Genomic DNA, 55,044 nt, shown 5'->3' with positions numbered 1-55,044 from the left:
CGCAATCATGCCGACGCCGAAGCAGGCGCTCATCAGGCCGAAGTAGCGCGCGCGCTCGTGGCCCCGCGCAAGATCGGCGATGCAGGCGCCCGCCACGGCGCCCGTGGCGCCGGTGATGCCGGCGACGAGCCGTCCCGCGTACAGGACCGGCAGCGTTGGCGCTGTCGCCATGATCAGGTAGTCGATGGCGGCGCCCGCCAGCGAGAGCAGCAGGATGGGCCGCCGGCCGTAGCGGTCGGACAGCGCGCCCAGCGCCGGAGCGCACAAGAACTGCATCAGGGCATAGGCTGCCAGCAGGGCGCCGTAATGGCCCGCTATGTCCTCCGATTGCACCAGGCCGCGCAACAGGCCGGGCAGGACGGGCATGACCAGGCCTATGCCTGCGGCGTCCAGGGCGACGGTAGTGAGGATGACCAGGGCGTGGCCGGCTCTCATGCGCGGCCTCGTGGCGGGTGGATGGACTGCATGTTGTTTGATCTGTTATTTATCATTGATAAATTTTTCGCTACGATAATTTATCATCGATAAAATTTCAAGATGAACGAGGAATCGCCGTGACCAAATTGCAAGCGGATGTCGTGATCCGGGCCGGCCTGGACCTGCTGAACGAGGTCGGCGCCGATGGGCTGACGACGCGCAAGCTGGCCGAACGCCTGGGGGTCCAGCAACCCGCGCTGTACTGGCATTTCAAGAACAAGCGCGCACTGCTGGACCGCCTGGGCGAGGCGATGCTGTCGGAGAGCCACACGTATTCGATGCCCAGGCCCGGCGACACCTGGCGTTCATTCCTCAACGGCAATGCGCGCAGTTTCCGGCGCGCATTGCTGGCCTATCGTGACGGCGCACGCATACACGCCGGCACCCGGCCGAGCGAGCCGCAATTCGAAGCCGTGGAGGCGCAGTTGGCGTTCCTGTGCAAGGACGGCTTCGCGCCCGCCGATGCCGCCTACGCGTTGACGACTGTCAGCTACTTCACGGTCGGCGCCGTGCTGGAACAGCAGGCCGCCGCGGCCGATGAGCAGGAGCGGCAGGCCGGCGCGAAGCAGACCCCGTCCTTGGCGACGCCATTGCTAACCGCGGCTTTGCAGGCCCTCGACGCCGCCGGACCCGATGCGGCATTCGAGTTTGGACTCGCGGCCATACTCGATGGACTGGAGCAGCGGCGTGGGCACTCCGCGTTGCCCGGGAAGATCGTGCGTAAGCACTAGTACTTGGTTTCTAGGGTAATTCCTGACGAGAAGCTGATTGTCAGCGATTAGTCAGAAAGGTTTAATCAGGCTCACGCTTTGCGCATCGTCCGCAATCGCGCCGGCGGGATTCCGCAGCAGGCTTCACCATCCCGCGCCCACGCAGGAGTAGTAACTACAAGCTGGTCCATGTAGTCCTAATTCAGGAGACAACACGCCATGCAACACGTTACCAAGCCCCGCCGCAAGTTCATCTCCGGCGCCGCTGTCGCCGGGGCCGCCGCGCTCGGATTTCCGGCAGTTGCCCGGGCACAGAATGCCCCGGTTTCCCTGCGCTTTCAGAGCACCTGGCCCGCCAACGACATCTTCCACGAGTTCGCGCGCGACTATGCGCAGAAGGTCAATGACATGGCCGGCGGCCAGTTGAAGATCGAGATCCTGCCGGCTGGCGCCGTGGTCAAGGCCTTCGACCTGCTGGACGCGGTGTCCGCGGGCACGCTGGACGGCGGGCATGGGGTGGTCGCCTACTGGTACGGCAAGAACACGGCGGTGGCGCTGTGGGGATCGGGGCCGTCCTTCGGCATGGACGCCAACATGTTGCTGGCCTGGCACGAGTACGGCGGCGGCAAGGAGCTGCTGGTCGAAATCCAGAAGGCCATGGGCGTGAACGTGGTGTCGCTGATGTACGGGCCGATGCCGACCCAGCCGTTCGGATGGTTCAAACGTCCGATCACCAAGATGGAAGAGGTCAAGGGCCTCAAGTTCCGCACCGTCGGCCTGGCCATCGACATGTATACCGCCATGGGCGCGGCCGTGAACGCGTTGCCCGGCGGGGAAATCGTGCCGGCGCTGGACCGCGGGCTGCTGGACGGGGCGGAATTCAACAACGCTTCCTCGGACCTGGCCCTGGGCTTCCAGGACGTCTCCAAGATCTGCATGCTGCAGAGCTTCCACCAAAGCGCGGAGCAGTTCGAAATCCTCTTCAACAAGGCCAAGTACGACGCGCTGCCGGAACACCTGAAGCACATCCTCAGCTATGCCGCGCAGGCCTCCAGCGCGGACATGTCCTGGAAGGCGGCGAACCGCTATTCGCAGGACTACGTCAAGCTGCAGAAGGACCACAACGTCAAGTTCTACAAGACGCCAGACGCCATCCTGCAGCAGCAGCTGAAGATCTGGGACGAGATGATCGCCAAGCGCTCGGCCGAAAACCCCTTGTTCAAGAAGGTGCTGGAATCGCAACGGACCTTCGCCGAGCGGGTGGGGCGCTGGCACGGGGACACCTCGGTCAACTTCCGCATGGCCTACAACCACTACTTCTCGCGCTCCACCAAACAGGCTTGAAGGGCCGGTACCTGTATCCCGCGCCGCGCGCCATTCACCGGTGCGCGGCGGGACGCCATGCGTCTTGACCTGGAAGCGAGATGATCCGAATCATACGTTTCATAGACCGCATCTCCACTTTTGTCGGGCAAACCTTTGCCTGGTTGATCGTAGTCCTGACCTTGCACGTCTGCTGGGAGGTGGCCGCGCGCTACCTGTGGAACCAGCCCAGCGCCTGGGCGTTCGACATGCAGATGATGTATTACGGCATCCTGTTCATGATGGCGGGGGCCTATACCCTGGCCAAGAACGGACACGTGCGCGGAGACATCCTGTACGGCTTCCTGCCGCCGCGCGTGCAGGCGGCGCTGGACCTGATCCTGTATATCGTGTTCTTCTTCCCCGGCGTGATCGCGCTGGTGTGGGCGGGCTGGTATTACGCCGGCTACTCCATCGCCATCCGCGAGCATTCGTCGCTCATGGCCAACGGGCCGCCCATCTATCCCTTCAAGGCCTTCATCCCGATAGCCGGCGCGGTGCTGCTGGTGCAGGGCGTGGCGGAAGTGCTGCGCTGCGTGCTGTGCCTGAAGCGCGGCGCCTGGCCCTCGCGCGAGGAGGACGTTGAGGAGGTGGACGTCGACAAGCTCAAGAAGATGGTGCATGTAAAGGACGAGGACATCGCCAAGCTGGACCGCTACGTCACCACCGGGGAGCCGCGCTCATGAAGATCCACAAGGCGCTATGGTTCGGCCTGTCGTGCATCGGCCTGGTGCTGCTGATGATCGCGTTCCTGACGCCCTGGGACCATCTGACCACGGGGCATATCGGCCTCTTGATGCTGGCGCTCATCGTGGTGGCCATCATGCTGGGCTTTCCGACGGCCTTCACGCTGATGGGCATGGGGGTGTTGTTCACCTTCCTGGCGTACTACATGCAGAGTTCCGACGCGGGCCGCTCGGTCGGGCAGACGCTGGACCTGATGGTGCAGCGGACCTACGCCACGATGACCAACGACTCGTTGATTTCGATCCCGCTGTTCGTGTTCATGGGCTATCTGGTCGAACGCGCCAACCTGATCGAAAAACTGTTCCGCTCCATGCACCTGGCGCTGGCGCGCCTGCCGGGCGCGCTGGCGGTGGCCACGCTGGCGACCTGCGCGATTTTCGCCACCGCCACCGGCATCGTGGGCGCCGTGGTCACGTTGATGGGCCTGCTGGCCATGCCCGCCATGCTGAAGGCCGGCTACAGCGTGCGCCTGACCGCGGGTTCGATTACCGCTGGCGGCTGCCTGGGCATCCTGCTGCCGCCTTCCGTGATGCTGATCGTCTATGGCGCGACCACCGGCGTATCGGTGGTGCAGCTGTATGCCGGCGCGCTGTTCCCGGGCATCATGCTGGCGGTGCTGTACATGGTCTATGTGATCATCGTGGCCAAGCTGCGCCCCGACATGGCGCCGCCCCTGCCCAAGGAAGAGCGCGGCGTGCCGCTGTCCCCGGAATCCGCCGCGCTGGCGTCCGGCGGCTACACGCGCGCCGTGTCCGGCATGCTGGCGGCCCTGTTCAAGGGTCGCCGCAACAAGGACGTGCCGTTCGGCTTCCTGATGCGCAACATGGCGCTGGCGATTGCGCCGCTGGCGGTCACGGTGCTGCTGGTGGGCGTGGTCTACCAGGCGACGACGCGGCCGGCGGTCGTGTACGAGATCCCTGCCGAGTTGCAGCTGGGGTCGGGGGGATTCGATTCGGGCCTGAGCGAGCCGCCGGCAGACGATGGGCTGGCGGAGCCGCCTTCGAACGAGTTGGCCGAACCGCCTGCGAATGATCCGCCCGCGGCCGGCGGCCTGGCCGAGCCGCCTGGCACGCCCGCCGCCACGCCAGCGGCCGCGCCCGAGACCACCGCCGCCGCGCAGGCGCCGGCATCCGCCGGCGAGAGTATCGCCGCGCCCCAGGGTTTCTGGATCTTCGCGGCCATATGCGCGGCCATCCTGGTGGCGTTCTATGCGATGCTGACCTGGGCGCGCATGGAAATCTTCAAGATGCTCATGGCCTCGTTCTTCCCGCTGGCCGTGATGATCGCGGCGGTGCTGGGCTCCATCGCCTTCGGCCTGGCCACGCCCAGCGAGGCCGCCGCCATGGGCGCCATGGGCGGCGCGCTGCTGGCCCTGGCATACCGGCGGCTGAACCTGCCGGTGCTGCGCGAATCCGTGTTCCTGACCGCCAAGACCAGCGCCATGGTGTGCTGGCTGTTCGTCGGTTCATCGATCTTCTCGGCGGCGTTCGCGCTGCTGGGAGGACAGCGCATCATCGAGGAATGGGTGCTGTCGCTGGGGCTGTCGCAGTTGCAGTTCCTGCTGCTGGCGCAGGTCATCATCTTCCTGCTCGGCTGGCCGCTGGAATGGACCGAGATCATCGTGATCTTCATGCCCATCTTCGTGCCGCTGCTCAACACCTTCGGCATCGACCCGCTGTTCTTCGGCCTGCTGGTCGCGCTGAACCTGCAGACGGCTTTCCTGTCGCCGCCAGTCGCCATGTCGGCGTTCTACCTGAAGGGCGTGTCGCCGCCGCACGTGACGCTGAACCAGATCTTCCTGGGCATGATGCCGTTCATGGGCATCCAGGTGGTGGCGATCTTCCTGCTGTACGTGTTCCCGGGCATTGGCATGTGGCTGCCGACGGTACTGTACCGGTAAGAGGCGGGGGCGGCGGTCGCGCCGCCTCCCGTGCCGCCTTGCCTCAGGCCTCTGCCTGAATGTCGCGCCGGCCCAGGCCCGCCGAATAGCGGATGAGATAGCCGTCCGGATCCTGTACCAGGAACTGCTGCACGCCCACCTCCGTGGTCCCGGCGCGATACCACTTTTCCTCGGGCTCCATATACAGCGGCCAGCCGGCGCCGCGCAGGGCATCGACGATAGGCGTGATCGCGGGCACCTCGATCTGCAGATTGATCCCGCGCCCCAAGGGCGCTTCCAGCGGGCCGGTGATCCAGTTCCTGCCGTGGCCGTATTCCTCCAGCATGACCTGGGATCCGTGCTTGTCCAGATAGGCGAAACGGTCTTCCGGGCGGTCGTAGGCTATCGAGAACCCGCAAAGCCCGCACCAGAAATGCAGGCTCTTGCGGATGTCGGACACCAGCAGTTCGGGCACGACGCGGGCGGCGGAGAATTCGGCGGCGGGAAGGACGGGGTAGTTCATGGCGGAGATTTGCAGGATGCGCAGGAGGGCGGGGGATCAATGCCGCGGGAACCGGTCGGATCCAGCGGCAGGACGCGGCAGTGCATAGACGATGGTCTCGCGGTCGTAGTGGCGTTCGCGCGCCCGGAACGTAAACCCGAGTTTTTCCAGGACGCGTACGGAGGCTTGGTTGTCGGGCCAGACAACCGCGACGAGTTCGGAAACTTCCGTTTCGCGCCAGGCATACTCGCACAATTGCTGCGCGGCCTGGCTTGCATATCCCTTTCCCCAAGCCGCGCGCTGCAGCCGATAGGCAAGCTGGATGCTGTCCGTGCCAGCCAATGGGACCAGGCTTACCCAGCCCATTGCGACGCCGCCTACTGTGATCGCCCAGTGGCCCAGTTGGGTCGGCGGTTCCCGCAGCCATGCCAGCAGCTCCTGCCGCCGTGCCTCGTCTGCCGGTTTGATGCCGGTGCTGTAGCGCATGACCTCGGGATCGGATTCCATGGCCAGCAGCATGGGGATGTCATCTTCCTGCATGCGGCGCAGGGTCACGCGGGGAGGCAAGGGCATGGATTCATTCACTGGCTGCTTGGGTAGCCAGGATGATAGCCGTTCACAGCCACCAGCCCGTCTTGCGGAAATATGGTTAGGCGCCTTATTATTTCGGCATCGAGAATCACTGGGCTGGATTACTCATGCAAGACCCACAACACATGCTTGAACCCAAACACCGCGCGCTGCTCGACGTCGCCGCCAAGCGTGGCCTGCCGTCGGCCGACGGCATAGCCCTTTGCTTTCAGCTGCTGTCGCTGGCCAGCGCCATCGACCGCGATTGCGCTGCCCGGCTGGCGCCGCGCAAGTTGTCGGAGGGAAAGTTCGTGCTGCTGTTCCTGCTGCATGAGCAGGCCGACGGCATGTCGCCGCACGAGCTGGCCGATGGCGCGGGCGTCACGCGGGCCACGGTCACGGGCTTGCTGGACGGCCTGGAGCGCGATGGTTTCGTCTCGCGCCGCGCGGGCAAGGAAGACCGGCGCAAGATCATCGTGAAGCTGAGCGCCAAGGGGCGGGCCGAGGCCGCGCAGCTGTTCAAGACGCATACGGACTGGATAGATTCCCTGTTTGCGGGCTTGGGCCCGGCGGACCGGGCGCGCCTGCGCACGCTGCTGGGCAAGATCTGGCAGGGAACCGACGCGGGCCGGACCGCGGGACAGGAGAGCACGCAATGAACAAGAAAGCTGCCGCCGCGCCGACGGGCAGGGGCGTGAAGGACATCGGCGCGGAACGCCTGGCGCAGCTGAACGCGGGCGAGCCGGCACGCAACCTGACCGAATGCCTGGCCGTGGACTTTGCCGAATTGATGCAGGCAGCCGCGCCCCAGGTCGGCGCCGAAGCCATCGCAGTTCTGCGCGCGCAGGCTGCGACGGGCATCTCCAAGCGCATGGCCGTGGCGGCGCGGACTCTGCTGGACGGCCTGGGCGCGGACGCCTTCAAGCAACTGCGTGATCACCGCTCGGATACCGTCCGGGGCTGGGTCTGCTTCATGGTCGGCGCAATGCCGGACCTGAGCTTGCAGCAGCGGGTGGCGCTGATCCGGCCGCTGGCCGATGACGGGCATTTCGGCGTGCGGGAATGGGCCTGGTTGGCGGTGCGTCCACAATTGGCGGCGGAACTGGACGCCGCAGTGGAACTGCTGCGTCCCTGGACCGCGGACGCGTCCGAACGCGTACGTCGTTTTGCCAGCGAGTCGCTGCGCCCACGCGGGGTATGGTGCGCGCATATTGGGGCCTTGAAGGCTGATCCCGGCCGCGCGTTGCCGCTGCTGGAGCCGCTGCGGGCCGATCCGGCCATCTACGTGCAGGACTCGGTGGCGAACTGGCTGAACGACGCCAGCAAGGACCAGCCGGACTGGGTGCGCGAAGTCTGCGCGCGCTGGTCGCGGGGCAAGCCGGCCGCGGCGACGCAACGCATCTGCCAGCGCGCGCTGCGTTCCATCGGCGCCTAGCCGCGGGTTTGGGCAGATACGCTTGCGCCCATCCGGCCGGCCAGCGATTACAACTGGCTCATGCCCCCATCCGCGATGATTTCCGTGCCCACGATGAAGGCGGATTCGGGCGAGGCCAGGTGCAGCACCGTGGAGGCGATTTCCTGCGGCGTGCCGAAACGCCCCAGCGGCACCTGGGCGCGGATGCTGGCGGCGGTCTTTTCCAGCGCCGCGGCATCCAGGCCCAGCTTGTCATAGATCGGCGTGGCGACCGGCCCGGGACTGATGACGTTGACGCGTATGCCGCGCGGCAGCAGCTCGGCCGACAAGGTCTTGGCCAGCGAAATCAGCGCGGCCTTGCTGGCCGCGTAGATCGATGAGGCAGGCATGCCGATGCGGGCGTTGATCGAACCATTTAGCACGATGGACGCGCCCGGGTTGAGCAGCGGGTCCAGCGCCTGCAACTGGAAAAAGGCGCCTTTGACGTTGGTCGAGAAGGTCTGGTCCCAGAGGGCCTCGGTGGCTTCGGCCAGCGGCGCAAAGCGGGCCACGCCGGCGTTGATGAAGACGGCGTCCAGACGGATGCCGGCCTGGCGCAGTTCGGCCGCCAGCGCAGCGGGGGCGCCGGGGGCGCCGGCGTCGTTGCGCAGCGCCAGCGCATGCGAACCCAGGCTGGCGCGCACCTGCTTGAGCACCGCGGCGTCGCGCCCGGTGACGACGACGCGGGCGCCCTCGGCGGCGAAAGCCTGGGCGGCGGCCAGGCCGATGCCGCTGGTGCCGCCCGTGATCAGGACGGTCTTCTGTTCGAAACGGTTCATGGTGGGCTCCTTGGAAGCCGGGGGGTGTCCTGCGCGTTTGCGGCGGGCGGGTTTGCCGCTATCCACGATAGATCAATCAGGGGCCCGGCGGGCGATTCGTTATAGTCATTGCTGACCGCGATCAATCTGCGGCAATGCGGCGAAGTCCGCGCACAAAACAGTCCAAGGGACGGGCATGGAAGAGACGACACTGAACTGGGCATCGCTGGTCGATGATCTGAACAAATTGCTGCGCCTGAAGACCACGGTCATCGGCATGAAGCTCTACGAGCGCGAAGACGACATGGCCGCGGTCAAGGGCCTGCGGCGTCCGCAGGCCACGCACACCACCGACCAGATCGTGGGCATGGCCGCCCGGCTCGGTTGGACGGTAGGAATCACGGGCGACGACCTGGTCGGCGCGCAATGCCGCGCCGTGGTCGGCCTGGGGCCGCAGGATGAGGCCTGGAAGCGCGGCGAGGATTACGTGGGCGTCTGGCACGCCACCCAGGAAGATGCCCAGGCGCGCCAGGAGGCGCTGACCTGTGTGCCGGCGGGCAAGTACCGCGGGCTGGTGGTGTCGCCGCTGGCCTCGGGCCGGCTGGACCCGCCCGACGTCTGCCTGATCTACGCCACACCGGGCCAGATGATCATCCTCATCAATGGCTTGCAATGGAAGAACTACCGGCGCTTTGACTGGAGCGTGGTGGGCGAAACGGCCTGTGCCGACTCCTGGGGCCGCGCGCTCGCCACCGGCGAGCCCAGCCTGTCCTTGCCCTGTTACGCCGAGCGCCGCTACGGCGGCGTGCCCGACGAGGAAATGCTGATGGCCTTGCCGCCGCGCTACCTGCCCATCGCAATCGAGGGCATGAAGGCGCTGTCGGCCAATGGCCTGCGCTACCCGATTCCGCCCTACGGCATCCAGAACGACGTGCGCGCCGGCATGGGCGTGAGCTATGCGCGTGCGCCAGCGTCGTCCAAGCCCTGATGGACGGCTGCGCGCAAGGCGCCCGCCAGCACGCGGGCTGCCGGCCCCAGCGGCTGGTCGATGCGGTGCGCCAGATAGGTTTCGCTGACCACCTGGCTGCCGCGCCCCAGGCTGTCGGTCGGCAGGCGCAGCAGGCGGCCTTCGGCCAGGTCGCGCTCCACCTGCCAGTAGGGCAGCCGGCCCCAGCCCACGCCCGCCAGGATCAGGGCGTGCTTGGTGTCCTGGCCGCTGACGCGGCAGGTCTGCGGCGACAGCACTGCGAAGTCCCGGCCCTGGGTCAGCGTGGAGGGATCCGTCTGCACGATCTGCACGTGGTCGGCGAGTTCAGCCGGACCCAAGGGCATGTCGGCCGCGACGCGCTGCGCCAAGGCGTGGCCCGCGCCCACCACCGCCACCATCTGCACGGACGACAGCGCCTGCATCACGATCCGCGGATTGCGAAAATGGTCGCCGGCGACGATAGCCAGCGTATGGCTGCGCGTCAGCAGGGCTTCCACCGGGCCGCCCAGGGGCAGCACGGATACGCGCACGGCGACGGACGGATAGACGGCGCGCAGCGCGTTCAGGGCGGCGCCTACGTCGGCGATCGGAAACAGCGTGTCCACCGCCAGCGACAGTTCCAGCTCGACGCCTTCGCCCAGGCCCTGGGCGCGGGCGCGCATGGCGTCCACGCGGAGCAGGATGTCGCGGGCGTTGGCCAGCAGGGCCGCGCCTTGCGGCGTCATCACGGGCCGGTGGCCGCTGCGGTCGAACAGGGTCACGCCCAGCTGCGCTTCCATATTGGCGATGGCGTGGCTGACGGCCGATTGCACGCGCGACAGGCGGCGCGCGGCCGCGCGGAAACTGCCGGCGTCGGCCACGGCGGCGAATACGCGCAACTGGTCCAGGGTCAGGGCGTCTATCATTCTGCCGGCTGATCTATCCAATCGATCGATTCCATCAAAAGATTATCACTTACCGGGATCGCTTTGCGCTGGCATCCTGGCTGGGTCGTAAAACAAGGGAGACAAGGATGGGCAAGGAAGGAACGCGCTGGTCGGCGGTGCTGGCCATCGTGGGGGCAGGGGTGGTTGCGGCGCTGCAAGTGGGCAAGGTCATCATTGCAGCGCCCTTGCTGCGCAAGGACATGGGGCTGGATCTGGCCTCCATCGGCGCGCTGGCCGCGGTGTTTTCGATCCTGGGCCTGGTCGGCGGCATTGCCGCGGGCGGCGTCATCAACCGCTATGGCGCGCGGCGCATGCTGCTGGCGGGCCTGGCGGCGACGGCGGTGGGCTCCGTGATGGGCGCGATGGCGTCCGCCTACAGCGTCCTGCTGGTCTCGCGGGTGGTGGAGGGGCTGGGCTTTCTGATGATTACCGTGGCTGGACCCGCGGCCCTGCAACGCATGGTGTCGGCATCCACCCGCGACTTCGCCTTCGCGCTGTGGAGTTGCTACATGCCGGCGGGCATGGCGATTGCGATGCTGGCCTCGCAGGCCTTCAGCGGCTGGCAGGCCTATTGGTGGTGCGCCGGCGCAGCGGTGCTGGTGGCCATGGTATGCGTGGCGGCGCTGGCGCCGGCCAACCCGGGCGGGGCCAGCCTGTCGTGGCGGGGCTTGCGGCAGGACACGGTCGATACCATGGGCGCGCCCGGTCCGCGCCTGCTGGCGCTGTCGTTCACGCTCTACAGTCTGATGTTCTTCGCGTTGTTCACCTTCCTGCCAGTGCTGCTGACCGAGCAACTGGGCCTGCCGCTGGCGACCGCCGGCCTGTACAGCGCCATCGCCAGCGCCGCCAACGTGGTCGGCAACCTGGGCGCGGGCGTGTTGCTGGCGCGCGGCTGGGGGCGTTCCACCCTGATCGCCTGCGCCAGCCTGATCATGGGCGCGGTGGCGCTGTTGATCTTTCGCTCGGTGCTGCCGGCCATGCCCACCTTCCTGCTGTGTGTGCTGTTCTCGGCGGTGGGCGGACTGATACCGGCCACGCTGCTGGGCACGGCGCCGCTGCTGGCGCCGCGGCCGGCGTTGACACCGGCTTCGGTGGGGCTGGTGATGCAGGGGAGCGGCCTGGGCCAGGTGATCGGCCCGGTGGCGGTGGGCGGCGCGATCGACCGCTACGGCTGGTCGGTGGCATCGCTGATCGTCGCGGCCGCCGGGCTGGGCGGGGTGTTTCTGGCGTGGCGCTTGCGGCGCCTCAAAGGTCCGGGGTTATAGAGCGCCCGGATCGCGCGGTGGTGTCACGAGCCAGGCATATCATGGGAACTTGTCCTGAAATGGAGCCACCATGCACACGCCTCCCCCCAGCCTGGTCATCTTCGACTGCGACGGCGTCCTGATCGATAGCGAAATCATCGCGGCGCGCGCCCAATCGCGGGCGCTGGCCGCGCATGGCATTGCCATCACGCCCGAGGACGCCGCGCGCCGCTTCGCAGGCATCCCCGATGCGGACATGTGGCAGACCCTGCAACAGGAAAACGCCCGCAGCCTGCCCGAAGGATTTGCGCGCGAATACGCGGACGGGCTCGAAGCCATCTTCCGCCAGGAGTTGCGCGCGTTGCCGGGCGCGCTGGAGACGGTTCGCACGCTGCGCGAGCGCGGCCTGCAGGTCTGCGTGGCCTCCAGCAGCACGCCGCCCAAGCTGGAGGCGGCCTTGAAGCTGGTTGGCCTGTGGGATCAGTTCGCGCCCAATGTGTTCAGCACCGCGCAGGTGGCGCACGGCAAGCCGGCGCCGGACGTGTTTCTCTTTGCCGCCCGGCAGATGCGAGCCGCAATCCTGGATTGCGTGGTGGTGGAAGACAGCGTGCCCGGCGTGCGCGCCGCTCGCGCCGCGCGCATGCGCGCCATCGGCTACGTGGGCGCTTCGCATAACGGGCCGGACCAGCGCCAGCGCTTGCTGGACGAGGGCGCATCGGACGTCATCGACGATTTGCGGCGCTTGCCGGAGTTGCTGCTGGACTAGGACGCGCGCGCCTATGCCGCGGCAGGCGAGGGCTCCGGCTTGACCCGCACCGCGCGCAGCACGCCCACCATCAGGCAGGCGATGCCGATCAGCGTCAGCGGCTGGGGCATCTGCCCGCGCAGGATGTAGGCATAGGCCAGGGCCGCCAGCGTTTCGAACACGATCAATTGCCCCGCCAGCGCGGTGGGCAGGCGCTGGCTGGCTTCGTTCCAGCACAAGGTGCCCAGCCAGGACGCGAACAGGCCGATGATGGCCATCAAGGCCAGGAAGACCTCGGGCCTGGGACCAGCCGGCATGGGAAAGTCGCTGCCGGCCGCGGCCATGCCGGCCCACAGCACAAGATAGCCCGCCAGCGCCAGCGGCAATGTCGCCACGCCCTGGGCCGTGGCCCAGGTGCGCGGGCTGCGGTCGGGATGGGCGCGGAGCCAGTCCGCGTTACGCAGCGGATACCAGGTCCAGCACGCCACTGCGCCCAGCGCCAGCAGCGCGCCGATGGCGTAGCGCGACATGTCGGCGTCGGCATCCTGGCGCAAGGCTTGCAATTCCACCTGATTGACGCAGGCGATGCCCAACGCGATCAGCGCCAGCGCGGGCGCCAGCCGCTTCCAGGGCAGCCGGCCGTCGCGCCGAGCGTTGCGCAGGTTGGCGCTGATGGCGATGACCACGGGGAGCGTACCGATAATCATGGTGGGCAGCGGCCCGCCCGCGCGCTGGATGGCGCTGGCCAGGCACAGGTAGTAGAGCAGGTTGCCGATGGCGGCGAGCTTCAGCGCCTCGATCCAGTCGGCGCGCTGCAACTGGCGCAGGCCGCGGCGATCCAGCCAGGCCAGCGGCAGGGCGATCAGGCCGAACGCCAGGTAGCGCGCCACGGATTGCAGCGCGGCAGGGTATTCCGGCAGCAGCAGGGGCCCCACGAACACCAGCCCCCACATCAGGCCGGCGGCCAGGGCATAAAGGGTTCCAGCCCACATACGACGTCGCTCCAGGTCACGAATGGCGGCAGTCTAGCCAGCGGGCGGGCGGCGCGTCTTGTACCAGATTGCGGTGCGGGGCTCAGGCGCGGACTTGCTTTTGGTAGCGCGCGGGCGTGACGCCGTAGCGGCGCGAGAAGGCGCGGGTCAGATGCGCCTGGTCGGTCAGTCCCGAGGCCAGCGCCACCTGGGCAGGCGATTCGCCCGCGGCCAGCCGGCGCTTGGCTTCGAACAGCCGCAGCGCCATCAGCATCTGCTGCGGCGTGGCGTGGTATTGCGCCTGGAAGCTGCGCAGGAAATGAAAAGGGCTGAGGCCGGCCACGGCCGCGAGTTCGTCCAGCATCAGGCGGCGCGCCAGGTTGGCGCGCAGGTAATCGATGACGGGCGCAAAGCGCGGCGCGCCGGTGTCCCTGGCCGTGCGCGGCACACGCGCGTGGCGGCGAAACTCGCCCAGCAGCGCGTACAAGGCGCTGTCGAACGCCAGCGGTTCGCGCGCCTGCCATAAGGTGTCCAGCAGCGCGGTGACGCGCTGCGCGCCGGCCGCGTCATGGCCGACCGCCGTATCGAACCACCAGCCGCTTTCGCCGGTGACGCGGGCCACCACGTCCGGGTCCAGGTAGACCATGCGGTAGCGCCAGCCGCCCTCGGTTTCGGCGCGGCCGGTATGTAATTCGTCGGGGTTCATCAGCACCACCGAGCCCGAGGGCGCCAGATGCTCCGCCCCCCGGTAGCGGAAGCGCTCGACGCCGGACTCGATCGCGCCCAGCCCGTAGGCTTCGTGGGTATGCGGCTCGAAGGCGTAGCGGACGATGTGCGCGCGGTACAGCTCCACGCCGGGCAGGTGCGCCGCCTGCCGGAACTCGGCGCGGTCGCCCGGATGTTCGAACGCCTGCGGCACGCCCGGCATGACGGGCGCGGCAAGGTCGGAGAGGGCATGGTCGGCGGGGCGCATGATTGGATTTAAGCATGCCGGCAGGCGCCGCAGCGCCCCTGGGCCGCGCGCTCAGGAACCGGACATGTCGCGCGCCCGCGCCAGCAGCAGTTCGCGTTCGCGCGCATTGCGCGTCATGCCGGCCGCGCGTTCGAACTCGGCGCGGGCCTCAGACTTGCGCCCCAGCTTGGCCAGCAGGTCCGCGCGCACGCTGGGCAGCCAGTGGTAGTTGGCCAGCGCCGGTTCCTGTGCCAAATGGTCGGCCAGGTCCAGCCCGGCCTGGGGGCCGAATGCCATGCCGACGGCGACGGCGCGGTTCAGCTCCACGACTGGCGAGGGCGCGGCCTGGGCCAACGCGTCGTACAGCGCCACGATGCGCGGCCAATCGGTTTCCTCGGGCGTGCGCGCCCGGGCGTGGCAGGCGGCCAGTTCGGCCTGCAAGGCGTAAGGGCCGCGCGGGGCTCCCAGACTGTCCGACAGCGCCAGCGCCGCCAATCCGCGGCGGATCAGCAGGGGGTCCCAACGGTTGCGGTCCTGCTCCATCAGCAGGACGGGACGGCCCTGCGCGTCGGTGCGGGCATGCAGGCGCGACGCTTGCAATTCCATCAGCGCCGCCAGTCCGTGGACCTCGCTTTCGCCCGGCGCCAGCTGGGCCAGGATGCGGCCCAGGCGCAGCGCCTCGTCGCACAGCGCGGGACGCATCCAGTCATCACCGGACGTCGCGGAATAGCCCTCATTGAAAATCAGGTAGATCACTTCCAGTACCGACGCCAGGCGCGGCGCGCGCTCCTCGGCCCGGGGGACTTCAAACGGCACGTTGGCCGCGGACAGGCTGCGCTTGGCGCGCACGATGCGCTGCGCGATGGTGGATTCCGAGGCCAGGAAAGCGCGCGCGATCTCGGCGGTGGTCAGCCCGCCCAAAAGGCGCAGGGTGAGCGCCACGCGCGCCTCGGTGGACAACAGCGGATGGCAGGCGGTGAACACCAGCCGCAGCAGGTCGTCGCCGATGTCGTCCTGGCGCGCGGCGTCCAGCGCGTCGACGAAGTCGGGCTCGACGTCGGCCTGCAGGGCTTCCAGCTCGTGTCCGATCTGCTCGTGCTTGCGCGTATGCAGCGCGTCCAGCCGCAGGCGGTCGCGCGCGCGATTCTTGGCGGTAGTCATCAGCCACGCTCCCGGGTTGTCCGGCACGCCGGTTTCGGGCCAGCGTTCCAGGGCGGCGACCAAGGCATCCTGCGCCAGCTCTTCAGCCAGCCCGACGTCGCGCACCAGGCGCGCGACGCCGGCGATGACGCTGGCGGCTTCGATCCGCCAGACCGCCTCGATGGCGCGATGCACGGTCTCCCGCGTCATGCGCTGGGCACTTCGCCGGGGGCCATGTACACCAGCTCCCAGACGTGGCCGTCCAGATCCTCGAAGCCATGCGCGTACATGAAACCGTGGTCCTGGGGCTGGCGCGGAGCGGTGCCGCCGGCGGCGAGGGCGCGCTTCACCTGCTCGTCCACTTCGGCGCGGCTGTCGCAGGACAGCGCGATCAGCACCTCGGTGGTCTTGGTGGCATCGGCTACCGGCTTGCCGGTGAAGGTCTGGAAAAAGTCCTTCACCAGCAGCATGACGTAGATGCTGTCGCTCACGACCATGCAGGCGCCCTGGTCGTTGGTGAACTGCGGATTGAAGCTGAAGCCCAGGCTCTTGAAGAAAGCCTGCGATTTCTGCATGTCAGCGATGGGGAGATTGACGAAGATCTGGTTGTGCATGATGTTCCCGCTTCCTTTTTAGTGTGTGTCCTGGCGCCTTTCCGCCAGGGTCCTGAGGTTGGCCAGCCCGTCTTCGAAATCCTTCCCGACCATGCTGTCCATGTTGCAAAAGAGATGCACCGGTTTGGCGGCGTGGTTCAGCCGCTCATTGGCCATTGCCGGATATCCGCCGGTAGCGTTCGACTCCCTCGCTGGGGCCGAATTCGTCCAGTTCGAAGACCTGCCGCACTTCGACGGCGCAGAACTGGCCGGGGAAGGGCTGGGGAAAGCGCAGCGCCCATTGCATGGCCTCCTCGCGCGAGCGGACCTGGATCATGGTGTAGCCGGCGATCAATTCCTTGGTCTCGGCGAACGGGCCGTCGACCACCGTGCGCTGGTCCTTGTCGTACTGCACCCGCCAGCCCTTGGAAGAGGGGTGCAAGCCATTGGCGTCCAGCAGCACGCCGGCCTTGGCCAGCGCCTCGTGATAGGTCGCCATGGCGGCCAGCAGGCTTTCCTGGGGCATCACGCCGGCTTCGCTGTCCGGCGTGGCGCGGACGATGATCATGTATCGCATTCCTGGGACTCCTCGATTCTGACTACAAGGCCCGAGGGGGGCTTGTACTGGCACGACGAACGGCAAGACGCGGAATCGACAGAAAAATGATGAACCTAGGGTAACTACCAAGAAAGCGGGCGGACCGGCCTGATCCTGCACACCGTTACAAAGGCACAGCCCTGGTTGCAGCGCGCCTCCATACACTCGCAGCGTCCACAACTTTGAACACCAATATGAAAATCCTGTGCAGTCTTGCCTTGCTGGCTTCCTTGCTGACGGGCTGTGCCGTCTATACCCCCAGTGGCGCGGTCATCGTCGATCCTCATGACGGCGGCGGCCGTGGCGGTTTCTGTCCGCCGGGCCAGGCCAAGAAAGGAAACTGTTGAATCTTGCGGCTGGCGCGCGCGCCAGCCGCAGGTCCAGCATGGGCCGCGTGCCTACATGAAGCAGGGACCCAGTTCGCGGACCTCAACCGTGGCCCACTGGGCGGCCGGACACTCGGCAGCCAGCGCCAGCGCCTCTTCCCGGGTATCGCAGTTCAGCAGGAAGAAGCCGCCTATCATTTCCTTGGCCTCGGCATAGGGGCCGTCCACCAGGGAACGTTCGCCGTCGCGGATCCGCAGGCGCACGGCTTCCGATTCGGACTTCAGGGATTCCGCGCGCGCCAACAGGCCGCGCGAACTCAGGTCTTCCGCATAGCGCAGCATCTGCGCGTAGGCTTCGCGGCCCTCTTCGGGCGTGCGCTGGGCGCGCTGGCCCACCGGTTCGACGATGAAAAGCAGATAGGACATGGGATCTTCCAGTTCGGACTGCCGATAAGGTTCGCCAGATTACCGCTATTTGTTGCGCCGGTGCCATCCTGCAATACGTCGCCCGGCGTTCTTTGTAAGCAGAGGTAGGCGGCGGACTCAGCTACCGTCCCGCAACACTGCCACTCCCGTCCGGGGATTCACCAGCGTGACGTTCTCCAGCGCCTGGATACGCCAGGCGCCGGCCTGCCGCGTCAGCACGGCAAGAATCATGGTGTCGACGGCATGGGCGCCCGCTGGATGCGCCGCGCCGGCCGCCAGACGACTCCAGAAGTGCACGATCGCTGCGTCGGCGCCGACCGGCGTCACGTCAACGAGTTCGTTCGCCAGCGTGGAATCGCTGTAGATGCTGGCGTGGATGGGAGCATGCATCTTGACGATTTCCTCGACGCCGCGCACATAGTGGCCGAACCGGTTCACGAACGTCGCGTCCTCATGGAACAGCGTGCCCAGCGCCTGCATGTCGTGGTCGTTCCAGGCGGCCTGGAACGCGCCTGGGATGTCTTCGGGATTGCGCATCTGCGTCATGTGGATTCTTGCCCGTGTCTGTATAAGGATAGGCGTCGCGCCATGCGCCGTCATGGCTACCCGCAAGCATGAATAATGCGTCAGACTACGGAATCGGCGCTACCGGATTTGCAGCCTGACATGCTCTGCCGGCACGCCCGTCCACACTGCGAAGGTCCCATGGCATCCCATACTTCCGCCTCCAAGGATGTGACCGCCGCCGGCTGGCTGCGCTGGCTGCCCGGATTGGCGGTGCTCCGGTCATACCAGGCCGCCTGGCTGCCCAAGGACGTGGCCGCCGGCCTGGTGCTGACGACCATGCTGGTGCCGGTCGGCATTGCCTATGCCGAAGCGTCCGGCGTCCCGGGCGTTTATGGCCTTTATGCCACCATCATTCCACTATTGGCCTATGCGCTGTTCGGCCCCAGCCGGATCCTGGTGCTGGGACCGGACTCCGCTTTGGCAGCGCCCATCCTGGCGGTGGTGCTCAGCGTTTCCGAAGGCGATCCGATGCGCGCGGTGGCCGCGGCCAGCCTGATGGCGCTGGTCGCCGGGCTGTTCTGCATCGTGATGGGATTGCTGCGGCTGGGTTTCATCACCGAGCTGCTGTCCAAGCCGATCCGCTATGGCTACATGAACGGCATTGCGCTGACGGTGCTGGTCAGCCAGTTGCCCAAGCTGTTTGCCATCTCCATCGAAGACGCCGGCCCGCTGCGCGAACTGGTGCAGCTGGGCCAGGCCGTTTACCAGGGGCAGACCAACTGGTACAGCTTCGGGGTAGGGGCGGCGACTTTGGCGGTGATCCTGCTGCTCAAACGCTACGAGCGCGTGCCGGGCATCCTGATCGCGGTGATCCTGGCGACGCTGGCCGTCAGCCTGTTCCACCTGGACTCGCAGGGCGTGAAAGTGCTGGGCGAAATCCCGCAGGGGCTGCCCAAGTTCGTCTTGCCCTGGCTCAGCAACGCGGACCTGGTCAAGATCGCGCTGGGCGGCTGCGCGGTGGCGCTGATCGCCTTCGCCGACACCAGCGTGCTGTCGCGCACCTATGCCGCGCGCACGAACACGCAGGTCGATCCGAACCAGGAAATGGTGGGCCTGGGCGTGGCCAACCTGGCGGCCGGCTTCTTCCAGGGCTTTCCGATCAGCAGCAGCGCTTCGCGCACGCCGGTGGCCGAGGCGGCGGGTTCGCGCACGCAGCTCACGGGCGTGGTGGGCGCGCTTGCCGTCGCGGGGCTGCTGGTCGCAGCGCCCAATCTGCTGCGCTACCTGCCGAACAGCGCGCTGGCCGCGGTGGTGATCGCGGCGGCCATCGGCCTCTTTGAATTCAAGGACCTGCGCCGCATCTACCGTATCCAGCAATGGGAGTTCTGGCTGTCGATGGCGTGCTTTGCCGGCGTGGCCGTGTTCGGCGCCATTCCCGGCATCTGCCTGGCCGTGCTGATCGCCGTGATCGAATTCCTGTGGGACGGCTGGCGTCCGCACTTCGCCGTGCTGGGCCGCGTGCCCAACCTGCGCGGCTACCACGACCTGAAACGCTATCCGAATGCTGCACTGATCGACGGCCTGGTGCTGTTCCGCTGGGACGCGCCGCTGTTCTTCGCCAATGCCGAACTCTTCCAGCAACGCCTGATGGAAGCCGTGGAGGCCTCGCCCACGCCGGTGCGCCGGGTGGTGGTGGCTGCCGAGCCGGTCACCAGTGTGGACGTCACGTCGGCGGACATGTTGCGCGAACTCAGCCGCAGCCTGGCCCAGCAAGGCGCGGCGCTGCATTTCGCGGAAATGAAGGACCCCGTGCGCGACAAGCTCAAGCGCTTCGAACTGACCGAGATTTTTGGCGACGACCGCTTCCATCCCACGGTGGGCAGCGCGGTGGACAGTTACCTGGAGAGCGGGGGCGGCGGGCATCCTGGAGATTGAGGCCCGCCTCGCCTGGGTCAGGCCATCAACACGGCGACCTGTTCGCCGAACAGGATCAGCGCAATGACAATCATGGCCAGGCCCGAGAACTGGCTGACCCTGCGCGCGGCCACCGGGCGCGATTGCAGCACCGCCTTCGACCCCAGGCCCACCAGGGTGTAGATGACGGCGCAATTGAGGATCTGCAGGATCCCCAACGCCGTGATCTGCGTGGAGATCGGCCAGGCCCCTTCGCGGCTGGTGAATTGCGGCAGCAAGGCCAGGAACAGCAGGATGGCCTTGGGGTTCACGCCGCTGACGGCGAAACCTCTTGCGGCCCAGCCCAGCCAATGCCCCGCGGCCCGCGCGTCACCCGCTATGGGCTCCGACGGATGCGCCAGCACGTTGGCCCCCAGCCAGAGCAGATACGCCGCGCCGACCAGCGTCAGCACGGTGAGGATGGCGGGTTCGCTCGCAACCAGCGCCCCTATGCCCGCCGCGACCACCATGGTGATCATCAGATAGCCGGTCAACATGCCCGCGACGGCCGGAAGGACGGCCTTGTCCCGTAAGCCGGCGGATATGGCATACGCCCAATCCGCGCCCGGGACGACAACCAAAGAAAGCGAAACAAGCCAAAACGCCACCAGATTGCCGGTTTCCAACTGCATACCCCAAATGAATCTCAGGCGGGGAATGTTATCGGCGAAGCAAGGGGAAGTGCTCCTGCTATCTACCTGAAAATACATAGTTGTGGGTAGAATCTTCCCCATGGATGACTTGGATAGAAAAATTCTTGCGCAGCTACAGGAAGACGGCCGCATTTCCATCACGGACCTGGCGGAACGGGTTGGCCTGAGCCTGTCTCCGTGCCACCGGCGGCTGCGGGCGCTGGAAGAGGCGGGCGTCATCAGCGGCTACGGCGCAAACATCAATCTGGCCGCGGTCGGGCTGAATTTTTCGGCCATCGTCTTCGTCACCATGCGCGAAGGCAGCAGCGACCGGGTGTCGGCGTTCGAGACAGCCCTGGCCGATATTCCCGAGGTGGTGCAGGCGCAGCGGTTGTTCGGCGACCCGGACTACATGCTGCACGTCGTCACCCAGGACCTGCCCGCGTTCCAGGCGCTCTATGACCGGGTGTTGTCGGCGCTGCCGAGCGTGCTGCGTTTGCGGTCGACGCTAGTGATGAAGAACGTGCTGAGGAACCGGCCTGTGCCGCTCTGAGGCGGGCGGAGAGCCAGGCCGCGCGGCTGCGCGCGACCTGGGCCCGGATCAGGATTTCGCGGCGGGGGCGGGGGCGGCCGCGGCGGCCCCAGGCGTCGCGCCCTGCGCCGTCTTCTGCGAGGGCGCGATGTCCATGATCAGTTCCACGCGCCGGTTGGCCGCGCGGCCTGCCGGGGTGTCATTGGACTCGATGGGGCGGGTCTCGGCGTAGCCGACGGCGCGCAGGCGCTGGGCCGATACGCCGTCGCGGACCAGCTCGCGCAGCACGCTGGTGGCGCGGCTGCTGGACAGTTCCCAGTTGGACGCGAATTGCCGGGTCTGGATGGGCACGGGGTCGCTGTGGCCCTCGACCGAGACCTGGTATTCGTTCTTGTTGAGGATGGCGGCCAGGCGCTTGATCACGTCCAGGCCGGTGGGGCTGAGGGTGGCCTGGCCGGACGGGAACAGCAGTTCATTGCTGATGCGAAAGCTCACCGACTGCTCGTTGATGATCACGTCCACCGATTTGCCCAGGTCGGCCAGGCCCAGCGATTCCTTGGAGGGCGCGCGCAGCGGCGGGGCGGCGTCGGCGACGACCTCGCCTTCCTGGGCGGGCTGGGCCGTGGCTGCGGCCACGGCAACGGCCGGGGCTTCGGCCTGCGCCCAGCTTGCCGGAATCTGGACCGCGTCGAATTCGGAGTATTCGCCGTCGTAGTCGGGCAGGCCGCTGGCGGCCAGTGTGCCGACCAGCTCCACGGGTTGTTCCGATTGGCCGAAGGCGCCGCCGTGCAGCCGCGTGAGCGCCAGCAGCACGACCAGCATGGCCAGCAGCAGGGTGATCAGGTCCAGGTAGCTGAGCAGCCAGTTCTCGGAGTCCTGTTCGGCGGTTTCCTCGACGTGCCAGCGGGCATAGCGGTCCTTGCGGTCGCCCTTGCTGGGACGCCAGCCGCTATTGGCCGCCGCTTTCTCGGCGCGTAGCTGGGCCTGGCGGGCCTGCTCGATCCGCTGCGCCAGGGTGGGAGAAATCAGGCTCATTGGCGCGCGGCGGCAGGACGGGCGATGGAGACGGGCTGGGCCGCGCCAGGTTTGGCCGCGGGTTTGATCTGACCTTCCGCCTTGGCTTGCGCGGCCTGGGGCTTGGCGTCCGCGCCGCCGTCGTAGATTTCGTCTTCAACGTGCATGACGAAGGAATTCAGCGTTTCGCGCACCACCGCGGGGCCGCGCTTCTCGCACATCATGGCGATGCCCTGCAGCACCATGTTCATGGATTCGACGCGCCTTGCGGTACGGCGTTCCAGCTTGAGCGCGATGGGCTTGCAGACCAGATTGGCCAGCAGGATGCCGTAGAAGGTGGTCATCAGGCCAATGGCCAGCTGCTGGCCGATCATCTGCATGCTGCCGTCGCCCAGTACCGACATCAGGTTGATCAGGCCCACCAGCGTGCCCAGCATGCCGAAGGCCGGGGCAAAGGTGGCCATGACGCGGAACATCTGGGCCTCGGCCTGTTCACGCGCGCGCAGGCGCGCCACGCGCCATTGCAGCAATTCGATGATCTGGTCTTCGGGCGTGTTGTCGATGATCAACTGCACGCCGGTGCGCAGGAAGGGGTTGCTGACCTTCTTGAGTTCCTGCTCGACCTTGCGGACGTCGGTGTTCATCCACAGCTGGGCCATGGACACCAGTTCCTCGATGTCCCGCTGCTGGTCGTGCTGGTCGTTGCGAAAGACGGTGCGCACCAGCTTGAAGACGCGCAGCACTTCCGACAGCGGGTAGGCGATGAACACGGCGGCCGCGGTGCCGCCCAGCACGATGGCCAGCCCCGGCAGGTTGATGTACATGCCGGGGTCGGTGGCGGCCAGGGCCACAACGATAACCAGGGTAAGCAGGCCGACGGCGGCGCCGATGACGGTAGACGGATTCATGGATCTTGCCCGATAAACATAGGCATCCCCGTACGCGGAATGCCGGATTTCGGGGAATTCTAGCCAGGGCAGGTCTGAGTCAATCGACCGGAAAACGGGGCGAAAAGGGCGGTAAGCGGCGGCTTGAAGCGGTCGGCGGGGCGCAGGTCGGTCCGGAAATAAAAGGGTCGGATAAGACGCAGGATCGGCCGGTGCATATGCCGGCAAGCCGCGAGCCCCGCATCGGCTCCTCGTCGATCCCGCGTCGGCCCTATCGGCCCTGGCGATCCTGGCGGGCGAACCATTCCTCGCGCGTGATCTCCCAGATTTCCGTGGGCAGCCGTCCGCTGACGTAGCCGCGCTCCTCGGTGGCGACCAGGCGCATGCCGCCTCGCTCCGAAATCCGGCGCGAGGCGGTGTTGGTGGCGGCCTTGGGCGCCCGCAGCAAAGGCTTGCCCAGGACCTCGAACCAGTAGGCGGTGGCGGCTTCGCTGGCCTCGGTCATGTAGCCCCGGCCGTGATGGGCGGGGTCCAGCCAGAAACCGCGGTTGTTCCAGGAATCGTCGTCCATCAGGCTGACGATGCCTATCAGGCTGGCGGGCGCCTGACGGGTGCGGATGGACCAGTGCCACTCCTTGCCGCGCCGCATCGCAGGGATCGCCACTTGTTCCAGATAGCTGCGCGCCCCGTCGGGCGGGTAGGGCCATGGCACCTGGTCGACCAGGTAGCGCACCACTTCCCACTGCGGGAACAGTCGCTGGATGGCTTCGGCGTCGCCGATTTCCAAGGGCTGCAGGATCAGGCGGTCGGTGGCAAGAGGCGGGAACAAAGGAGCTTCAGGCATGGCTGCTGGGGGCGGGCGCCGCGTACCGGCGGCAGATATGTATATCATGAGCGTCATCTGGCGGCGTCTCGCCCGGCGCCGCGGCAGCATTGGAGCAAAAACATGAATACCCCCAACGAAAACGTCAGCATGGCGCTTTTCTGTGATTTCGAGAACGTGGCGCTGGGCGTACGCGACACCAAGTACCAGAAGTTCGACATCCGGCCGGTGCTGGAACGGCTGCTGCTCAAGGGCAGCATCGTGGTCAAGAAGGCCTATTGCGACTGGGAGCGGTACAAGGAATTCAAGGCCCCCATGCACGAGGCCAATTTCGAACTGATCGAGATCCCGCACGTGCGCCAGTCCGGCAAGAATTCCGCCGACATCCGGCTGGTCGTGGACGCGCTGGACTTTTGCTACACCAAGTCCCACGTCAATACCTTCGTGATCATCAGCGGCGATTCCGATTTTTCGCCCCTGGTGTCCAAGCTGCGCGAGAACAACAAGAAAGTGATCGGCGTGGGCGTGAAGCAGTCCACCTCGGACCTGCTCATCGCCAACTGCGATGAATTCATTTTCTATGACGACCTGGCCCGCGAAGGCCAGCGCGCAGCCGACGCGCGCCGCGACAACCGTGGCGGCGCCGCCGCGGGCCAGCAGCGCCGCACGCCCGACGAGGAACGCCGCCGCAAGGAAGAGCTTGAGGCCCGCAAGACCCAGGCCGTGGAAATGGTCGCCGAGACCTTCGAAGCCCTCATGGCCGAACGCGGCGACAGCGGCAAGATCTGGGCGTCCGCCCTGAAGGATGCGCTCAAGCGCCGCCGGCCGGATTTCAACGAGTCCTACTACGGCTTCCGCGCCTTCGGCAACCTGCTGGACGAGGCGCAGTCGCGCGGCCTGCTGGAAGTCGGGCGCGAGGAAAACGCCGGCACCTACGTATACCGCGACAGCGCGGACGGGGCTGCAGCCGCGAATCGCGCCGCAGCCGATGGCGGATCCCGTTCAGCCTCGGCCCGTCAACCGGCAGCGGCCGAGACCGGCGACGCGTCCGCCGGCGCGGCTCAGGAAGAATCCCGTTCCCGCTCCGGCCGCAAATCGCGTGGCGGGCGCAAGTCGGGCGGCGAGGGCAGGGGAGCCAACCAGACTGCCGAGCAGGAAACCGCTGGCGAGAGCGCTGCCGCGCCGTCCGAAGCTTCGTCCGCGGCGTCTTCCGTCCAACCCGCAACCAAGGCGCCGGCCCCGACTGAGGCAGCCGCGCAATCCGCCGCCATAGCGCCGGCGACCGCGCAGGTCGATGCCGCCAGGCAGGCCGACGAACAAGCGGATGCCGCCAAGCTGGACGCCATGCGGGCCGACGCCCTGGCTCGAGCGCAGGAATCGAAACCGGTCCAACCCTCGCGTCTGCCGCCCATGCCCAAGCCCCTGCCGCAAGCGCGCCAGCCGTTGCCGGCGGTGAACATCGCTGAATGGACCTTTGCCCAACCTGCCGCGGAAAGCCGCAGCCAGCCCGCGAGCAAAACGCCTGCCAAGATGTCCGACCCGTTCGAGGGCGGCATGGCCAGGATTGCCGCAAGGGACGAGGCCAAGGCCGTCCAGCCCGTGGCGGACACGCATGCGGCTGCAGAGCCCGCAGCCGACAAGCCCGCATCGAAACGGGCCGCGACCCGCAGCCGTCCCGCTGCCAAGAAGACCGCCGCCAAGACCGCACCCGTGGCGCCGGCCGAGCCAGCGGCTGCGGCGGTATCCGAAGCGCCCGCCAAGCCTGCCCGCAAGAGCGCCGCCAAGACCGCCAGCAAGGCGGCTCCCCGCGCGCGCCGGGCCAGCAAGACGGCCGGGGAATCCTGAAGCCCCGGCTTCAGGGCTGACAGCGCTTAACCGCCCGGGCCGCCGTAGCGGCCCGGCGTGGCGCCCAGCTCGCGCTTGAACATGGCAATGAAGGCGCTGACGTTGTCATAGCCCAGCTCCAAGGCCACTGTGGTCACGGCCGCGCCTTCGGCCAGCATTTCCTGCGCCCGCATCAGGCGGGCGCGCTGCCGCCAGGCGCCCAGGGTCAGGCCGGTTTCCGCCAGGTAGCGGCGCGCCAGCGTGCGCGGCGACATGCCGATGGCGGCGGCCCATTCTTCTTGTGTCCGGGTGTCCGAGGGCTGGTTCGACAGCGCCAGCGCCAGCCGCTGCAGACGCGCGTCTCGCGGCAGGAGCAGGGGCTGGCCGGCATGCGGCAGGGTTCTGATTTCATCCCGGATCACCTCGATCAGGCGGCTGCGCGCCGGGTCGATTGCGTCGTCGCTCCAGGACGCGGCGCGGCCCACGGCGGCCAGCAGCAGATCGGAGGCGTGCAGCACGCAAGGACCGGCAGGCAGCCCCGCGCAAGCCGCCGGGCTCAAGTACGCGCTATAGCCGGCATACGGACCATGCGAGTACAGTCCGTGCGGTACGTCGGGGGGTATCCACACCGTCTGGCGGGATGCCACCACCCATTGATGGTCTCCCGCATAGACCGTCAGCAAGCCTTGATAGGCGCCCAATAGCTGCCCCCGCGCATGCTGATGCATGGCGGTATGGCGTAGCGCGCCATCCTGGCTGCGTACGGCGATCAGCCTGGGACCGCCGCGGTCGCGGGCGCGTCCAGGATCGAGCAAGGGAGGGGTGAGAGCAGGCAGTGCCATTGGCAGAAATACCGTATTGAATGGCCAGAACCGCGCAGACTTGCCACGCGGGCCCGTCTATCGTAACTCCTGTCTTGAGCAGCTACAGGAGCACAACATGAAAGCAAGCGATATCCTGCCCGACGGCAGGGATCTGGGGGAGTTCAACGGCGTGGCGGTGCGCAAGGGTACGGTGGGGGCGTTTCTCGCCAACGCCCGCGTCTGCCTCGACCCACAGGCGTCGGCCCAGGCCGTGGCCGATGCGCGTACGGACATCCGGGATGCCTTGCCGGCGCTCAATGCGCTGGGGCTGTTCGACGTGCTGCAGGTACGGGATCCCGCGCTGCGCGCCTGGATGCGCGAAATGGGCGCGGCCGCAAGCTGAGCCCTGGCCACACAGGCGTCCGCGCGCCAAGCCCGGTGCTCTATCATGCATGCTTTGAATAAGGGCCGCGCGCCGTGTTGCGGTCCATCGCCTCGGATTACGCATGCAATACGTTCTGGTCAGTTCCTGTCTGCTGGGCAACCCCGTACGCTACGACGGACGCGGCGCCTCCCATGACCACGCCGTGCTGACGCGCTGGCGGGACGAAGGCCGGGTGGTGGCGGTCTGTCCGGAAATGGCGGGCGGCATGCCGGTTCCGCGTCCGCCCGCCGAGATCGAGCCGGACTCGGACGCCGCCGCCGTGCTGGCCGGCCGCGCTCGCGTCATGGCGGTGTCGGGCGAGGATGTCACCGCGCCCTTCGTGCATGGCGCGCAAGCAGCGCTGGAAGCCGCGCGCAAGCACGGCATCGGCATCGCAGTGCTGAAGGAGGGTAGCCCTTCCTGTGGCAGCGGCTACGTGTACGACGGCCATTTCGCCGGCCGCAAGCAGCCCGGCGTGGGCGTGACGGCCGAACTGCTGGCCCGGGCCGGCCTGCGCGTCTTCAGCGAGAAACAGTGGGATGAGGCCCAGGCCTGTCTGGCCGGCCTGGAGGCGGCCGATGGGCGTTGATGTGGGCGACCTGCTGGTGCTGCTGGGAGTGGCCGGTTGCGCGGTCCTGGCCTGGAAGGCCGCAGTGCGCACCGGCCGCAGCAAGGGCCTCCTGCGCCTGGCCGCCGGCCTCTGCCTGGCCCTGTCCGGCTTCTTTTTCTACGCCTGGTACGCGCAATACCTGAAGTGGAACTTCAACGAGCTGGGCCGTTACTACGATCCGGTCGACCAGGTGGTCTACACGGATTCAGGATTCGTCTGGATCCTGCCCGCCAGCGTCATGCTGGCCGTCGGCCTGCTCTGCGGCTGGCGGGGCTGGCGCCGCTGAGCCGCCAGCCGCTTACTGCCTCGCGCGGTCATTCGCTGCGGATGTTGGCCTGCTTCACGATCCGGCCGTTATCGGCGTATTCCTTCTGCACCTGGGCCGTGAACTGCTCCACCGTCCCGGGCGACATGATGTTCAGCGCGTCCGTCAGCGGTTTGCTGATGTCCGGCATGGCGGCGATGCGGTTGATGAGGCCGTTCATGCGCTGGCGGAAATCCGGACTGGTGCTGGCGGGAGCGAAAAACCCGAAAGTGGATGTCATGTTTGCCCTGGGATAGCCCAGTTCGGCCAGCGTGGGCGTGCCGGGCCGTCCGGGCAGCCGGGCGGGGGAACCCACCGCCAGCAGCGTGAGCTTGCCTTCGTCGATCAGCGCATTGACCGGACCGGAGGCGTTCACCAGCATCAGCGTAAATTGTCCACCGAGGGCATCGGGCACCATCTGCGCCATGCCCTTGTACGGCACGTGGGTGATGCGCACGTCCGCCTGGCCATTGATCTGCTCCAGCATCAAATGCCCCAGCGACCCCACGCCGGCCGTCGCCAGCGACAGGCCGCCGGGATCGGCCTTGGCCTGGGCCAGCATGTCCTGGAAGGTTTTGCCCGTGAACTTCGGGCCGCCCACCAGATACACCGGCGAATACATCACGGAGGCCACCGGCGCCAGATCCTTCAAGGGGTCGTACAGCGTCTTCATCACATGCGGCGATAGCGTGACGGGGCTGACGGCGGTAAAGGCCAGGGTGTTCTCGTCGTGAGCCCGCGCCACCGTGTTCATGCCAATCATGCCGCCCGCGCCGCCGCGGTTCTCGACCACAACGGGCCGGCCCAGTTCCGCCGCCAGTTTCTGCGCGAACGCGCGCGCCGTGTTGTCGACGATGCCGCCCGCACCATAGGGCACGACGATGGTCATGGCCTTGGCGTCGGCTTGCGCTTGCGCGGCGGCAGAGAACGCGCAGGTTGCGCTGATTGCGCACAGCCCGGCGATCCGCTTGAAATTCAACATGCTTTCCCCTTGTCTATGCCCGACGGCCTGTCCGTCGGGACGCGGCAACGGCCCTGCAAAGAGGCGCGCCGGCATGCAGTGTGTGCAGGCCGGCGCGGCAGGGCAAGCGGGAATACCCGGAATGGCGCTTCAGTGCGCGCGGTAGCCGCGGCTGGTCATGCAGGAATCCAGCGCCCGGTTGTAGGAGTCCACCATGACCTGGGTGGTCCATTGCGTGATGGTGGCCGGGTCGTAGCCGCTCTGGTTCATGGCCCAACGCTGGCAGTCCATGGTGGCGCTGGCCTGGGCGCTGTTGACGGGCGCGGTGGACTCGTATTGCACCGGCTCGTACTGAGGCTGGGGCGCGCTGTACACGGGCTGCGCCTCGTACACTGGCGCGTTGTAGACGGGGGCCGCGTAGACCGGCGGGCTGGTGTAGCCCACGCCCGACGAATAGACGCCCGCCTGGGTGTAGGAGGGCCCGGAATCAGCCGCCAACAGCAGGCCTATGGTGGCCAGCGCGAAGGCGCCGCCTATCCACCAACCGTCGGAACTGCTGCTGCCGCCATGGTAATTGTGGTACCCGCCGTGGTATCCGCCACCGTGGTATCCGCCGCCGTGGCCGCCGCCCCAATAACCGCCGCCACGCCCGCCAGCCATGGCAGGCGCGCTTGCCACGGCCAACGCCAGTGCCGCGACGATGGCCATACGGCCAGAAAACCGCTTCATGATCTTGCTCCTGATCCGCCCCGGGGCCCAGCGTGACGCGGGACCCGGACCGATATTGCCACTTTACCGCCTGGCCGCTCCCATAAAGTGTCTCAAGCGCTACGGAGATTTCAACTGATTTCAGCGGGAGGCGGACGGGTCCCGGCGGTCGGGCCAGTTGTTGCAGGAACGCGACTCGCCGGGGCGCAACGTGATCTGCGGCTTATCGTTGAAATACGCGGCGTCGCGGTCCAGCGTCATGTAGGTTTCGTAGCCCGTTTTCTCCACGCACCAGTTCCAGAAGTACACCTGCGCCCCGTGGATCATCATCGATTCGGCGCGCCATTCCTTCAGGGCCCCGAACGCGGCGCTGCCGTCGGACGCGCTGCGGGTTTCATTGCGGAATTGTTCCCGCCCATAGGGAAACGTGCTGCTGATCAACACCACCCGCGCATCGGCCAGGGGCTGGGAATTTTCGTCCAGCACAGTGGCGCGGGCGTCAGGCTGCATGGTCTTGTACACGGGGTAGGGCACGCAACCCGATAGCAGGCTGGCGAGCGCCAGGGTGGCAATGGTCGGCAAGCACTTTGGGAAGGACATTGCAATGGTTGTATCCGTTGTGGGAACCGAGGGTAAAACCAGTGGCTAAAAGCGCGGAAGGGTAGTATTTTCTCGCGATGATTACGGCACGACCTTCTTCTTTACCGCAAGACAAGCGTCTCACCAAGGGTGAACGCACACGGGCTCAACTTCTGGAGGTCGCGGCAGCGGAATTCGCGGAACGCGGATTCCAGCATACCCGGATCAGCGACATCGTCGCCCGCGCCGGCGTGACCCAACCTGTCTTCTATCAATACTTCGCCGGCAAACAGGCAGCCTACGATGAACTGGTGGGCCTGTTCGCGCAGCGCTTGCGCCAGGCCATCGGCCAGGCGCGCATGCCGGACGGCCTGCAAGACGCCGGATTGGACAGTCGCGTCCGCCTGGGCGTGAGCGGCCTGCTCGCCATTCTGCAAGAGGATCCGAACCTGACGCGCATCGGCTTCTTCCAAGCCGCCGAGGCCGAGGCGCTCAAGAACGAGCTGACCGCGATGATCGCCGACAACGTGAGGGCCGAGCAAAAGGTGGGACTGCTCCGCGAGGACATTCCGGCCGACTGGTACGCCCAATCCATGATGGGCATCATCGAACGGTTCACGCGGCAGGAGCCGGATGCGGCCAGGCAGCAAGCCCTGGCGGAAGTCGTCACCAGCCTGTTGCTGGACGGGATACGAAAACCGCTCCGACAAGCCTCCTAGCCGGAGGCTTTTTTTTGGCCTGTGACCCGTCCTGGAAATGGTTGACACCTTTTTGAGAGAAAAAAGGAGAGTCAATTGGAATCAGGGATCAAGCGTACCCAGCGCGACTACCGTCTGGCTTTTAGACTGTCGGTGGTCGAGCAGGCAAGGGATTGCCTGCCGGTACATGGGCCGCAGCCGCCAGGCGTACTAGAAGAGCAGGCACAGCGCGAGCGCCAGCAGCAGGCGTGCCAAGCGGTATCGATGGTGACGGCACTGCGCATGCGGCCACCAAGACTGGGGGCGCGCAAGCTGCATCATGTGCTGCGCGAGACGGGGATCAAGGCCGGCCTTATTCCTCTCTTCCAATGCTCTTCTACCAGGGGTCTTTCATCAGATCACAGGAGTACAACAAACGGACCGCTGTGTACTGCTTGTCATCCTCCATTTTGGGTATGGATCACGTCGCCCGCTTGCCCTACCTTTTTCTGTACACACGACCGTGGCTCAGCTGACCTCGATTCCGAACAGATCGTGTGAGCCTCCCTTGTAGAGATTAATCTGCGCTGAAAACTACACGCCTGGGAAATAACATTGATAGAGTCATATTTTTCAATCGCCGATGGCAGTTCTAAAGATGCGTTCATCGTCCTGATTCGTGGCGCAAAGCTCTTGACGCTTGCACGGGATCAATTGCGGGAAGCATCCAATGCCGCAATACAATTGCACGGGATAATCTTTGCGACCCCCGCTTTCTATAATCCAGGCTGGTCCTTCCACCTCGACCCCGCCTCGATTGCATTCCATGCTGATCCGCAGAGTTCTTGTGACACCACTTTGTCCGATGTGGAACACTTGCTAAGCAAAGAGGATAAGAAGCTGCCCACGGGAAGTCGATGTTCCTTTCGGCATGTCAGAATTGTCGCGGAAGTGGAACCACCCTCAAAGCGACCTTTGCGCCGGCCCAGTGACGATGAGCTGTCGGCAACGGCGAAGGAACTGTTTTCAGCCTTTGGTCTTCCGGTAACTTCATCGGGCTGGGCTGCTCGCCTCGACGCCGATTTGGCCTCGGAGGCTTCCCTTAGTTCTGCTGAGATTTCGAAGCGCATTGCCACGTTAAATCCGCGGTGGACTGAAATGTACGTTCAGGACGTTCGCGCCGCACTGGGCGGCCTGGAATCTGACCTGCGATATTTTGACGACCTACGCTTTAGACTTACCAACCAAGTGTTGGACTTAAAGGCGTTAGATGACGCTCTGCGCATTCACAATGACGAGATCGCCGCTGGCTACTACACCGTAGCATCAGAAATTTCAAAATCTGAGTTTGAGGCTGCTGGGGAGCAAAAGGCGGGGTACGAGGCGGCCAGTGCAGAATATTCAAAACTGTTTCAGAACCCCGAGGCCGTCGAAGCATTTACTGACCCGCAGCGAGCCGCACAACTCCGCGCAGTTTCCGCAACGGCGCTTGTCTACTCTCCGTATCAGGACCTGCATGACCAGTTTTCTAAAGGACAAATGGTCAGGTGGGCGCATGGTTGGAACACTCCCGATGTGCCTACTCCTCTACCTAAGGGAAATGTTGGAGATTCCCCTACCGACACGCCTACACTTGTGTACTACGCTACGCGGAAATCCGCCGTCTGTGAAATCTCGGCGGCCGCGGTCAGCGTGACCGGTGGCCGCCTTCTAGCGGAAGCCGGCGCTAAGGCAGCGAAGGCATCTTTCGAAGCTAAGGCGCGGGCAGCGAACTGGGCCGCGGATGACATAAGCTTCCGACGAGATAGAGCAAAAGTCCAAATAGAGCTTCGCGAGCTTAGACGACAAGCGATTGATTCGTGGGGAGGCCCATTAAATTTGACGGAAAAGTGCCTGACTATCAGGAAAAGGTTCATCGATCTGCTTGCCGAAACCGTCGCACGTGCGGAGGTGATCGCATCCACGCTCCAATCCCTCTATGGCGTGGTATGGTCCCTCCCGCCACCCAAAATTGACGGTTGGGACGATGCCGCCGGGAGTTACCTCGCTGCGCTACAGGCTTGGTACGCAGATCTGGACACGGCTCTTTCACGAATGCAAGAGCGAGAGTCTGCTCTGATTGTTGCCATTTCGATGAGGAATAGCGCTTTGAAAGAATTCGAAGCGGCAAAGGTTGCATTGAAGACAGGGAAGAGCCCTAGCCTTTTAGTCGGCTTCAAAATTCCTTCTCAACGGATTGGCGATCTTCGCGGCGCGAGAGTTCGCGCAGTTAGCATTTCAACCATAGAGAAGGTGTCAGATTACTCGGATAGTTGGCACGGTAGGATTCGGCCGCCAATTTCCGCTGTCTCCATCGATCTGCATGGAAACCGTCACTCAATCTCTCAAAATGATCCCTTTGCCGCTGGGGTGGGGAGGATTCTGTCGCGAGCGAACCCTCGTCAGCCTGATTCTGTCGGCACCATCTTCCGTAATTGTTGCCCCACGTCTGATCTAACCAAACCCGACGCTGCATCGACGTGGACGCTGGAAATTGCCGCCTTTTCGGTTCTTGGAAAGCATGCTTACGAGCTCGAAGACGTAGTCGTAGAAGTTGTCGTAACCGGCCTTGTTCCCTACTAGCATGCTGCGAATTCACCCTCTCGACGATGACGCGGGAGATGATGGAGGATGGGATAATGAGTCCCCAGACGATGACGCGTCCGAATCTCCTTATCCGGGAGATGATTATCCCGGCAGCGACTATCCAGGCGAATATACGTCCGACGAGGACATTTCTGATGCCGATTACGAACGATATGAATCGGTCGGTGACTACTATTACGAAAGCGGGGTTACCTCCAACACCTTGAGCCTTGGCTCAGCGCCCGCAACCGATGAAGACTCGTTAGATGAATGGGAAGGCCCGCATGAAGCACCAGAAAGAGGGGATATGCCGGGAGCATCTCCACATGCCGGACAGTCCACGATCAGCTCGGCTCCTAGCACAATATCTTCAACGTCCAACCCGGAGATGCTCCCTTGGTCCAACGCGAAATACTCTGTGCAAGTTTCGAATGGGATTGGATGGGGCTTCGGCTATGCCTTTTTCCTCGGACCTTCTGCGACATTCCAATACTACGGATCTGCAGGGAAAAGAGAAACTGAACTGGGGGCAGGCGGATTCCTGGGTATATTTGGCATGGGTGGGTTTATCGCACCACCCAGCCCGATTCCCAGTGTGACTCTTAATGTTCAGTTGTACCCCCGCAGCTCAAATATTGCGGAGATCAATACCGGTTGTGTTCGCTCCGTCATGGTGGCGCTTCCTTTTGTGAGCCTGCAAGTATCGGAAACACAGTTTGGCAACGGGCTTCCCTACGATCTTTCTCTTTCCATCGGCGTCTCCGTCGGCGTGGGCATTTTCGGTGGCGTGTCATGCGGCGCTACGTTTAAGTCCCCTTCGCTATAGCGCCTATGTCGAGCGGTTCAACAGGACCGTACGCTGCGAATGGATGTTTTGGAGTAGTACGAGCGCCAATTCAAAGATCTGAAAGAGGCGTACGGCGCAGCGATGGTGAAGTGCCGCGCGGAAGAGTTGTTGTCCTGAGGGGCAATTGCGCTCGCCGGGCCGTCAAGCCCAGGTTTCTTGCAGATACATCCATTGCGGCTGGCCGCCGGGCTGGACGACAAACAGCGCTGTCGCCCGGCGCTGGGTCGCGCCCGCGCTCCAGGCGTGGCGTTCACGGTAGCTCAGCAAGACCGAATCCGCGCCGGCGTGCAGCACGGCCAGCTCGTCGATGTCGATCTTCAAGCCGGGGCGGGAGCCGCGCAATCTGCCGAACAAGGCCGGCAAAGCCTCCGCGGGCAGACGCTGACCGTCGGCGGCGATCATGCTGAAGCCGGGCGCAAAATCCTTGAGCAGGGCGGTCAGCTGTGTATCCGGGGCATCGGGCGAGCCGATCCAGCCTTCGATACGGGCATGGACGTCGACAGCCAGGCGCAGGCAATGGGATGAAAGGTCGGACATGGGTGGGATTCCTGGAAAGGGAGCGCCATTCTAGGAGCCAGGTTGTTCCCGAAAAACGACCTATCGATGGATATACTGTTCGTGTTTTTTTGACAATTAATCCAGGCCTTCCATGATCAATCTGAATCGTCTGGCGATGTATGCGGCGGTGGCCGAGGCCGGCTCTTTTACCGCGGCGGCCGATGCGCTGGGCACGACCAAGGCGGTGGTCAGCTTCAACATCAAGCAGTTGGAACAGGAGCTGGGCGTGGCGCTGCTCACGCGCAGCACTCGGCGGTTGGCGCTGACCGAGGCGGGGGAAGGCTTTTACGGCCACTGCGCGCGGCTGCTGCGCGAAGCCGAGGCCGCGGTGGACGAGGCGCGTTCCGGCCAGACGGCGCTGTCGGGCAGCCTGCGCGTGACGGCGTCGGTGGACTACGGCAACCGGGTGGTGGCGCCGGCGCTGGCGGCATTCGCGCGCGCGCATCCCGCCTTGCGGGTGGGCTACCGCGCCGGGTCCGCGCATGCGGACCTGATCGCCGAACGGCTGGACCTGGCCATACGGGTGGGGGCGCTGGAGGATTCCAGCTACCGGGCCACGCGCATCGGCCAGTTCAGGCTATGGATCGTGGGCAGTCCGGACCTGTTGGCGCAGCACGGCGCGCCGCGCACGCCGCAGGCGCTGGCGGCGCTGCCCTGGCTGGCCAACCGGCCCGGCCGCAGCGACCGTTGGCGGTTGACCGACAGCAAGGGGCGCGAGCACGAGCTGCGCGTGGCGCCGGTGGCGCAGGCCGATACGGCCTCGGCGCTGATGGCATTTGCCGAGGCCGGATGCGGCGTGGCCGCGCTGCCGGAGTGGCTGCTGGAAGAGCCTTTGGCGCGCGGCACATTGCAACGCCTGCTGCCTTCGTATGCGCTGCCGCGCCTGGAGGTCTACGCCGTGTATCCCGACACCCGCCACGTCAGCGCCAAGGTCCGGCGCTTCATCGATTTCCTGCGGGAGCGGCTGGTGCCGTCCGGCAAGCCTTAGGGGCGGCGCATGGTCCTTTGCATGCGAACATGCTGGGGCCTCGCGTCTCAGCGCTCCAATGCCGGCGTGCCGCCCGCGCCCAGATCCCAATACAGTCCTGTCATCAGGCTCAACGCCTGCCGCAGCAAGGCCGGCGGCAAGTGTTCGTTCGGCGCGTGCTGGGAACAGCCTGGATAGGAGTGCGGCACCCAGATCGTGCGCAGGCCCAGCACGTCGGTGAAGATGTCGTTGGGCAGAGAGCCGCCCAGGTTGGGCAGCACGGCGGTCTTGGCGCCGGAGGTGCGTTCCAGCGAATCCACCGCCCAGCGCACCCAGGCGTCGTCAGGGTCGATGCGGGTGGCGCGGAACATGTTCTCGCGCGTCAGCGTGATCTGGACCATGGGGAAGCCCTGGCGGTCCAGATGGCGGCGCAGGGCGGGGACCAGGTCGTCCGGATCTACGCCCACCACGAAGCGCAGCTGGCAGCGGGCCCAGGCGCGCGGCGGAATGGCGTTGACGGGCGTGTCGGGATTGCCGGTCTTGTAGGCCAGCACCTCGAACGAGCACCAGCCGAACACGCGCTCTGCCGGCGACAGCCCCGGCTCGCCCCACCAGGGTTCGATCTCGGGACCATCGGCGCCACCGTCCACCTGGCAATCGGCAAGGGCGCGCCGCACCGCGGCGGGCAGTTCGCGCGGCACCCATTCGGGGATGCGGATCTGGCCGGTGGGCGAAACCAATGTGGAGATGGCGTGGGCCAGCTGGATGCCGGGATTTGAGATCAGGCCGCCCCAGTTGCCCGAGTGGTGGCCGCCCGCGCGGGCCTCGATGCTCAAGTCGAAGTTCAGGCTGCCGCGCGCGCCCAGGAAGATGGTGGGGCGTTCCGCGCTCAGGCGCGGGCCGTCGGAGGCGATGAGCAGGTCCGCCGCCAGCAGCGCCCGGTGTTCCTCGCACAGGTCGCGCAGGCCCATGGAGCCGGTTTCCTCGCCCATCTCGATCAGGTACTTGGCGTTGAAGCCCAGCTTGCCGCGCGTCTCCAGCACCAGTCGCAGCGCTTCCATGTTGATGCTGTGCTGGCCTTTGTTGTCGGCGATGCCGCGGCCATACCAGCGGCCCTCGGCTTCGGTCAGCGCCCAGGGCGACAGGCCTTCCTTCCATTCCTTTTCCAGGCCGCGGATGACGTCGCCATGGCCGTAGCCCAGCACGGTGGGCAGGGCCGGATCCTCGATGCGCTCGGCATACAGGAACGGCGCGAGCGCCTTCGGGTGCGTCAGCGTGCGGCAGGTGAAGCCCAGCGCTTCGAAGGCGGGCCGGATCTCGGCTTCCAGGTAGGCCGCGAGTTCGGGCGCGCGCGCCGGGTTCTGGCTTTCGGTGGGCTGGGCCAGGCGGCGAGCCAATAGCGCGCGGAAGGCGCCGGAATCAAAACACTGTTCCGCCTGGGCGATGGCTTGTGCGCGGGTCATGATGGCTGGACTCCGTTGGAGGTAGGGGGATAGAGGTGGCAGGCCACCACGGATTGCTCGCGCCGGACCAATGCCGGGCGTTCGGTCTTGCATTGCGCCATGGCCTGCTGACAGCGCGGGTGGAAGGGGCAACCCGAGGGCGGACGCAGCGGATCCGGGAATGACAGGCCCAGGCCCATGTCGGGTATGCCCAGTCCGGGTTCGGGCGTCAGCACCGAGGCCAGCAGCGCCTGTGTGTAGGGATGGCGCGGATCATGGAATAGTTGCGCCGTGGCCGCGGATTCCACCACCCGGCCCAGGTACATCACCGCCACGTGGGTGGCGATGTGCTCCACCACCGCCAGGTTGTGACTGATAAAGACATAGGTCAGGTTGAATTCGCGCCGCAGGTCCATCAGCAGGTTCATGATCTGCGCCTGCACCGACACGTCCAGCGCCGAGGTCGGCTCATCGCAGATAACGATCTCGGGATGCATCACCAGCGCGCGCGCAATCGCCACGCGCTGGCGCTGGCCGCCGGACAGCTGGCCTGGCGTGTTGTGGGCCAGCCGGGGCGGCAGGCCCACGCGCTCCAGCATCTCGATGGCCTTGTGCTGTTTCGGATTGGGAATGCCGTGCACTTCCAGCGGCAGCGAGACGATGGAGGCGATGGAGCGCCGCGGATTCAGCGACGAATATGGATCCTGGAAGATGGGCTGGACGCGGCGGGCGAGCGCACGCCGGCCCAGGTTGCGGATGTCCTGGCCGTCGAGCCGGATCGCCCCCTCGGTGGGCGGCGTCAGTCCCAGCAGCATGCGGGCAAGCGTGGATTTGCCGCAGCCGGATTCGCCCACGATGCCCAGCACCGCGCCGCGTTCCACGGCCAGGTCCACGCCGTTGACGGCGTGCAGCGTGCTGCGTGGCCGGAACATGCCCGACCGGATCGAGAACTGCCTGCTGACGGCCTCGGCTTGCAGCAAGGGGCTCATGCCAGGACTCCTTCGGATTCGAGGATGCAGCGCCATTGCTGGCCGGATGCGGCGCCGTGTACGGGTACCTCATGGCGGCATTGCGGCTGGGCGTGCGGGCAGCGGTCGCGGAAGGCGCAGCCCTGCAGTTCGCCCACCAGCGCGGGCACGACGCCCGGGATGGTGCCCAGCGCCTCGCCGGGCGGCGTGCGCCCAGGCACGGGGATACAGCCCAGGAGCCCCTGAGTGTAGGGATGGCGCGGCGAAGCGAACAGTTCCGCCACGGGTCCTTCTTCCACGATCTGGCCCGCGTACATCACCGCGACCTGGCGCGCGATGCGCGCGACCACGCCCAGGTCGTGGGTGATCAGCACCATGGCGATGCCCAGCTCGGCCTGCAGGTCTGCCAGCAGACGCAGGATCTGCGCCTGGATGGTCACGTCCAGCGCGGTGCTGGGCTCGTCGGCGATCAGCAGCTCCGGGCCGCACATCAGCGCCATGGCGATCATCACGCGCTGACGCAGGCCGCCGGAAAGCTGGTGCGGATATTGGGATAACCGCTGCCCGGCCGACGCGATGCCGACTTTCTCCAGCAGCTCCACCGCGCGGTCGCGGGCCTGCCGCGCGCCGGCCTTGCAATGGTGGATGTAGTGCTCGGTCAGCTGTTCGCCGATGGCGTAGGCGGGGTTCAGCGCCGTCATCGGCTCCTGGAAGATCATGGCCATCTTGCTGCCGCGCAGCGCGTTGATGCGCCCGCCGCGCGCGGCGGACAGGTCTTCGCCCAGCACCGCCAGCCGCCGCGTGCTGCGCCGGGCGGCCTTGGGCAAGAGACCCATGATGGCCAGGGAGGTCATGGACTTGCCGCAGCCCGATTCCCCCACCAGGCACAGCGTTTCGCCGCGCCGGACCTGGAAGGACACGTCGCGTACCGCGTGCAGCGGGCCGCGCGGCGTGGCGATGTCGACGGTGAGACCCTGCACGTCCAGCACGATGTCGGTGTCGCTCATGCTCAGGCCCTCTCTTCAGGCGTCAGGAGTTGATGCAGCCCGTCGCCGGCCAGGTTGATCGCGAAGATCAGCAGCGCCAGCGCCGACCCCGGTATGGCGATCAGCCAGAACGAGAAGAACATGTAGGCCTTGGCCTCCGAGATCATCAGGCCCCACGACGGCAGCGGCGGCTGCACGCCCAGGCCCAGGAAGGACAGCGAAGCTTCCAGCAGGATCGCGCTGGCGGCTTCCAGCGTGGCGATCACGATCAGTTGCGGCACCACATTGGGCAGCACTTCGCCCCAGACGATGCGCCAGGTGGACGCGCCCGCGGCCTGCGCCGCGGCCACATATTCCAGCGAGCGCACCTGCTGGGTGGCGCTGCGCATCACCACCGCATAGCGGTCCCACTTGAGCAGCCCCAGCACCAGGATCACGACCCACAGCGAGCCGCCGACGATGGCGACGGTGGCCAGCGCCACCAGGATCACGGGCATGGACAAGCGGGTGGTGATGAGAAACGACACCGCCATGTCGACCTTGCCGCCGAAGTAGCCGGCCGCCATGCCCATGGCCGTGCCGATCAGGCCCGAGATCAGCGCCACGCTGATGCCGATCAGAAGCGAGATGCGCGCGCCGTAGAACAGGCGCGACATGTAGTCGCGGCCCAGCTGGTCGGTGCCCAGCGGGTGCAGCCAGGTGCCCTTGGCGTACCAGACCGGCGGCGCCGTGCGGTAGGCCAGGTCCTGGTAGTAGGGATCGTGCGGCGAGATCCAGGGCGCGAACAGCGCGATCAGCACGATGAGGAGCAGGATGCCGCCGCCGGCCAGCAGCGCCTTGTTGCGGCGCAGCCGCCGCCAGCGCAGGGCGGACGCGGACAGCTCCAGCGGTGCCGGGGCGCCGGAAGCGGACGGGGTCAGGGTAGGCGTGTTCATGTCAGGACACCCGGATGCGCGGGTCCAGCCACGCGTTGGCGATATCGGCGGCCAGGGTCAGCAGCACGTAGAGCACCGACAGCAGCAGCACGATCAGCTGCATCACGGGATAGTCCTTGTAGGTGATGCTCTGGTAGGCCAGGTAGCCCAGGCCGTCCAGCGCGAAGATGGTTTCGATGACGACCGAGCCGCCCAGCAGGTAGCCCAGCTGTACCGCGGCCAGCGCCACCACCGGCACGATGGCGTTGCGCAGCGCGTGCTTGAAGACGATCTTGCGTGCCGGCAGTCCCTTGGCGCGCGCGGTGCGGATGTAGTCGGCGGCCAGGACTTCGATCATGCCGGCGCGGATCAGGCGCATGAAGGCGGGGGCCACGTAATAGCCCAGCGCGATCGCCGGCATCACGAAATGCTGCCAGCTGCCGCTGCCTGACACCGGCAGGATGCGCAGCGATATCGAGAACAGCATGATCAGGATCAGCGCGAAGAAGAAGTTGGGCAGCGCCTGACCCAGCACGGCGATGGCCAGGCATATGCGGTCGATCAGGCTGCCCTTGTACAGCGCGGCCAGCACGCCCAGCGGAATCGAGATCAGAAGCGCGAAGGCCAGCGCGCCCAGGCCCAGCAGCAGGGTGGTCTTGAGCTTGGAGAGGATCAGCGGTCCCGCCTCGGTCTTGAAATACACCGAGGTGCCGAAATCGCCCTGCAGGATGTGCCAGAGCCAGTCCGCGTACTGCACGGCCAGCGGCCGGTCCAGACCGTAGGTCTTGCGGATCATGTCGATGTCGGCCTGGCGCGCGCCTTCGCCGGCCAGCGCCAGCGCCGGGTCGCCGGACAGGTGCAGCAGCAGGAACGCCAGGATCGAGACCGTCAGCGCCACCAGCACCGCCAGGCCCAGGCGCCTGATCGTGAAATACAGCATAGGGCTTCCTCTTCGTTGGACTCACGCCGGCCCGGCGCGATGCCAGGCCGGCGCGGGGCCGCGCCTTACTTCCAGCTCATGTCCCAGAAGCGCACCAGTTCATCCGAATAGGGCTTGAAGTTCAGGTCCTTGGTGGTCACGTAGTAGGCGGGCAGGGTCCACAGCGGCACCGCATAGGCCTTCTGTGCAATCAGGTCCAGCGCCTGCTTGTAGGCGGCCTTGCGCGCGCCGCTCTCGATGGTGTGGTCGCCCTTGTTGAGCAGGTCGCGCACCTGCGGGTCGCGGGTGATGTCGTCGTTGCCGAAGGCGAAGTACACAGGCGTGGACGCGGACACGTCGTTGACCAGGTTGGACGCCCAGGTCTGGTGCGTGAGCGAGGCCTTGTTGGCGCGGATCATGTCGCGCATGGCGGCGTACTGCAGGAAGTTGAGCTTGGCGCGGATGCCCACCGCCTGCAGGTAGTTGATGATGGCTTCGGTCTGGTTGCGCTCGCGATACGCCACCAGGTCGATGTCGAAGCCGTTGGGGTAGCCCGCTTCCGCCAGCAGTTTCTTGGCCTGGGCGGGATCGTACTTGTAGACCGGCGCGCCTTCCTGGGTGCAGCCCGTCTGCGAAGGCGTGCAGATGGTGTTGATGAGACCGCCGCCTTCGCCCACGATGTTCTTCAACATGGCTTCGCGGTCGATGGCGTGGATGATGGCGCGCCGCACGCGTTCGTCCTTGAGCTGCGGCGCGGGCGTGCCTTCCTGGATGTTCATCTGCATGAACACGATGCGCATGGTGTCGCCCGTGACCATCTGCAGCGAGGGCATGCCGCCCAGCTGCTCGGCCTGGTCCTTGGGCACGCTCATGATCAGGTCCTCGCCGCCCGAGATGACCTCGGCCATCTGCGTCTGGCGGTCGGGGATGAAGCGGATCACCACCTTGCCGATCTTCGGCTGGGCCTTGGGCGAATCCTTGAAGTAATCGGCATTGCGTTCCAGCGTGATGGACTTGCCCGGCTGGTAGTCCACCACCTTGTAGGGACCGGAGCCCACCGGCTTGGCGTTCATGCCCTTGGGCCCGACTTCCTGGTAGTACTTGGCCGGATGTATGGCGGCGGTGGTGGACAGGTATTCCTTGGCGCCGGGGAAGGGCTCCTTGGTGGTCAGGCGCACCTTGTACTTGTCGATCTTCTCGACCTTGTCGATCCAGGCCACGTTCTGCTGCGTGACGGCCTTGTTCTTCGGGTCCGCCACGTAGTTCAGCGTGTACACCACCGAATCCGCGTCGAACTCCTCGCCGTTATGGAATTTGACGCCTTCACGCAGCTCGAATTCCATGGTCTTGTCGTCGACCTGCTTCCAGCTCTTGGCGAGCTGCCCCTTGTACTCGTTGGTGACCGGGTCGCGGTAGAGCAGGGTGTCCCAGACGTTGGCGGCGATGATGACGCCGATCCGCACGTTGTTGTAGTAGGGATCCACGCTTTCCGGCGCCTGGTCGTAGGCCATGCGCACGGTGTCGTCCTTCTTGCCGGCCAGCGCTGGCTGGGCCGCCAGCGTGGCGCAGGCCAACAGGGCGGCAGCCAGGGCCTTGAGGGGGAGGGGGCTGCGCCAGGTCGGCGCGGATGCTGCGGGGGTGATGCGGAAATCAGTCATGGTGAGGCTCCTGTGGAAGTCACTGCACGTACTGCTTATCTGCCATCTTGTCGCGGGCGGCGCGGCCCGCTGTGCTGCCTGCGGCGGGTCAGCCGGAATCGGCCGCCGCCGCGGGCGGCTGGGTAAGGGTCTTCAACGCGGCCTCGCACTTGCGCTGCAAGTGCTGGCGCATGATGCCGGCCAGCCGGTCCGCGTCGCGCGCGTCCAGGGCCTCGGCCATCTCGATGTGCTCGCGCATCGCCAGATCCCATTTCTGGCGGTTCTCGTTCGAGACGAAGCGCAGGTTCTGGATGCGCGCGTTCTGGGCGTCATACAGCTGCTTGAGCAGGCTGTTGTGCGCGGCCAGGCTGATGCGTTCGTGGATTTCGCGATTGGTGCGGAAATAGGTGGGGAGGTCGTGGCGCGCGTGGCTGGCCATCATTTCGTAGGTCAGCGCGCGGATCTCGGCGATTTCCTGGTCCGTGGCCCGTTCGCAGGCCAGTCGGCAGGACATGGCCTCCAGCCCGCCGATGACCTCGAAGGCTTCGCGGATGTTCGCTTCCGACAGCGCCACTACCTGCGCCCCGCGGTTCGGTTCGATCTGCACCAGGCCTTCGGCGGCCAGCACGCGGAAGGCTTCGCGCAAGGGGGTGCGGGACACGCCGAGCAGGTCGCACAGGGTGCGCTCGTTCAGCCGCGAGCCGGGCGGGAATTCGCCCTGGATGATGCGTTCGCGCAGTTGCCCGGCCACCGTGGCCGGCAGCGTGCGGCCGTTGCCCATGCCGCGCGCCGCAGGCGGCGGCGCGGTTTCGGCGGCCACGCTGGTGGCGCCGGAATCAGGCATCAGGCTGGAAACGCTGCTCATTGGTATACAAAAATTCCCCGTGTTTTGCGAAACTATAAACCTGTCTTTCCGTATCGCCAGATGGGTGTATACCCTAGGTTATTAACGCAAAAACAATGGGATAGAGTGACGCATGCCGCAAGTCCGCGCGCGGGGAAAGTCCTGCTTGTCTGCCCTGCGCCTTTCGTTGGTATACAAAAATATTCCACTTTGGGACTACGCATGCTTACCCTGAACAGTCATCCGTCCGGCCGGCATTTCCTGCAGATTCCGGGGCCCACCAACGTGCCCGACCGCGTGCTGCGCGCGATCGACCAGCCCACCATCGACCATCGCGGACCCGAGTTCGGCGCGTTGGGCCTGGCGGTGCTGGAAGGCGTCAAGCAGGTGTTCCAGACGCAGTCCCCGGTGGTGATCTTCCCGTCGTCCGGCACCGGCGCCTGGGAGGCCGCGCTGGTCAACACCCTGTCGCCCGGCGACCGCGTGCTGATGGTCGAGACCGGCCATTTCGCCAGCCTGTGGCGCAAGCTGGCGGGGCGGCTGGGCCTGGAGGTGGACTTCCTGGAAGGCGATTGGCGCCACCCGGTGGACGCGGCAGCCATCGCCGCCCGCCTCGCCGAAGACCAGGGGCGCAAGATCAAGGCCGTGTGCGTGGTGCACAACGAAACCTCCACCGGCGTGACCAGCGACATCCCGGCCGTGCGCGCCGCGATCGACGGCGCCGCGCACCCGGCGCTGCTGATGGTGGACACGATTTCGTCGCTGGGCTCCATCGACTACCGCCACGACGAATGGGGCGTGGACGTGACCGTGGCCGGTTCGCAGAAGGGCCTGATGCTGCCGCCCGGCCTGGCCTTCAACGCCGTCAGCGCACGCGCCCTGGCCGCGGCCGACGAGGCGCGGCTGCCGCGCTCGTACTGGGACTGGCGCGAGATGCTCGCCGCCAACGCCCGCGGCTACTTTCCGTACACGCCTTCGACCAACCTGCTTTACGGCCTGCACGAAGCCCTGGCCATGCTGCGCGAAGAAGGCTTGCCGCAAGTCTTCGCGCGCCACCAGCGCCATGCCCAGGCCACGCGCCTGGCTCTGGCCGGGTGGGGGCTGGAGCTGCTGAGCCTGGATCCGGCCGCGCACAGCCCGGCGCTCACTGCGGTGGTCATGCCCCAAGGCCATGGCGCCGACGCCTTCCGCAAGCTGGTGCTGGAACGTTTCGACATGTCGCTGGGGCAGGGCCTGGGCAAGCTCACCGACCGCGTGTTCCGCATCGGCCACTTGGGCCACTTCAACGACCTGACGCTGTGCGGCACGCTGGCCGGCGTGGAAATGGGCCTGGCCGCGGCAGCCGTGCCGCATAGGGCGGGCGGCGTGCAGGCGGCAATGGAATTCCTGGCCGGCTCGCGCGCAAGCGTAGCGGCCTGAGACACACACATAACGAGGGAAACGATGAACACACTCATGCAGCAGGCGATCCAGTTCGCCAACGACCACGAATCCGCCTGGGACCGCAGCGTCAAGGGCAACTTTGGCGTGCACCTGAACGATCCGCCGCCCTGGAACCGCCTGCTGGGTCCCATCCACGACCGCGGCCCGGTGTCGGGCGTGGTGACCGTGCGCGGCGAGACCGTCGCGTCCTGGGGCGAGCCCGAGCGCGCCGACCTGACCTTCAGCGTGGCCAAGCTGTACCTGGCAATCCTGGCCGGCGTGGCCCATGACCGCGGCCTGCTGCCGGACGTGGACGAGCCCGTGGGCAAGCGCGTGCCCGGCATCGGCTTCGACGAAGGGCAGAACGCCGACATCACCTGGCGTCATCTGCTGCAGCAGACCAGCGAATGGGAAGGCGAACGCTTTGGCGTATCCGACCAGGCCGATCGCTATCGCGCCGTCACCTTCGGCGTGCCGCCGGACGGCAAGAAGGGCGAAGCGCGGCCGTTGCAACGTCCCGGCACGTACTGGGAATACAACGACGTGCGTATCAATCAGCTGTCGTATGCGCTGCTGCATCTGTTCCGCAAGCCCTTGCCCGAAGTCTTCCGCGAGGCGGTTACGCGGCCCATCGGCGCCAGCGAAGACTGGCAGTGGGTCGGCTACGACAACGCCTGGGTCGAGATCGACGGCCAGCGCATGCCGTCGGTGCCGGGCGGTTCGCACTGGGGCGGCGGCATGTCCATCAGCGCTCGCGACCAGGCGCTGATCGGTCAGATGCTGCTGAACGACGGCATGGCCAACGGCCGTCGCATCCTGTCCAGCGAGTGGATCAGGGACATGCGCACGCCATGTGCGATTGCGCCGTATTACGGCTATCTGATCTGGCTGAATCATGAAGGCCGCGTGTTTCCTAGCGTGCCGGCTTCCAGCTTCTTTGGCGTGGGGGCGGGTAGCTCGTTTACGTGGGTGGAACCGGAGCGGCAGATGGTGGTGATTGTGCGCTGGCTGAACTCGGCCCACGCCGACGCGCTGTTCGGCAAGATCCTGGAGGCGGTGGACGCTGGGGTCTAGATCGTTTTTGGCTAGGTATTTGATGTGGCGGCTGTAGGCGGCTTCGAGTATGCGGATGTCGGGGTTCTGAACCGCCGAGGCTGCCCTGCGCCATTCCGATGCTCGCCCCGGTGGGGCTGCGCTTCGGATGGCTCCGGGCCGCCTCGGCTGACAGCAGCTGAATGCACTGGTCTTAGGTCCGTTCATGGGTAGATGCCGTGAGCCGGTGTCCGGGCGGAGGGATCCGAAGCGCAGCCCCACCGGGGCGAGCATCGGAATCCCGCAGTCCGGACGCCGGCGACTCAAGAACCCTGTCTCACAAAACCGAAGCGGCAGGGCTTCGAGCTTGCGGGCGTCAGGGTTCTTTAGCCGCCGAGGCAGCCCTGCGCCATTCCGATGCTCACCCCGGTGGGGCTGCGCTTCGGATGGCTCCGGGCCGCCTCGGCTGACAGCAGCCCAATGCATTGGTTTCAGGCCCGTTCATGGGTAGATGCCTTGAGCCGGTGGCCGGGCGGAGGGATCCGAAGCGCAGCCCCACCGGGGCGAGCATCGGAATCCCGCAGTCCGGACGCCGGCGACTCAAGAACCCCAGCCTCACAACACCAAACGTCAACAATCCATCCCAGAATGCCCAAGATGCGAATTTGACTCGCGCGGGCCTGCCGTTGCATGCTCCCGCCTAATCCATTTCCGTGAACGAGAGGAAGCCAACCATGAACTACCGCCGCCTCGGCCGCAGCAATCTCCGCGTCTCTCCGCTCTGCCTGGGCACCATGATGTTCGGCGAGCAGACCCCCGACGACGAAGCCGCCCGCATCGTCGCGTCCGCGCGTGACCATGGGTTGAACTTCATCGACACCGCCGACGTCTATAACGGCGGCCGCTCCGAAGAGGTGGTCGGCAAGCTACTGAAAGGCCAGCGCCACGATTGGGTGCTTGCCAGCAAGATCGGCAACGCCGTCGGAACCGGCCCAAACCAGGCCCACTATTCGCGCCAGTGGCTCATGCGCGGCGTGGAGGAAAGCCTCGCGCGCCTGGGCACCGACTTCATGGACATCCTCTACCTGCACCGCGACTACCATGAGGAAAACCTCGAAGAAGCCCTGTGGGCGCTGGGCGACCTGATCCGCGCCGGCAAGCTGCGCAGCTTCGGCCTGTCCAACTTCCGTGGCTGGCGCATCGCCGAGGTCATGCGCCTGTGCGAAAAAATGGGCGTGCCGCAACCCGTCGTGTGCCAGCCTTACTACAACATGCTCAACCGCGGTCCCGAAGTCGAGATCCTGCCCGCCTGCAAGCACTATGGACTGGGCGTCGTGCCCTACAGCCCGATCGCGCGCGGCGTGCTCACCGGCAAGTACCTGCCGGGCCAGGCGCCCGCGGCCGACACCCGCGCCGGACGCGGCGACCGCCGTATCCTGGCGACCGAGTTCCGCGAAGAGTCCCTGGAAATCGCGCAAAAGCTGGTGGCGCACGCCGCAGTCCGCGGCACGCAGGCGGGGCATTTCGCCACTGCCTGGGTGCTGGCCAATCCCGTCATCACCGCCGTCATCGCCGGCCCGCGCACCCTGGCGCAGATGGAGGACTACTACGCGGCGCTGGACGTGAAGATCACGGCCGAGGACGAGGCCGTCGTCAACGGCTGGGTCACGCCTGGGCACGCGTCGAGCCACGGCTACAACGATCCCAACTATCCGTTCTACGGCCGCCCGGTAGCAGCGGCCTGAGGCACAACTCAGGTAGGAACGCGCCGGCCCATATGGCCGGCGCCTTCACATTCAGGCCTTGCCCAATCCCCCGCGCGGTATGGCATTTGCCGCCGCCTCCAGTTCCGCCGGCTGCGCGCCGCGCCCGATCAGCATCGCGCACACCGCCGACACGACCCCAGCGAACAACACGTACAGGCAGATCAGCCAGGGCTGGCCGCCGCCAGTCTTCAATAGCGCCGTCGCAATGATGGGCGTGATGCCCGAGGCGAAGATGCCCGAGAACTGGTAGACGAAGGAAATCCCCGTGTAGCGCACCTTGGCATCGAACAGCTCGCAGAACAGCGCTGCTTCCGGTCCGTACACGGCGGCGTACAGGATACCGAACGGAATGATGATGGCCAACCAGATCAGCATCACGCTGCCCTGACTATTGAGCATCAGCCAGAAGCCGGGGAAGGATGCCGCGGCGGTGATCAGCGATCCCCAGAAGTAGACTCGCGTGCGGCCGATTTTGTCGGACAGCCGGCCGAAGAAGGGGATGAAAAAGCACATCACCAGGGCTGCGGCCATCACGCCGATCAGCGCTTCGGTCCGGCTGATCTGCACCGTCTGCGTCAGGTACGAGATCGAGAACACGCCGAATACATTGAAGAACACGCCGTCGATGTAGCGCGCGCCCATGCCCTTGAAGACATTGCCCGGATAGCGCTTGAGCATGTCGAAGAACGGAATGAGGCTCTCGGCGTTGTTGGCCTTGACCGCCGCGAACTCGGGCGTCTCCTTGATGTTCAGGCGGATGTACATGCCCACCAGCACCATGGCGGCGGACGCCAGGAAGGCGATGCGCCAGCCCCAGGCCATGAATTGCGCGTCCGTCAGCAGGGTGGACAGCAGCGCCACCGTGCCCGAGGCCAGGCACAGGCCGATGGCCAGGCCGATCTGCGGCAGCGAGGCATAAAAGCCTTTTTTGCCCGGCGGCGCGTATTCGTAGGCCATAAGCACCGCGCCGCCCCATTCGCCGCCCAGGCCTATGCCCTGGAACACCCGCAGCAAGAGCAACAGGATCGGCGCCCAGATGCCGATGCTGTCGTAGGTGGGCACCAGGCCGATCAGGAAGGTGGCGATCCCCATGATCATCAGCGTCATCACCAGCATGCTCTTTCTGCCGATGCGGTCGCCGAAGTGGCCGAAGATCAGCCCGCCCAGCGGTCGCGTGACGAAGCCGACGGCAAAGGTGGTATAGGCCAGCATGGTCGAGACCAGCGGGTCGCCGGTAGGGAAGTACAGCTTGTTGAACACGATGCCCGCGACGACGCCGTACAGGAAAAAGTCGTACCACTCGATGGTGGCGCCGATCAGCGACGCGGCGACGACTTTGCGCACCGCGGCTTCGTTTTGCTTGGCCATGTCTAGTCTCCTTTGGTGGGGCGGTGGGGCAATCTGCGTTGTCCTGCGCCTTGGGGTTCTGCTATCCGGGGTCCGTCATCTCCGATTCAGGCGGCGACGCGCAGCGCCTGCGGCTGCGCTTGCCTGAGGTCCTGCAACATGAATTCGGCCGCGCGTTCGGCCAGCATCACCACGGGGACGTTGGTGTTGCCCGACACCAGCGTCGGCATGATCGAGCAGTCCACCACGCGCAGCCCCGCCACGCCGTGTACGCGCAGGCGTTCGTCCACCACGGCCATCGGGTCGCTGGACGGCCCCATCCTGGCGGTGCCGGACGGGTGGAAGATCGTGGCGCCGTATTCACGGCAGAAGTGCAGGATCTCGTCGTCCGTGCGCACGTCCGGCCCGGGGCGGAATTCGCGCTTCATCAGGCCTGCCAGCGGTTCGGTGGCGGCGAGCCTGCGCGCATACTTCACCGCCGCCACGGCCATGTGGCGGTCCAGTTCGGTGGACAGGTAGTTCGGCTGCATGGACGGCGCCTCGAAGGGATCCGCGCTGCGCAGCTGGACCCGGCCGCGCGACGTGGGCCGCAGCTGGCACACCGAATAGGTGCAGCCCGAGAACGGATGCACCTTGCCGCCCGCCATGTCCGCCGACAACGTGGCGAAATGGAACTGCGTGTCGGGCGTGCGGCTGGCCGGGTCTACCCGGCAGAACACGCCGCCCTGGTTGATGCCGACCGCCAGCGGCCCGCCGCGGAACAGCAGCCATTCCAGGCCCATGCGGGCGCGGCCAGTCAGGCTGCGCAACTGGTCGTTGGTGGTGATGGGGCGGGTGGTCTCGTAGATCAGGCGGATCTGCAGATGGTCCTGCAGGTTTTCGCCCACGCCCGGCAGGTCGCGCACCACGCCGATGCCGAACCGGCGCAGCAGGGCTGCGGGTCCGACGCCGGACAGCTGCAGCAGCTGCGGCGATTGCAGGGCGCCGGCGCACAGCACCACTTCGCGGCGGGCGCGAACGGTATGCACCTGGCCGTCGCGCCGGTAGCGCACGCCGCAGGCGCGCGTGCCTTCGAACAGTACGGCCATGGCGTGTGCGTCGGTTTCCACGCGCAGATTGCTGCGGTCCTGCGCGGGACGCAGGTAGGCCACGGCGGTTGAGCAACGGCGGCCGTTGCGTGTGGTGAGCTGGTAGTAGCCCACGCCTTCCTGGTCGCCGGTATTGAAGTCCTGCACATGCGGCAGGCCCAGCTTTTGCGCGGCGCCTATCAACGCTTCCACCAGCGGATGCGCCGTCTTGATCGAGGTGGCGTTGAGCATGCCCTCGGTGCCGCGCGTGGGGCCGGGGCCGAGGTCATTGTTCTCGAGCTTGCGGAAGTAGGGCAGGCATTCGTCCCAGCTCCAGCCGGGATTGCCGGCGGCGGCCCAGGCGTCGTAGTCCTGCCGCTGGCCGCGGATGTAGATCAGGCCGTTGATGGAGCTGGAGCCGCCCAGCGTGCGCCCGCGCGGCCAATAGATGCGCCGGTCCAGCATGCCGGGATCGGGGTCGGTGTAGTAGCCCCAGTTCAAGACCTTGTGGAACATCGTCTTGCCGTAGCCGATGGGGATGTGTATCCACGGGTTGCTGTCCTTGGGGCCGGCTTCCAGCAGGCAGACGCTGTGCGCGCCGCTGGCGCTCAGCCGGTTGGCCATCACGCATCCGGCCGAGCCGGCGCCAACCACGATGTAATCCACGGTATCGGACATGTCCGCAAGCTCTCCCTGCAGCAGGGCGCGGCGCCAAGCCTACGGCGCGTTAACCCTGCTTGTCGTTGTGGGGCGCACTTATATACTGGATCGATGCCGGCGCCTGAGCGCTGCGGCATTTGAGGCGATTCTAGGAAGCGCGCGCGCAGAGCAAAGCACAACAGGCGCGGGGGCGGAAAAGTGGAACAGAATATGCAGATTCAGTTTCAAAATCGCGGTGCAGCATCGGCGCAGCAGGCCGACGACGCCGCCACCCATCAAGAGGCCGCGCGTTCGCTGCGGGCGCTGGTGGTGCTGGATCACCTGGCGCGCGCCCAGCATCCACCCACGCTGGCGCAACTGGCGCAACGGCTGGACATGCCCAAGACCACCTTGATGCGCCTGCTGGCGGCCATGCAGCGTGCCGGCTTCGTGGCCGCCACGCCCACCGAGAACGGCTTCGTGCCGGGACCGCAGGCAGCGACCCTGGCCCTGGCAACTCTTCGCGCCTCGGCCTTCACGCGCGCCTGCCGCGCCGTGCTCGCCCAACTGGTCGGCACCCTGGGCGAAACCTGCAACCTGACCGCACCCGACGGCGATCGCGTGATCTACATGGAACGCGTGGAAACGGAGGAACCGCTGCGCCTGTTCTTCGCGGTGGGCAGCCACGTGCCCATGCACTGCACCGCCAGCGGCAAGTTGTTCCTGGCGTCCATGAATCGGCTGGAGCGCGGGCGGGTGCTGGCGCGCCTGCCGCTCACGCGCAACACGCCGCGCACGCTGACAGACCCGGCCAGGCTGGAAGAAGAACTCGAACGGCTGGCTGCGCGCGGCATTGGCATCGACAACGAGGAATTCGTGCGCGGCATGAGCGCCGTGGCAGTGCCGGTGCGCGACGCGGACGACCGCGTGGTGGCGGCCGTGGCCTGCCATGCGCCGACGGCGCGCGTCATGCTGGACGAGCTGCTGCGCGCGGTGCCGGTGCTGGAGCGCGCCGCGCGGGCCATGCACGACGTGCTGGCGCAGCACCGAACTGGCGCGACGTAGCGGCCCGGCCTGCGGGTTTTCAATCGGGCGTGAACAGGTCTGGCGGCAGGCGCGCCACGGCCTCGTAGGTCAGGCGGATGTGGGCGGCCAGCAGTTCACAGGCGCGGTCCGCATCGCGCGCCAGCGTGGCGTCCAGGATGCCTTTGTGTTCGTCGTCCAGGTCGCGCGCGATGGGCTTGCGCGTGACGGTCAGGCGGCGGTAGCGTTCGGCCTGCTGGTACAGGATGCCCAGGAAATGATGCAGCCAGCGCGACGGACAGGCGCGGATCAGTTCGCGGTGGAACTCGCGGTTGCGCTGTTCCCACTCTTCAAAACGGGTGTCGGGGTCGGCGGCCAGGCGCTGTTCGGCCTTGCTCAGACGGTGGAAGGCGGCCAGCACCGCGCTTTCCCAGTCGTCATCGCCCAGGGCGATGGACTGGCGCAGGGCCTGGGTCTCCAGCAGCACGCGGTTCTCGGTGATGTCGCGGAAGTCTTCCAGCGAAATCGGCGTGACGTGAAAGCCGCGCTGTCCTTGCGCGATGACCAGCGCGTCCGACACCAGCAGCGCCAGCGCTTCGCGCAACGTGCCCGCGCCCACGCCGTAATCGTCCTTCAGGTGTTCGACCCGCAGGCGCGAGCCCGGCGGATGCACGCCCTGGATGATGTCGCGGCGCAGGTTGACATAGGCCGCGCCGACCAGGGTGTTGGCCGAGGCGGAATGGGCAAGCGGGGGGAGGGTGGCGCCGTCTGACATGGGAGCTACTTTATCACTGGCCTTAAAAAATCTCGATAAAAATTATTGACGCCGAGATTTATGCTGCTTATCGTAGAAAAAAGCGTCGAGACCACGACCGGTAATCAGCCGGCGGCTGGCGCGCCCAGGAGACAAGCACAGTGATACGGCTACACGACGTCCGGCGCACCGGCCCGCGCACCCGCAACCTGCCCGAAACATCCGCCCGGCGGCCCTTGTTGCGCCCGGTTCTGCGTCATGTTGCGGCCTGCGTGGCGGCGGTGGCCGCACTGGTTGCCGGCCCTGCAGCCAGCGCGGAAAGCTGGCCGTCGCGGCCGGTGACCCTGCTGGTCAATGGCGGTCCTGGCAGCCTGCCGGACCTGTTCGCGCGGCCCTTGGCCGAACGCCTGCACCGCGCCCTGGGCCAGCCCGTCGTGGTCGAAAACAAACCCGGCGCCGGCGGCATGCTGGCCATGCAGCAGCTCAAGTCCGCGCCGGCCGACGGCCACACGCTGGCCCTGGTCACCAACGCGCACCTGGTGTGGAACCCCTACATTTTTCCGGCCCTGACCTACGATCCGGCGCGCGACCTGCAGCCGGTCAGCCCGCTGGCGGTCATCCCCATGGCATTGACCGTCAACGACAAATTGGAGGCCAAATCCCTGGATCAACTGCTGGCGCTGGCGCGCCAGAAGCCTGGCCGCCTGAACTACGCGTCCTCGGGCAACGGCAGCCCGCCCCACGTGCTGTTCGAAATGCTGCGTGAACAGGCAGGCGTGGACATCCTGCACGTCCCATTCAAAACCGGCACTGCCGCGCTGAATTCGGTGCTGGCGGGCGATACCGAAATCTATTTCGCCGGCACCGCGCTGGTCGAGCCCATGGTCAAGGACGGCCGCCTGCGCGCGCTGGCAATGAGCGAGACCGTGCCCGACGCTGCCTTCGGCAAGACGCCCACGCTGGCCGCCAGCAACTTCCGCGGCTTCGAGGGCGCGGTGTGGCTGGGCGTGGCCGCGCGCGCCGGCACGCCGGACGCCATCGTGCAGCGGCTCAACGAAGAAATCGGCCGCGCGCAGCAGGACGGCGCGCTCAAGCAGATGTACGCCAGCCACGGCTCCTTGCCGTACCATCTGGCGGCGGCGGCCTTCGCCCAGCGCGTTGCAACCGAGCGGGACACTTCCGGTCCCGTGCTGCGCAAGCTGGGCATCAAGCCCGATTGAACTTCCTACTTCCAACCCTGGTATTCGGGGCTCCGCTTGCGGGGCCCGCAGCAGCTTATGAACCTGATCGAAGAGATTGTTGAAAACTCCCCGTCCATCCGCGACATCCGCAGGGACATCCATGCGCATCCGGAGCTGGCGTTCGAAGAGAACCGCACTTCCGACCTGGTGGCCCGGCTGCTGGAAAGCTGGGGCATCCCGGTGCATCGCGGCTTCGGCAAGACCGGGCTGGTGGGCGTGATCCGCAATGGCGACTCCGGGCGTACGCTGGGCCTGCGCGCCGACATGGACGCGTTGCCCATGCACGAGGTCAACCAGTTCAGCCACGCCAGCAAGCATCCCGGCGTGATGCACGCCTGCGGCCATGACGGCCATACCGCCATGCTGCTGGGCGCGGCCCAGCATCTGGCGCACCATCGCAACTTCGATGGGACCGTGTACCTGATCTTCCAGCCCGCCGAAGAGCGCGGCGGCGGCGCGCGCGAGATGATGCGCGACGGCCTGTTCGAGAAATTCCCCATGGAAGCGGTCTTCGGCATGCACAACATGCCCGGCATTCCGGTGGGTTGCTTCGCCTCGTCCGCGGGCCCGGTGCTGGCGTCCAACAGCGAATTCCACGTGACCGTGCGCGGCAAGGGCGGCCACGCGGCCATGCCGCACCTGTCCATTGATCCCATTCCTGCGGCGGCGCAGATGATCGAGGCCTTCCAGACCATCATCAGCCGCAACAAGAAGCCGCTGGAGACGGCGGTCATCTCGGTGACGACGGTGCAGGCGGGCGGCGTGGTCAACGTCATCCCCGACACCTGCGAACTGCGCGGCACCGTGCGCGCCTATACCCGCGAAACCCTGGACCTGATCGAGCGCCGCATGGGCGAGGTCGCGCAGCACGTGGCCGGCATGTTCGGCGCGCAATGTGAATTCGTCTTCACGCGGCACTATCCGTCGACCATCAACCACGAAGCCGAGACCGCCTTCATGCGCAACGCGCTGACCCAGGTGGTGGGCCAGGAGCGCGTGCTGGTGCAGGCGCCCATCATGGCGGCCGAGGACTTTTCCTTCATGCTGGAAGAGGTGCCCGGCAGCTATTGCTTCATCGGCAACGGCGAGGGCGATCACCGTGAACCCGGCCACGGCGAAGGCCCGTGCCTGGTCCACAACACCAGCTATGACTTCAACGACGCATTGCTGCCGATCGGCGCGAGCGCCTTCGTGAAGCTGGCTGAGAACTGGATGCCGCGCAAGTAGCGGCAATGGCGGCGCGGGCGGACAGGACAGCGCCTGGCGCCCGCGCGCCGCGACTATCCCGCGTCAGTGCGACGAACCGGCCTGGACCGACAGTTCGTGGTTACGCGTGCGCACCAGCAGCGCGCTGAGCGCAGCGGCCAGCCCTGCAATCAGGGCGCCCGCCAGGAAGGTCAGCTGATAGCCGCCATTCAGCGCCAGGGTCGGCGCCGCGCCA

Annotated in this window: 57 protein-coding genes (2 of these 57 cut by a window edge); 25 read left to right on the top strand and 32 right to left on the bottom strand. The window is 66.3% G+C overall.

Annotated elements, in window-relative coordinates:
• Positions 1-435, bottom strand: the beginning of a protein-coding gene (gene tet, locus IB268_RS14165; protein WP_175213521.1) for a Tet(A)/Tet(B)/Tet(C) family tetracycline efflux MFS transporter. 750 nt of this gene lie to the left of the window's left edge; 435 of the gene's 1,185 nt are visible here — the first part of the coding sequence; it begins with the start codon at positions 433-435; its stop codon lies off the left edge, out of view.
• A 119-nt stretch (positions 436-554) separates the two neighbouring features.
• Here tet and tetR point away from each other — a divergent pair, with 119 nt between their 5' ends.
• From tetR to IB268_RS14145, 4 genes are all read left to right on the top strand, one after another.
• The gene (gene tetR, locus IB268_RS14160) at positions 555-1,208 is read left to right on the top strand and encodes a tetracycline resistance transcriptional repressor TetR (protein ID WP_192354406.1); all 654 of its coding nucleotides are present in this window, start codon (positions 555-557) and stop codon (positions 1,206-1,208) included.
• A gap of 198 nt (positions 1,209-1,406) precedes the next feature.
• Positions 1,407-2,531, top strand: coding sequence for a TRAP transporter substrate-binding protein (locus tag IB268_RS14155; protein ID WP_054456426.1), 1,125 nt, complete (start codon positions 1,407-1,409; stop codon positions 2,529-2,531).
• Between the two features lie 80 nt (positions 2,532-2,611).
• Positions 2,612-3,235, top strand: a complete 624-nt coding sequence (locus IB268_RS14150; RefSeq protein WP_054456427.1) for a TRAP transporter small permease subunit — start codon at positions 2,612-2,614, stop codon at positions 3,233-3,235.
• A complete protein-coding gene (locus tag IB268_RS14145) occupies positions 3,232-5,196 on the top strand; it encodes a TRAP transporter large permease subunit (protein ID WP_054456428.1) in 1,965 nt (654 codons plus the stop codon). Before IB268_RS14150 ends, IB268_RS14145 begins: the two co-directional genes overlap by 4 nt.
• A 43-nt stretch (positions 5,197-5,239) precedes the next feature.
• Here IB268_RS14145 and IB268_RS14140 read toward each other — a convergent pair whose 3' ends face one another.
• Positions 5,240-5,698, bottom strand: coding sequence for a VOC family protein (locus tag IB268_RS14140; protein WP_054456499.1), 459 nt, complete (start codon positions 5,696-5,698; stop codon positions 5,240-5,242).
• Between the two features lie 36 nt (positions 5,699-5,734).
• Complete coding sequence (locus IB268_RS14135; RefSeq protein ID WP_192354405.1) at positions 5,735-6,250, bottom strand: GNAT family N-acetyltransferase; 516 nt, start codon at positions 6,248-6,250, stop codon at positions 5,735-5,737.
• A 125-nt stretch (positions 6,251-6,375) separates the two neighbouring features.
• Between IB268_RS14135 and IB268_RS14130 the strand changes: the two genes are divergently transcribed.
• Both IB268_RS14130 and IB268_RS14125 read left to right on the top strand, forming a co-directional pair.
• Complete coding sequence (locus IB268_RS14130) at positions 6,376-6,906, top strand: MarR family winged helix-turn-helix transcriptional regulator (protein ID WP_225588743.1); 531 nt, start codon at positions 6,376-6,378, stop codon at positions 6,904-6,906.
• On the top strand, positions 6,903-7,682 hold the full coding sequence (locus IB268_RS14125) for a DNA alkylation repair protein (RefSeq protein ID WP_192354404.1): 780 nt from the start codon (positions 6,903-6,905) through the stop codon (positions 7,680-7,682). The genes IB268_RS14130 and IB268_RS14125 overlap by 4 nt, the downstream gene beginning before the upstream one ends.
• 47 nt (positions 7,683-7,729) lie before the next feature.
• Here IB268_RS14125 and IB268_RS14120 read toward each other — a convergent pair whose 3' ends face one another.
• Positions 7,730-8,479 carry an SDR family oxidoreductase gene (locus IB268_RS14120; RefSeq protein ID WP_054456432.1) on the bottom strand — a complete coding sequence of 250 codons (750 nt, stop codon included), beginning with the start codon at positions 8,477-8,479 and terminating at the stop codon, positions 7,730-7,732.
• 175 nt (positions 8,480-8,654) lie between these two features.
• Between IB268_RS14120 and IB268_RS14115 the strand changes: the two genes are divergently transcribed.
• Positions 8,655-9,446, top strand: a complete 792-nt coding sequence (locus IB268_RS14115; RefSeq protein ID WP_192354403.1) for a DUF169 domain-containing protein — start codon at positions 8,655-8,657, stop codon at positions 9,444-9,446.
• On the opposite strand, the gene IB268_RS14110 is transcribed toward IB268_RS14115, so the two are convergent.
• Positions 9,413-10,351: a LysR family transcriptional regulator gene (locus tag IB268_RS14110; RefSeq protein ID WP_119449407.1), complete on the bottom strand. Its 939-nt coding sequence runs from the start codon at positions 10,349-10,351 to the stop codon at positions 9,413-9,415. The two genes, IB268_RS14115 and IB268_RS14110, sit on opposite strands and share 34 nt — an antisense overlap.
• 107 nt (positions 10,352-10,458) lie before the next feature.
• On the opposite strand from IB268_RS14110, the gene IB268_RS14105 reads away from it, so the two are divergent.
• Both IB268_RS14105 and IB268_RS14100 read left to right on the top strand, forming a co-directional pair.
• Entirely contained in the window at positions 10,459-11,637 is a 1,179-nt protein-coding gene (locus tag IB268_RS14105; protein ID WP_054456435.1) for a CynX/NimT family MFS transporter, read from the top strand.
• Positions 11,638-11,707: 70 nt separating this feature from the next.
• On the top strand, positions 11,708-12,382 hold the full coding sequence (locus IB268_RS14100) for an HAD family phosphatase (protein ID WP_175213514.1): 675 nt from the start codon (positions 11,708-11,710) through the stop codon (positions 12,380-12,382).
• A gap of 11 nt (positions 12,383-12,393) precedes the next feature.
• On the opposite strand, the gene IB268_RS14095 is transcribed toward IB268_RS14100, so the two are convergent.
• The 7 genes from IB268_RS14095 to IB268_RS14065 form a co-directional block, all read right to left on the bottom strand.
• Positions 12,394-13,353 carry a DMT family transporter gene (locus IB268_RS14095; protein WP_175213513.1) on the bottom strand — a complete coding sequence of 320 codons (960 nt, stop codon included), beginning with the start codon at positions 13,351-13,353 and terminating at the stop codon, positions 12,394-12,396.
• An 82-nt stretch (positions 13,354-13,435) separates the two neighbouring features.
• Positions 13,436-14,260: an AraC family transcriptional regulator gene (locus IB268_RS14090; protein ID WP_119449436.1), complete on the bottom strand. Its 825-nt coding sequence runs from the start codon at positions 14,258-14,260 to the stop codon at positions 13,436-13,438.
• A 96-nt stretch (positions 14,261-14,356) separates the two neighbouring features.
• Positions 14,357-15,634: an RNA polymerase sigma factor gene (locus IB268_RS14085; protein WP_192328140.1), complete on the bottom strand. Its 1,278-nt coding sequence runs from the start codon at positions 15,632-15,634 to the stop codon at positions 14,357-14,359.
• A complete protein-coding gene (locus IB268_RS14080; protein WP_125471701.1) occupies positions 15,631-16,038 on the bottom strand; it encodes a VOC family protein in 408 nt (135 codons plus the stop codon). Before IB268_RS14080 ends, IB268_RS14085 begins: the two co-directional genes overlap by 4 nt.
• Positions 16,039-16,183: 145 nt before the next feature.
• Positions 16,184-16,594 carry a YciI family protein gene (locus tag IB268_RS14075; protein ID WP_192354402.1) on the bottom strand — a complete coding sequence of 137 codons (411 nt, stop codon included), beginning with the start codon at positions 16,592-16,594 and terminating at the stop codon, positions 16,184-16,186.
• Positions 16,595-17,013: 419 nt separating this feature from the next.
• On the bottom strand, positions 17,014-17,367 hold the full coding sequence (locus IB268_RS14070; protein WP_119449411.1) for a YciI family protein: 354 nt from the start codon (positions 17,365-17,367) through the stop codon (positions 17,014-17,016).
• Positions 17,368-17,484: 117 nt separating this feature from the next.
• Complete coding sequence (locus IB268_RS14065) at positions 17,485-17,913, bottom strand: SgcJ/EcaC family oxidoreductase (protein WP_192354401.1); 429 nt, start codon at positions 17,911-17,913, stop codon at positions 17,485-17,487.
• Between the two features lie 159 nt (positions 17,914-18,072).
• Here IB268_RS14065 and IB268_RS14060 point away from each other — a divergent pair, with 159 nt between their 5' ends.
• Entirely contained in the window at positions 18,073-19,809 is a 1,737-nt protein-coding gene (locus tag IB268_RS14060) for a SulP family inorganic anion transporter (protein ID WP_192354400.1), read from the top strand.
• Positions 19,810-19,826: 17 nt separating this feature from the next.
• Here the strand turns inward: IB268_RS14060 and IB268_RS14055 are convergent, their stop codons facing one another.
• Positions 19,827-20,459 (bottom strand): LysE family translocator, encoded by a 633-nt coding sequence (locus tag IB268_RS14055; RefSeq protein ID WP_192354399.1) that lies wholly within the window; start codon positions 20,457-20,459, stop codon positions 19,827-19,829.
• A 100-nt stretch (positions 20,460-20,559) separates the two neighbouring features.
• On the opposite strand from IB268_RS14055, the gene IB268_RS14050 reads away from it, so the two are divergent.
• Positions 20,560-21,012, top strand: coding sequence for an Lrp/AsnC family transcriptional regulator (locus tag IB268_RS14050; protein ID WP_192354398.1), 453 nt, complete (start codon positions 20,560-20,562; stop codon positions 21,010-21,012).
• Positions 21,013-21,060: 48 nt separating this feature from the next.
• On the opposite strand, the gene IB268_RS14045 is transcribed toward IB268_RS14050, so the two are convergent.
• From IB268_RS14045 to IB268_RS14035, 3 genes are all read right to left on the bottom strand, one after another.
• Positions 21,061-22,026, bottom strand: coding sequence for an OmpA family protein (locus IB268_RS14045; RefSeq protein ID WP_192354397.1), 966 nt, complete (start codon positions 22,024-22,026; stop codon positions 21,061-21,063).
• Positions 22,023-22,913 (bottom strand): motility protein A, encoded by an 891-nt coding sequence (locus IB268_RS14040; RefSeq protein ID WP_119449415.1) that lies wholly within the window; start codon positions 22,911-22,913, stop codon positions 22,023-22,025. The genes IB268_RS14045 and IB268_RS14040 overlap by 4 nt, the downstream gene beginning before the upstream one ends.
• 250 nt (positions 22,914-23,163) lie before the next feature.
• Positions 23,164-23,736: a GNAT family N-acetyltransferase gene (locus IB268_RS14035; RefSeq protein ID WP_125471696.1), complete on the bottom strand. Its 573-nt coding sequence runs from the start codon at positions 23,734-23,736 to the stop codon at positions 23,164-23,166.
• A 102-nt stretch (positions 23,737-23,838) separates the two neighbouring features.
• Here IB268_RS14035 and IB268_RS14030 point away from each other — a divergent pair, with 102 nt between their 5' ends.
• On the top strand, positions 23,839-25,560 hold the full coding sequence (locus IB268_RS14030; RefSeq protein ID WP_192354396.1) for an NYN domain-containing protein: 1,722 nt from the start codon (positions 23,839-23,841) through the stop codon (positions 25,558-25,560).
• 26 nt (positions 25,561-25,586) lie between these two features.
• Here the strand turns inward: IB268_RS14030 and IB268_RS14025 are convergent, their stop codons facing one another.
• A complete protein-coding gene (locus tag IB268_RS14025; protein WP_054456448.1) occupies positions 25,587-26,381 on the bottom strand; it encodes a helix-turn-helix domain-containing protein in 795 nt (264 codons plus the stop codon).
• 97 nt (positions 26,382-26,478) lie between these two features.
• On the opposite strand from IB268_RS14025, the gene IB268_RS14020 reads away from it, so the two are divergent.
• From IB268_RS14020 to IB268_RS14010, 3 genes are all read left to right on the top strand, one after another.
• On the top strand, positions 26,479-26,745 hold the full coding sequence (locus tag IB268_RS14020) for a hypothetical protein (RefSeq protein ID WP_054456449.1): 267 nt from the start codon (positions 26,479-26,481) through the stop codon (positions 26,743-26,745).
• A gap of 103 nt (positions 26,746-26,848) precedes the next feature.
• On the top strand, positions 26,849-27,355 hold the full coding sequence (locus IB268_RS14015; protein WP_054456450.1) for a DUF523 domain-containing protein: 507 nt from the start codon (positions 26,849-26,851) through the stop codon (positions 27,353-27,355).
• Positions 27,345-27,662 carry a hypothetical protein gene (locus tag IB268_RS14010; RefSeq protein ID WP_192354395.1) on the top strand — a complete coding sequence of 106 codons (318 nt, stop codon included), beginning with the start codon at positions 27,345-27,347 and terminating at the stop codon, positions 27,660-27,662. The genes IB268_RS14015 and IB268_RS14010 overlap by 11 nt, the downstream gene beginning before the upstream one ends.
• A 28-nt stretch (positions 27,663-27,690) precedes the next feature.
• On the opposite strand, the gene IB268_RS14005 is transcribed toward IB268_RS14010, so the two are convergent.
• The 3 genes from IB268_RS14005 to IB268_RS13995 all read right to left on the bottom strand — a co-directional run bounded on the left by IB268_RS14005 (position 27,691) and on the right by IB268_RS13995 (position 29,949).
• On the bottom strand, positions 27,691-28,662 hold the full coding sequence (locus IB268_RS14005; RefSeq protein WP_192354394.1) for a tripartite tricarboxylate transporter substrate binding protein: 972 nt from the start codon (positions 28,660-28,662) through the stop codon (positions 27,691-27,693).
• A gap of 129 nt (positions 28,663-28,791) precedes the next feature.
• Positions 28,792-29,370, bottom strand: coding sequence for a hypothetical protein (locus IB268_RS14000; RefSeq protein WP_088157190.1), 579 nt, complete (start codon positions 29,368-29,370; stop codon positions 28,792-28,794).
• A gap of 120 nt (positions 29,371-29,490) precedes the next feature.
• Positions 29,491-29,949, bottom strand: a complete 459-nt coding sequence (locus IB268_RS13995) for a carboxypeptidase regulatory-like domain-containing protein (protein WP_119449422.1) — start codon at positions 29,947-29,949, stop codon at positions 29,491-29,493.
• A 77-nt stretch (positions 29,950-30,026) separates the two neighbouring features.
• On the opposite strand from IB268_RS13995, the gene IB268_RS13990 reads away from it, so the two are divergent.
• The 3 genes from IB268_RS13990 to IB268_RS13980 all read left to right on the top strand — a co-directional run bounded on the left by IB268_RS13990 (position 30,027) and on the right by IB268_RS13980 (position 34,056).
• Positions 30,027-30,647 (top strand): TetR/AcrR family transcriptional regulator, encoded by a 621-nt coding sequence (locus tag IB268_RS13990; protein ID WP_192354393.1) that lies wholly within the window; start codon positions 30,027-30,029, stop codon positions 30,645-30,647.
• A 573-nt stretch (positions 30,648-31,220) separates the two neighbouring features.
• Positions 31,221-33,227, top strand: coding sequence for a hypothetical protein (locus tag IB268_RS13985; protein ID WP_192352451.1), 2,007 nt, complete (start codon positions 31,221-31,223; stop codon positions 33,225-33,227).
• Complete coding sequence (locus tag IB268_RS13980) at positions 33,214-34,056, top strand: hypothetical protein (RefSeq protein WP_192354392.1); 843 nt, start codon at positions 33,214-33,216, stop codon at positions 34,054-34,056. Before IB268_RS13985 ends, IB268_RS13980 begins: the two co-directional genes overlap by 14 nt.
• A 162-nt stretch (positions 34,057-34,218) precedes the next feature.
• On the opposite strand, the gene IB268_RS13975 is transcribed toward IB268_RS13980, so the two are convergent.
• Positions 34,219-34,614 carry a hypothetical protein gene (locus IB268_RS13975; RefSeq protein WP_192354391.1) on the bottom strand — a complete coding sequence of 132 codons (396 nt, stop codon included), beginning with the start codon at positions 34,612-34,614 and terminating at the stop codon, positions 34,219-34,221.
• 112 nt (positions 34,615-34,726) lie between these two features.
• Here IB268_RS13975 and IB268_RS13970 point away from each other — a divergent pair, with 112 nt between their 5' ends.
• Positions 34,727-35,623 carry a LysR family transcriptional regulator gene (locus tag IB268_RS13970; RefSeq protein ID WP_192328118.1) on the top strand — a complete coding sequence of 299 codons (897 nt, stop codon included), beginning with the start codon at positions 34,727-34,729 and terminating at the stop codon, positions 35,621-35,623.
• Positions 35,624-35,670: 47 nt separating this feature from the next.
• On the opposite strand, the gene IB268_RS13965 is transcribed toward IB268_RS13970, so the two are convergent.
• The 7 genes from IB268_RS13965 to IB268_RS13935 form a co-directional block, all read right to left on the bottom strand.
• Positions 35,671-37,065, bottom strand: coding sequence for a M20 family metallopeptidase (locus IB268_RS13965; protein WP_088140897.1), 1,395 nt, complete (start codon positions 37,063-37,065; stop codon positions 35,671-35,673).
• Positions 37,062-38,033 (bottom strand): ABC transporter ATP-binding protein, encoded by a 972-nt coding sequence (locus tag IB268_RS13960; protein WP_119449426.1) that lies wholly within the window; start codon positions 38,031-38,033, stop codon positions 37,062-37,064. Before IB268_RS13960 ends, IB268_RS13965 begins: the two co-directional genes overlap by 4 nt.
• Entirely contained in the window at positions 38,030-39,019 is a 990-nt protein-coding gene (locus IB268_RS13955) for an ABC transporter ATP-binding protein (protein ID WP_192354390.1), read from the bottom strand. The genes IB268_RS13960 and IB268_RS13955 overlap by 4 nt, the downstream gene beginning before the upstream one ends.
• Before the next feature lie 2 nt (positions 39,020-39,021).
• Positions 39,022-39,933: an ABC transporter permease gene (locus tag IB268_RS13950; protein ID WP_082401168.1), complete on the bottom strand. Its 912-nt coding sequence runs from the start codon at positions 39,931-39,933 to the stop codon at positions 39,022-39,024.
• A gap of 1 nt (position 39,934) precedes the next feature.
• Positions 39,935-40,852: an ABC transporter permease gene (locus IB268_RS13945; RefSeq protein WP_054456461.1), complete on the bottom strand. Its 918-nt coding sequence runs from the start codon at positions 40,850-40,852 to the stop codon at positions 39,935-39,937.
• 65 nt (positions 40,853-40,917) lie between these two features.
• Positions 40,918-42,489: an ABC transporter substrate-binding protein gene (locus IB268_RS13940; RefSeq protein WP_119449429.1), complete on the bottom strand. Its 1,572-nt coding sequence runs from the start codon at positions 42,487-42,489 to the stop codon at positions 40,918-40,920.
• Between the two features lie 88 nt (positions 42,490-42,577).
• Positions 42,578-43,249 (bottom strand): GntR family transcriptional regulator, encoded by a 672-nt coding sequence (locus IB268_RS13935; protein WP_225588818.1) that lies wholly within the window; start codon positions 43,247-43,249, stop codon positions 42,578-42,580.
• Positions 43,250-43,534: 285 nt separating this feature from the next.
• Here IB268_RS13935 and IB268_RS13930 point away from each other — a divergent pair, with 285 nt between their 5' ends.
• The 3 genes from IB268_RS13930 (at position 43,535) to IB268_RS13920 (ending at position 47,511) form a co-directional block, all read left to right on the top strand.
• Complete coding sequence (locus IB268_RS13930) at positions 43,535-44,731, top strand: alanine--glyoxylate aminotransferase family protein (RefSeq protein ID WP_175162877.1); 1,197 nt, start codon at positions 43,535-43,537, stop codon at positions 44,729-44,731.
• 24 nt (positions 44,732-44,755) lie between these two features.
• Complete coding sequence (locus IB268_RS13925) at positions 44,756-45,808, top strand: serine hydrolase (RefSeq protein ID WP_175181259.1); 1,053 nt, start codon at positions 44,756-44,758, stop codon at positions 45,806-45,808.
• A gap of 692 nt (positions 45,809-46,500) precedes the next feature.
• Positions 46,501-47,511, top strand: coding sequence for an aldo/keto reductase (locus tag IB268_RS13920; RefSeq protein WP_192354389.1), 1,011 nt, complete (start codon positions 46,501-46,503; stop codon positions 47,509-47,511).
• Positions 47,512-47,562: 51 nt separating this feature from the next.
• Here IB268_RS13920 and IB268_RS13915 read toward each other — a convergent pair whose 3' ends face one another.
• The gene (locus IB268_RS13915) at positions 47,563-48,900 is read right to left on the bottom strand and encodes an MFS transporter (RefSeq protein ID WP_192354388.1); all 1,338 of its coding nucleotides are present in this window, start codon (positions 48,898-48,900) and stop codon (positions 47,563-47,565) included.
• Between the two features lie 86 nt (positions 48,901-48,986).
• Positions 48,987-50,624 (bottom strand): GMC family oxidoreductase, encoded by a 1,638-nt coding sequence (locus IB268_RS13910; RefSeq protein WP_175181257.1) that lies wholly within the window; start codon positions 50,622-50,624, stop codon positions 48,987-48,989.
• A 180-nt stretch (positions 50,625-50,804) separates the two neighbouring features.
• Here IB268_RS13910 and IB268_RS13905 point away from each other — a divergent pair, with 180 nt between their 5' ends.
• Entirely contained in the window at positions 50,805-51,650 is an 846-nt protein-coding gene (locus IB268_RS13905) for an IclR family transcriptional regulator (RefSeq protein ID WP_054456468.1), read from the top strand.
• 19 nt (positions 51,651-51,669) lie between these two features.
• Here IB268_RS13905 and IB268_RS13900 read toward each other — a convergent pair whose 3' ends face one another.
• Positions 51,670-52,383 (bottom strand): GntR family transcriptional regulator, encoded by a 714-nt coding sequence (locus IB268_RS13900; protein WP_175213494.1) that lies wholly within the window; start codon positions 52,381-52,383, stop codon positions 51,670-51,672.
• A 140-nt stretch (positions 52,384-52,523) separates the two neighbouring features.
• Between IB268_RS13900 and IB268_RS13895 the strand changes: the two genes are divergently transcribed.
• Together IB268_RS13895 and IB268_RS13890 are read left to right on the top strand one after the other, a co-directional pair.
• Positions 52,524-53,582: a Bug family tripartite tricarboxylate transporter substrate binding protein gene (locus IB268_RS13895; protein ID WP_370540019.1), complete on the top strand. Its 1,059-nt coding sequence runs from the start codon at positions 52,524-52,526 to the stop codon at positions 53,580-53,582.
• A 57-nt stretch (positions 53,583-53,639) separates the two neighbouring features.
• Positions 53,640-54,830 (top strand): M20 aminoacylase family protein, encoded by a 1,191-nt coding sequence (locus IB268_RS13890; RefSeq protein WP_192354387.1) that lies wholly within the window; start codon positions 53,640-53,642, stop codon positions 54,828-54,830.
• A gap of 63 nt (positions 54,831-54,893) precedes the next feature.
• Here IB268_RS13890 and IB268_RS13885 read toward each other — a convergent pair whose 3' ends face one another.
• Positions 54,894-55,044 carry the final stretch of an MFS transporter gene (locus IB268_RS13885; protein WP_119451939.1) on the bottom strand. Its footprint extends 1,289 nt past the window's final position, so 151 of the gene's 1,440 nt are visible here — the last part of the coding sequence; its start codon lies beyond the right edge, outside the window; its stop codon occupies positions 54,894-54,896.

Source organism: Achromobacter sp. ACM01, assembly GCF_014851745.1.
GTDB lineage: Bacteria > Pseudomonadota > Gammaproteobacteria > Burkholderiales > Burkholderiaceae_B > Achromobacter > Achromobacter aegrifaciens.
The sequence above is the reverse complement of the archived record's forward strand: the minus strand, read 5'-3'. Positions and strand labels throughout refer to the sequence as shown.

Coding starts and splice junctions, on each gene's coding strand:
- IB268_RS14155 (WP_054456426.1), top strand. CDS start 1,407: ATGCAACACGTTACCAAGCCCCGCCGCAAGTTCATCTCCGGCGCCGCT.
- IB268_RS14150 (WP_054456427.1), top strand. CDS start 2,612: ATGATCCGAATCATACGTTTCATAGACCGCATCTCCACTTTTGTCGGG.
- IB268_RS14145 (WP_054456428.1), top strand. CDS start 3,232: ATGAAGATCCACAAGGCGCTATGGTTCGGCCTGTCGTGCATCGGCCTG.
- IB268_RS14140 (WP_054456499.1), bottom strand. CDS start 5,698: ATGAACTACCCCGTCCTTCCCGCCGCCGAATTCTCCGCCGCCCGCGTC.
- IB268_RS14135 (WP_192354405.1), bottom strand. CDS start 6,250: ATGCCCTTGCCTCCCCGCGTGACCCTGCGCCGCATGCAGGAAGATGAC.
- IB268_RS14130 (WP_225588743.1), top strand. CDS start 6,376: ATGCAAGACCCACAACACATGCTTGAACCCAAACACCGCGCGCTGCTC.
- IB268_RS14125 (WP_192354404.1), top strand. CDS start 6,903: ATGAACAAGAAAGCTGCCGCCGCGCCGACGGGCAGGGGCGTGAAGGAC.
- IB268_RS14120 (WP_054456432.1), bottom strand. CDS start 8,479: ATGAACCGTTTCGAACAGAAGACCGTCCTGATCACGGGCGGCACCAGC.
- IB268_RS14115 (WP_192354403.1), top strand. CDS start 8,655: ATGGAAGAGACGACACTGAACTGGGCATCGCTGGTCGATGATCTGAAC.
- IB268_RS14110 (WP_119449407.1), bottom strand. CDS start 10,351: ATGATAGACGCCCTGACCCTGGACCAGTTGCGCGTATTCGCCGCCGTG.
- IB268_RS14105 (WP_054456435.1), top strand. CDS start 10,459: ATGGGCAAGGAAGGAACGCGCTGGTCGGCGGTGCTGGCCATCGTGGGG.
- IB268_RS14100 (WP_175213514.1), top strand. CDS start 11,708: ATGCACACGCCTCCCCCCAGCCTGGTCATCTTCGACTGCGACGGCGTC.
- IB268_RS14095 (WP_175213513.1), bottom strand. CDS start 13,353: ATGTGGGCTGGAACCCTTTATGCCCTGGCCGCCGGCCTGATGTGGGGG.
- IB268_RS14090 (WP_119449436.1), bottom strand. CDS start 14,260: ATGCCGGGCGTGCCGCAGGCGTTCGAACATCCGGGCGACCGCGCCGAG.
- IB268_RS14085 (WP_192328140.1), bottom strand. CDS start 15,634: ATGACGCGGGAGACCGTGCATCGCGCCATCGAGGCGGTCTGGCGGATC.
- IB268_RS14080 (WP_125471701.1), bottom strand. CDS start 16,038: ATGCACAACCAGATCTTCGTCAATCTCCCCATCGCTGACATGCAGAAA.
- IB268_RS14075 (WP_192354402.1), bottom strand. CDS start 16,594: ATGCGATACATGATCATCGTCCGCGCCACGCCGGACAGCGAAGCCGGC.
- IB268_RS14070 (WP_119449411.1), bottom strand. CDS start 17,367: ATGTCCTATCTGCTTTTCATCGTCGAACCGGTGGGCCAGCGCGCCCAG.
- IB268_RS14065 (WP_192354401.1), bottom strand. CDS start 17,913: ATGACGCAGATGCGCAATCCCGAAGACATCCCAGGCGCGTTCCAGGCC.
- IB268_RS14060 (WP_192354400.1), top strand. CDS start 18,073: ATGGCATCCCATACTTCCGCCTCCAAGGATGTGACCGCCGCCGGCTGG.
- IB268_RS14055 (WP_192354399.1), bottom strand. CDS start 20,459: ATGCAGTTGGAAACCGGCAATCTGGTGGCGTTTTGGCTTGTTTCGCTT.
- IB268_RS14050 (WP_192354398.1), top strand. CDS start 20,560: ATGGATGACTTGGATAGAAAAATTCTTGCGCAGCTACAGGAAGACGGC.
- IB268_RS14045 (WP_192354397.1), bottom strand. CDS start 22,026: ATGAGCCTGATTTCTCCCACCCTGGCGCAGCGGATCGAGCAGGCCCGC.
- IB268_RS14040 (WP_119449415.1), bottom strand. CDS start 22,913: ATGAATCCGTCTACCGTCATCGGCGCCGCCGTCGGCCTGCTTACCCTG.
- IB268_RS14035 (WP_125471696.1), bottom strand. CDS start 23,736: ATGCCTGAAGCTCCTTTGTTCCCGCCTCTTGCCACCGACCGCCTGATC.
- IB268_RS14030 (WP_192354396.1), top strand. CDS start 23,839: ATGAATACCCCCAACGAAAACGTCAGCATGGCGCTTTTCTGTGATTTC.
- IB268_RS14025 (WP_054456448.1), bottom strand. CDS start 26,381: ATGGCACTGCCTGCTCTCACCCCTCCCTTGCTCGATCCTGGACGCGCC.
- IB268_RS14020 (WP_054456449.1), top strand. CDS start 26,479: ATGAAAGCAAGCGATATCCTGCCCGACGGCAGGGATCTGGGGGAGTTC.
- IB268_RS14015 (WP_054456450.1), top strand. CDS start 26,849: ATGCAATACGTTCTGGTCAGTTCCTGTCTGCTGGGCAACCCCGTACGC.
- IB268_RS14010 (WP_192354395.1), top strand. CDS start 27,345: ATGGGCGTTGATGTGGGCGACCTGCTGGTGCTGCTGGGAGTGGCCGGT.
- IB268_RS14005 (WP_192354394.1), bottom strand. CDS start 28,662: ATGTTGAATTTCAAGCGGATCGCCGGGCTGTGCGCAATCAGCGCAACC.
- IB268_RS14000 (WP_088157190.1), bottom strand. CDS start 29,370: ATGAAGCGGTTTTCTGGCCGTATGGCCATCGTCGCGGCACTGGCGTTG.
- IB268_RS13995 (WP_119449422.1), bottom strand. CDS start 29,949: ATGTCCTTCCCAAAGTGCTTGCCGACCATTGCCACCCTGGCGCTCGCC.
- IB268_RS13990 (WP_192354393.1), top strand. CDS start 30,027: ATGATTACGGCACGACCTTCTTCTTTACCGCAAGACAAGCGTCTCACC.
- IB268_RS13975 (WP_192354391.1), bottom strand. CDS start 34,614: ATGTCCGACCTTTCATCCCATTGCCTGCGCCTGGCTGTCGACGTCCAT.
- IB268_RS13970 (WP_192328118.1), top strand. CDS start 34,727: ATGATCAATCTGAATCGTCTGGCGATGTATGCGGCGGTGGCCGAGGCC.
- IB268_RS13965 (WP_088140897.1), bottom strand. CDS start 37,065: ATGACCCGCGCACAAGCCATCGCCCAGGCGGAACAGTGTTTTGATTCC.
- IB268_RS13960 (WP_119449426.1), bottom strand. CDS start 38,033: ATGAGCCCCTTGCTGCAAGCCGAGGCCGTCAGCAGGCAGTTCTCGATC.
- IB268_RS13955 (WP_192354390.1), bottom strand. CDS start 39,019: ATGAGCGACACCGACATCGTGCTGGACGTGCAGGGTCTCACCGTCGAC.
- IB268_RS13950 (WP_082401168.1), bottom strand. CDS start 39,933: ATGAACACGCCTACCCTGACCCCGTCCGCTTCCGGCGCCCCGGCACCG.
- IB268_RS13945 (WP_054456461.1), bottom strand. CDS start 40,852: ATGCTGTATTTCACGATCAGGCGCCTGGGCCTGGCGGTGCTGGTGGCG.
- IB268_RS13940 (WP_119449429.1), bottom strand. CDS start 42,489: ATGACTGATTTCCGCATCACCCCCGCAGCATCCGCGCCGACCTGGCGC.
- IB268_RS13935 (WP_225588818.1), bottom strand. CDS start 43,249: ATGGGCAACGGCCGCACGCTGCCGGCCACGGTGGCCGGGCAACTGCGC.
- IB268_RS13930 (WP_175162877.1), top strand. CDS start 43,535: ATGCTTACCCTGAACAGTCATCCGTCCGGCCGGCATTTCCTGCAGATT.
- IB268_RS13925 (WP_175181259.1), top strand. CDS start 44,756: ATGAACACACTCATGCAGCAGGCGATCCAGTTCGCCAACGACCACGAA.
- IB268_RS13920 (WP_192354389.1), top strand. CDS start 46,501: ATGAACTACCGCCGCCTCGGCCGCAGCAATCTCCGCGTCTCTCCGCTC.
- IB268_RS13915 (WP_192354388.1), bottom strand. CDS start 48,900: ATGGCCAAGCAAAACGAAGCCGCGGTGCGCAAAGTCGTCGCCGCGTCG.
- IB268_RS13910 (WP_175181257.1), bottom strand. CDS start 50,624: ATGTCCGATACCGTGGATTACATCGTGGTTGGCGCCGGCTCGGCCGGA.
- IB268_RS13900 (WP_175213494.1), bottom strand. CDS start 52,383: ATGTCAGACGGCGCCACCCTCCCCCCGCTTGCCCATTCCGCCTCGGCC.
- IB268_RS13890 (WP_192354387.1), top strand. CDS start 53,640: ATGAACCTGATCGAAGAGATTGTTGAAAACTCCCCGTCCATCCGCGAC.